Origin of the sequence: Flavobacterium sp., from assembly GCF_049240005.1 — a bacterium.
Classification (GTDB): Bacteria; Bacteroidota; Bacteroidia; order Flavobacteriales; family Flavobacteriaceae; genus Flavobacterium.
Genome location: NZ_JBMLTK010000118.1, coordinates 11865 through 60449, shown reverse-complemented (window position 1 = coordinate 60449; position 48585 = coordinate 11865). Strand labels below are relative to the sequence as shown.

The 48585-nt window shown below is 42.4% G+C and carries 46 protein-coding genes and 1 other RNA gene; 23 read left to right on the top strand and 24 right to left on the bottom strand.

Annotation, left to right across the window (positions count from 1 at the left end):
• From ACOVQQ_RS12155 to holA, 3 genes are all read right to left on the bottom strand, one after another.
• Positions 1–485, bottom strand: a 485-nt coding sequence (locus ACOVQQ_RS12155; RefSeq protein WP_421818435.1) for an ATP-binding cassette domain-containing protein, incomplete at its 3' end; no start/stop codon positions are given.
• 15 nt (positions 486–500) lie between these two features.
• Complete coding sequence (locus ACOVQQ_RS12150; protein WP_094486076.1) at positions 501–683, bottom strand: CAL67264 family membrane protein; 183 nt, start codon at positions 681–683, stop codon at positions 501–503.
• An 11-nt stretch (positions 684–694) separates the two neighbouring features.
• Entirely contained in the window at positions 695–1699 is a 1005-nt protein-coding gene (gene holA, locus ACOVQQ_RS12145; protein ID WP_421818434.1) for a DNA polymerase III subunit delta, read from the bottom strand.
• 141 nt (positions 1700–1840) lie between these two features.
• On the opposite strand from holA, the gene ACOVQQ_RS12140 reads away from it, so the two are divergent.
• The 5 genes from ACOVQQ_RS12140 (at position 1841) to ACOVQQ_RS12120 (ending at position 5732) form a co-directional block, all read left to right on the top strand.
• Positions 1841–2194, top strand: a complete 354-nt coding sequence (locus tag ACOVQQ_RS12140) for a type I restriction enzyme HsdR N-terminal domain-containing protein (RefSeq protein WP_421818433.1) — start codon at positions 1841–1843, stop codon at positions 2192–2194.
• Positions 2184–3197: a glycosyltransferase family 2 protein gene (locus ACOVQQ_RS12135; RefSeq protein ID WP_421818432.1), complete on the top strand. Its 1014-nt coding sequence runs from the start codon at positions 2184–2186 to the stop codon at positions 3195–3197. Before ACOVQQ_RS12140 ends, ACOVQQ_RS12135 begins: the two co-directional genes overlap by 11 nt.
• A gap of 70 nt (positions 3198–3267) precedes the next feature.
• Positions 3268–4104 (top strand): OmpA/MotB family protein, encoded by an 837-nt coding sequence (locus tag ACOVQQ_RS12130; protein WP_421818431.1) that lies wholly within the window; start codon positions 3268–3270, stop codon positions 4102–4104.
• A 152-nt stretch (positions 4105–4256) separates the two neighbouring features.
• Positions 4257–4835, top strand: coding sequence for a Crp/Fnr family transcriptional regulator (locus ACOVQQ_RS12125; RefSeq protein ID WP_421818430.1), 579 nt, complete (start codon positions 4257–4259; stop codon positions 4833–4835).
• 219 nt (positions 4836–5054) lie between these two features.
• A complete protein-coding gene (locus ACOVQQ_RS12120; protein ID WP_421818429.1) occupies positions 5055–5732 on the top strand; it encodes a type 1 glutamine amidotransferase domain-containing protein in 678 nt (225 codons plus the stop codon).
• 45 nt (positions 5733–5777) lie between these two features.
• Here the strand turns inward: ACOVQQ_RS12120 and ACOVQQ_RS12115 are convergent, their stop codons facing one another.
• Positions 5778–6221: an META domain-containing protein gene (locus ACOVQQ_RS12115; RefSeq protein ID WP_421818428.1), complete on the bottom strand. Its 444-nt coding sequence runs from the start codon at positions 6219–6221 to the stop codon at positions 5778–5780.
• A 131-nt stretch (positions 6222–6352) separates the two neighbouring features.
• Between ACOVQQ_RS12115 and ACOVQQ_RS12110 the strand changes: the two genes are divergently transcribed.
• Positions 6353–6877: a hypothetical protein gene (locus ACOVQQ_RS12110; RefSeq protein ID WP_421818427.1), complete on the top strand. Its 525-nt coding sequence runs from the start codon at positions 6353–6355 to the stop codon at positions 6875–6877.
• A 335-nt stretch (positions 6878–7212) separates the two neighbouring features.
• Here ACOVQQ_RS12110 and ACOVQQ_RS12105 read toward each other — a convergent pair whose 3' ends face one another.
• Together ACOVQQ_RS12105 and ACOVQQ_RS12100 are read right to left on the bottom strand one after the other, a co-directional pair.
• Complete coding sequence (locus ACOVQQ_RS12105) at positions 7213–7794, bottom strand: DUF4142 domain-containing protein (protein WP_421818426.1); 582 nt, start codon at positions 7792–7794, stop codon at positions 7213–7215.
• An 81-nt stretch (positions 7795–7875) separates the two neighbouring features.
• A complete protein-coding gene (locus ACOVQQ_RS12100) occupies positions 7876–9288 on the bottom strand; it encodes an ATP-dependent DNA helicase (RefSeq protein WP_421818425.1) in 1413 nt (470 codons plus the stop codon).
• 117 nt (positions 9289–9405) lie between these two features.
• Here ACOVQQ_RS12100 and ACOVQQ_RS12095 point away from each other — a divergent pair, with 117 nt between their 5' ends.
• Together ACOVQQ_RS12095 and ACOVQQ_RS12090 are read left to right on the top strand one after the other, a co-directional pair.
• Complete coding sequence (locus ACOVQQ_RS12095) at positions 9406–10194, top strand: DUF3822 family protein (RefSeq protein WP_421818424.1); 789 nt, start codon at positions 9406–9408, stop codon at positions 10192–10194.
• Complete coding sequence (locus ACOVQQ_RS12090; protein WP_421818423.1) at positions 10191–10739, top strand: RsmD family RNA methyltransferase; 549 nt, start codon at positions 10191–10193, stop codon at positions 10737–10739. The genes ACOVQQ_RS12095 and ACOVQQ_RS12090 overlap by 4 nt, the downstream gene beginning before the upstream one ends.
• Positions 10740–10752: 13 nt before the next feature.
• Here ACOVQQ_RS12090 and rnpB read toward each other — a convergent pair.
• Both rnpB and ACOVQQ_RS12080 read right to left on the bottom strand, forming a co-directional pair.
• Positions 10753–11079, bottom strand: an RNA gene (gene rnpB, locus ACOVQQ_RS12085) — RNase P RNA component class A.
• A gap of 105 nt (positions 11080–11184) precedes the next feature.
• Positions 11185–11319 (bottom strand): hypothetical protein, encoded by a 135-nt coding sequence (locus ACOVQQ_RS12080; protein WP_421818422.1) that lies wholly within the window; start codon positions 11317–11319, stop codon positions 11185–11187.
• A gap of 340 nt (positions 11320–11659) precedes the next feature.
• On the opposite strand from ACOVQQ_RS12080, the gene hisG reads away from it, so the two are divergent.
• Genes hisG through hisIE form a run of 8 tightly spaced genes read left to right on the top strand, consistent with a single transcriptional unit; the run spans position 11660 to position 18535 of the window.
• Positions 11660–12517, top strand: coding sequence for an ATP phosphoribosyltransferase (hisG, locus tag ACOVQQ_RS12075; RefSeq protein WP_421818421.1), 858 nt, complete (start codon positions 11660–11662; stop codon positions 12515–12517).
• Positions 12518–12526: 9 nt separating this feature from the next.
• On the top strand, positions 12527–13822 hold the full coding sequence (gene hisD / locus ACOVQQ_RS12070; protein ID WP_421818420.1) for a histidinol dehydrogenase: 1296 nt from the start codon (positions 12527–12529) through the stop codon (positions 13820–13822).
• Entirely contained in the window at positions 13819–14832 is a 1014-nt protein-coding gene (gene hisC, locus ACOVQQ_RS12065) for a histidinol-phosphate transaminase (protein ID WP_421818419.1), read from the top strand. The genes hisD and hisC overlap by 4 nt, the downstream gene beginning before the upstream one ends.
• On the top strand, positions 14829–15917 hold the full coding sequence (gene hisB / locus ACOVQQ_RS12060) for a bifunctional histidinol-phosphatase/imidazoleglycerol-phosphate dehydratase HisB (RefSeq protein ID WP_421818418.1): 1089 nt from the start codon (positions 14829–14831) through the stop codon (positions 15915–15917). Before hisC ends, hisB begins: the two co-directional genes overlap by 4 nt.
• Complete coding sequence (gene hisH, locus ACOVQQ_RS12055; protein WP_421818417.1) at positions 15914–16495, top strand: imidazole glycerol phosphate synthase subunit HisH; 582 nt, start codon at positions 15914–15916, stop codon at positions 16493–16495. The genes hisB and hisH overlap by 4 nt, the downstream gene beginning before the upstream one ends.
• On the top strand, positions 16492–17205 hold the full coding sequence (gene hisA / locus ACOVQQ_RS12050; protein ID WP_421818416.1) for a 1-(5-phosphoribosyl)-5-[(5-phosphoribosylamino)methylideneamino]imidazole-4-carboxamide isomerase: 714 nt from the start codon (positions 16492–16494) through the stop codon (positions 17203–17205). The genes hisH and hisA overlap by 4 nt, the downstream gene beginning before the upstream one ends.
• Positions 17199–17951, top strand: a complete 753-nt coding sequence (gene hisF, locus ACOVQQ_RS12045) for an imidazole glycerol phosphate synthase subunit HisF (protein WP_421818415.1) — start codon at positions 17199–17201, stop codon at positions 17949–17951. Before hisA ends, hisF begins: the two co-directional genes overlap by 7 nt.
• Positions 17948–18535, top strand: coding sequence for a bifunctional phosphoribosyl-AMP cyclohydrolase/phosphoribosyl-ATP diphosphatase HisIE (gene hisIE / locus ACOVQQ_RS12040; protein ID WP_421818414.1), 588 nt, complete (start codon positions 17948–17950; stop codon positions 18533–18535). Before hisF ends, hisIE begins: the two co-directional genes overlap by 4 nt.
• Positions 18536–18537: 2 nt before the next feature.
• Here the strand turns inward: hisIE and ACOVQQ_RS12035 are convergent, their stop codons facing one another.
• The 7 genes from ACOVQQ_RS12035 to ACOVQQ_RS12005 all read right to left on the bottom strand — a co-directional run bounded on the left by ACOVQQ_RS12035 (position 18538) and on the right by ACOVQQ_RS12005 (position 26959).
• On the bottom strand, positions 18538–21555 hold the full coding sequence (locus ACOVQQ_RS12035) for a glycoside hydrolase family 3 N-terminal domain-containing protein (RefSeq protein WP_421818413.1): 3018 nt from the start codon (positions 21553–21555) through the stop codon (positions 18538–18540).
• A 1-nt stretch (position 21556) separates the two neighbouring features.
• Positions 21557–22039: an ABC transporter ATPase gene (locus ACOVQQ_RS12030; RefSeq protein WP_421818412.1), complete on the bottom strand. Its 483-nt coding sequence runs from the start codon at positions 22037–22039 to the stop codon at positions 21557–21559.
• Between the two features lie 2 nt (positions 22040–22041).
• On the bottom strand, positions 22042–22833 hold the full coding sequence (locus ACOVQQ_RS12025; RefSeq protein WP_094486054.1) for a (Fe-S)-binding protein: 792 nt from the start codon (positions 22831–22833) through the stop codon (positions 22042–22044).
• Positions 22834–22845: 12 nt separating this feature from the next.
• Complete coding sequence (locus tag ACOVQQ_RS12020; RefSeq protein WP_094486053.1) at positions 22846–23292, bottom strand: LNS2 domain-containing protein; 447 nt, start codon at positions 23290–23292, stop codon at positions 22846–22848.
• 186 nt (positions 23293–23478) lie between these two features.
• The gene (locus ACOVQQ_RS12015) at positions 23479–24798 is read right to left on the bottom strand and encodes a 4Fe-4S dicluster domain-containing protein (RefSeq protein ID WP_421818411.1); all 1320 of its coding nucleotides are present in this window, start codon (positions 24796–24798) and stop codon (positions 23479–23481) included.
• 5 nt (positions 24799–24803) lie between these two features.
• The gene (locus ACOVQQ_RS12010; RefSeq protein ID WP_421818410.1) at positions 24804–25763 is read right to left on the bottom strand and encodes an MlaD family protein; all 960 of its coding nucleotides are present in this window, start codon (positions 25761–25763) and stop codon (positions 24804–24806) included.
• A gap of 41 nt (positions 25764–25804) precedes the next feature.
• Positions 25805–26959, bottom strand: coding sequence for an N-acetylmuramoyl-L-alanine amidase family protein (locus ACOVQQ_RS12005; RefSeq protein ID WP_421818409.1), 1155 nt, complete (start codon positions 26957–26959; stop codon positions 25805–25807).
• A gap of 131 nt (positions 26960–27090) precedes the next feature.
• Between ACOVQQ_RS12005 and ACOVQQ_RS12000 the strand changes: the two genes are divergently transcribed.
• Both ACOVQQ_RS12000 and ACOVQQ_RS11995 read left to right on the top strand, forming a co-directional pair.
• Positions 27091–29748 (top strand): putative LPS assembly protein LptD, encoded by a 2658-nt coding sequence (locus ACOVQQ_RS12000; protein ID WP_421818408.1) that lies wholly within the window; start codon positions 27091–27093, stop codon positions 29746–29748.
• Positions 29749–29976: 228 nt separating this feature from the next.
• Positions 29977–30360 (top strand): RidA family protein, encoded by a 384-nt coding sequence (locus ACOVQQ_RS11995; protein WP_421818407.1) that lies wholly within the window; start codon positions 29977–29979, stop codon positions 30358–30360.
• A 62-nt stretch (positions 30361–30422) separates the two neighbouring features.
• On the opposite strand, the gene ACOVQQ_RS11990 is transcribed toward ACOVQQ_RS11995, so the two are convergent.
• From ACOVQQ_RS11990 to ACOVQQ_RS11960, 7 genes are all read right to left on the bottom strand, one after another.
• Entirely contained in the window at positions 30423–30929 is a 507-nt protein-coding gene (locus tag ACOVQQ_RS11990; protein ID WP_421818406.1) for a hypothetical protein, read from the bottom strand.
• Positions 30930–30932: 3 nt separating this feature from the next.
• The gene (locus ACOVQQ_RS11985; protein ID WP_421818405.1) at positions 30933–31307 is read right to left on the bottom strand and encodes a DoxX family membrane protein; all 375 of its coding nucleotides are present in this window, start codon (positions 31305–31307) and stop codon (positions 30933–30935) included.
• A 407-nt stretch (positions 31308–31714) separates the two neighbouring features.
• Complete coding sequence (locus ACOVQQ_RS11980) at positions 31715–33628, bottom strand: beta-L-arabinofuranosidase domain-containing protein (protein WP_421818404.1); 1914 nt, start codon at positions 33626–33628, stop codon at positions 31715–31717.
• Positions 33625–35793 carry a GH92 family glycosyl hydrolase gene (locus tag ACOVQQ_RS11975; protein ID WP_421818403.1) on the bottom strand — a complete coding sequence of 723 codons (2169 nt, stop codon included), beginning with the start codon at positions 35791–35793 and terminating at the stop codon, positions 33625–33627. The genes ACOVQQ_RS11980 and ACOVQQ_RS11975 overlap by 4 nt, the downstream gene beginning before the upstream one ends.
• A complete protein-coding gene (locus ACOVQQ_RS11970) occupies positions 35784–37148 on the bottom strand; it encodes a sugar porter family MFS transporter (protein ID WP_421818402.1) in 1365 nt (454 codons plus the stop codon). Before ACOVQQ_RS11970 ends, ACOVQQ_RS11975 begins: the two co-directional genes overlap by 10 nt.
• Entirely contained in the window at positions 37141–37977 is an 837-nt protein-coding gene (locus ACOVQQ_RS11965; RefSeq protein ID WP_421818401.1) for a sugar phosphate isomerase/epimerase family protein, read from the bottom strand. The genes ACOVQQ_RS11970 and ACOVQQ_RS11965 overlap by 8 nt, the downstream gene beginning before the upstream one ends.
• A gap of 2 nt (positions 37978–37979) precedes the next feature.
• Positions 37980–38807, bottom strand: coding sequence for a phytanoyl-CoA dioxygenase family protein (locus ACOVQQ_RS11960; RefSeq protein ID WP_421818400.1), 828 nt, complete (start codon positions 38805–38807; stop codon positions 37980–37982).
• 160 nt (positions 38808–38967) lie between these two features.
• On the opposite strand from ACOVQQ_RS11960, the gene ACOVQQ_RS11955 reads away from it, so the two are divergent.
• Positions 38968–39804, top strand: a complete 837-nt coding sequence (locus tag ACOVQQ_RS11955) for an AraC family transcriptional regulator (protein WP_421818399.1) — start codon at positions 38968–38970, stop codon at positions 39802–39804.
• A gap of 4 nt (positions 39805–39808) precedes the next feature.
• On the opposite strand, the gene ACOVQQ_RS11950 is transcribed toward ACOVQQ_RS11955, so the two are convergent.
• A complete protein-coding gene (locus ACOVQQ_RS11950) occupies positions 39809–42220 on the bottom strand; it encodes a TonB-dependent receptor domain-containing protein (RefSeq protein WP_421818398.1) in 2412 nt (803 codons plus the stop codon).
• A gap of 635 nt (positions 42221–42855) precedes the next feature.
• Here ACOVQQ_RS11950 and ACOVQQ_RS11945 point away from each other — a divergent pair.
• Together ACOVQQ_RS11945 and ACOVQQ_RS11940 are read left to right on the top strand one after the other, a co-directional pair.
• Positions 42856–44379: a DNA recombination protein RmuC gene (locus tag ACOVQQ_RS11945; RefSeq protein WP_421818397.1), complete on the top strand. Its 1524-nt coding sequence runs from the start codon at positions 42856–42858 to the stop codon at positions 44377–44379.
• A gap of 83 nt (positions 44380–44462) precedes the next feature.
• Positions 44463–45470, top strand: a complete 1008-nt coding sequence (locus tag ACOVQQ_RS11940) for a superoxide dismutase (protein ID WP_421818396.1) — start codon at positions 44463–44465, stop codon at positions 45468–45470.
• Between the two features lie 82 nt (positions 45471–45552).
• Here ACOVQQ_RS11940 and sucC read toward each other — a convergent pair whose 3' ends face one another.
• The gene (gene sucC / locus ACOVQQ_RS11935) at positions 45553–46746 is read right to left on the bottom strand and encodes an ADP-forming succinate--CoA ligase subunit beta (RefSeq protein ID WP_094486911.1); all 1194 of its coding nucleotides are present in this window, start codon (positions 46744–46746) and stop codon (positions 45553–45555) included.
• Between the two features lie 531 nt (positions 46747–47277).
• Here sucC and cas1 point away from each other — a divergent pair.
• Both cas1 and cas2 read left to right on the top strand, forming a co-directional pair.
• Complete coding sequence (gene cas1, locus ACOVQQ_RS11930) at positions 47278–48159, top strand: type II CRISPR-associated endonuclease Cas1 (RefSeq protein WP_421818395.1); 882 nt, start codon at positions 47278–47280, stop codon at positions 48157–48159.
• Positions 48150–48479 (top strand): CRISPR-associated endonuclease Cas2, encoded by a 330-nt coding sequence (gene cas2, locus ACOVQQ_RS11925; RefSeq protein ID WP_298148799.1) that lies wholly within the window; start codon positions 48150–48152, stop codon positions 48477–48479. Before cas1 ends, cas2 begins: the two co-directional genes overlap by 10 nt.
• Positions 48480–48585: the final 106 nt, after the last annotated feature.

Below are 48585 nucleotides of genomic sequence, written 5' to 3'. Positions count from 1 at the left end.
GTGCGCAACGCATCCATGGCAATTTCTAGTTTGGTATCAATTTCCCAAGCGTTTAATGCATCAATTTTATCTTGTAATGCCGCTTGTCTGTCCATTAATTGCTGCATTTTGGTTTCATTTTCATAAACCTCAGGCAACATAAAACTGTCGTTAATTTCGTTGTATTCGGCAAGTACAGCCATGGTTTCGGCTACTCCTTCGCGAACAATGTCAATAACGGTTTTATCCTCATCAAGTTGCGGCTCTTGTTCTAAATACCCTACGGTATATCCGTGTGCAAAAACTACATCGCCCTGATAATTTTTATCTACTCCTGCGATGATACGCAGTAAAGACGATTTACCCGAACCGTTTAAACCGAGAATACCAATTTTAGCTCCGTAGAAAAAGCTGAGATAGATGTTTTTTAAAACTTGTTTGTCGCTGCTACTGTAGGTCTTAGAGACCTTTTGCATGGAAAAAATAACCTTCTTATCGTCTGACATGTATAGTGTAATTAATTAAACGCGTCCTTTTAAGGAACTAAAAACCCAAGCATTGGCCCAAAAACCAAGGCCAACGGCCGCAAAACCCCATCCGGCAACTTCGTCGTAACGAAAAGCTCCTAAACCAATAAGTAAAATTCCCATCAGAATCATAATAAAGGTAGCCCAACCCAAAACGGTGTTCTTATTCATTCCCATATTTTTAAATTTTAGGCAAATATCTTAATCAAAAGCAGTTTAAACAAATCGCTTTCTTTAGCATTGGCTGCACCCACGCCTTTGCTCTGTAAATCAATATCGCGTAAAGCGGCAATCATACTGCTCACTTTTTTCATCGGATATACGCGGATGCCGTCAAAAAACTCGTCGACAAAATACGGCGAAACACCTAAAGCTTGCGCTGCCGCCGGTTTGCTCTTGTCTTTTAATCCGTGTAAAATCAGTAGCTGACTAAAAAATCTGTGCAATTGCGCTACGATGACCACCAAAGGCATGTCGTTTTTACTTTTGGTAAAATAATCAACAATCTGAAAGGCTTTGGTTGTGTTTCTCTGTGCAATCGCTTTTCGCAATTCAAAAATATTGAAGTCTTTACTTATTCCAACGTACAATTCCACATCTGCAGCAGTAACGGTACTTCCACTCGGAATATTCACTACCAGTTTATCTATTTCGGTTGCAATACGCAACAAATTGTTCCCTAAATTGTCGTTAATCATCGCAACGGCTTTAGGTTCAATTTGCAATCCTTTCGACTTTAGCAATTTCGCAATCCAGCTTTGCACCTGCGCATCTTTGAGCTTCTTGCTTTCGAGCACCACGCCGTACTTCTGAAAATTCTTGTAGAGCGCTTTTCGTTTGTCGACATCTTTACCTTTATAACACAAAACCAGCACCGTTGTAGGCGTGCAATTGGCCACATACTCTTCCAATTTATCGAGTTTGCCAGTAATGGCTTGAGCTTCTTTTACGATAATTACTTGTCGTTCGGCCATCATCGGATAGCGTTTGGCAGCTCCAACTAAATCGGGAACACTTACATCACGGCCGTACAAAACAGTTTGATTAAATCCGCGTTCGTCTTCAGACAACACGTGCTCCACAATGTATTCGGACACCTTATCAACGTAATACGGTTCCTCACCCATGAGCAAATAAAGGGGCTTGATGTCGCCCGATTTGATCGCATCAACAATTTTTAGTGCTTCATCCATTAAAGTCGGAAATTGAATTCGGGCTAATCTTCTCTTTATATTTGCGCCATGCAGCGACTCAATTTTCCACCCGCTCAGTTCAGGTTCAAAAATAGCGAAAATAAGACGCTTATCTTCGACCCTATTCGCAAAAAATTTATCGTGTTAACGCCCGAAGAATGGGTCAGACAGCACGTAATTGCTTTGTTGCAAACGCATTATCAAATACCAACAACATTAATTAGCGTTGAACGCCAATTGAAAATCAATCAGTTAATAAAACGATTCGATTTAGTTGTCTTCAACAAAAACGGCAGTATTTTTTTGTTAGTGGAATGTAAAGCACCGGAAATATCTATAAAGCAAGATACGTTCGACCAAATTGCTCGCTACAATCTGCATGTGCAAGCGCAACATTTATTCGTGACAAATGGCTTGGAACACTATTTTTGCAAGCTCGATTACGAACGCGAACGTTTTGAATTAATTCCCGATTTACCTGCCTTTGGAAGCTAAAGAACTTTTATCGAAAACGGCCGTCGTTGTTTTGAATTACAACGGAGCGAATTTATTGCGCCAATTTCTGCCTACGCTAATTAGTTGCAGCGATTCGGCACGAATTTATGTGATCGATAATGCTTCCACCGACGACTCGGTATCGCTATTAGCGACAGAATTCCCTGCTGTAGTTTGTATCAGAAACGCCCAAAACCTAGGCTTTGCCGGTGGTTATAACGAAGGCTTACGCAGCATCGATGCCTCGCTCTTAGTTTTAATTAATTCTGATGTTGAAGTAACTCCAAATTGGTTGCAGCCGCTGGTTCGCGCTTTCGCGGAAGAAGAAAAATTGGCAATTGCGCAACCCAAAATTCGCGATTTCAAGAATAAAGCTGCATTTGAATATGCCGGAGCTGCAGGCGGATTTATCGACAAATTTGGATTTCCGTATTGCCGCGGCCGGTTGTTTGATACCGTGGAAATTGACGAAAACCAGTATTCCGACGGAACGCCGATTTTCTGGGCAACTGGAGCTTGTTTTGCGATTCGAAAGAAAGTATTCGACGAACTTGACGGTTTTGATGCCGACTTCTTTGCACATCAGGAAGAAATAGACCTGTGTTGGCGAGCATTTAATCGCGGATTTGAAGCCCGATACCTACCCGATTCGGTAGTTTTTCATGTTGGCGGTGCAACTTTAGCGAGCGGTTCGGCTCGAAAAGTGTTTTTAAATTTTAGAAATTCGCTGTTAATGCTGCTAAAAAACGTTCCGCAAGGCATGTTGTTCGAAGTGTTGTTCTTGCGTTTGGTTTTAGACGGAATTGCCGCAATTCGTTTCTTGACTTCCGGTGAATTTTCGAAGTTCCGCGCAGTAATTGCCGCACATTTTGCCTTCTACGCCAAGTGTAACCAAACATTTAAAAAGCGAGCCAAACACTTGCGTACGGACTACTTTTCTAAAAAATCGATTGCTTACGCATACTTCGTTCAAGGAAAACGCCGTTATAGCGATATATCTTAACAATAGTTTAGGTATCCTTTTCACGTTACTTTTTAACATTTGAGTATATCTTTGCCCAAAATCTAAATTGATGAAGAAGTATATTTTTGTTTTAGCATCGCTTGCCGTATTGAGCACATCATGCGGAACGAAAAAGAAAATCGCCGCGTTAGAAGCGAAAAATAAGGAAATTCAGGACCTTTTGAACTCGACTACCGTTAAATTAAACATGTGTATGTCTGAAAAAGATGCCTTGGCTACGCAAGTTGATTTCTTGAAAAAGAACAACTCTGAGTTAATCTCCAATATCGGAAACATGACTACGCTTACCGCGAAAGGTGCAGAAAATATCGAGAAAGCGTTGGAAACCATCAAAGAGAAAGATCTTAAGATTACCCGTATGCAAGACGCACTGACTAAAAAAGACAGTGTTACACTTGCCTTAGTTACGAGTTTGAAACGCGAGGTAGGCATTTCTGATCCAGACATCGAAGTGAATGTGGAGAAAGGCGTGGTTTTCATTTCAATTGCCGATAAGTTATTGTTTAAAAGCGGTAGTTACACCGTTACCGATCGCGCTAAAGAAGTACTCACTAAAGTGGCAAAAGTTATAAACAGCAAGCCGGATTTCGAATGTATGGTGGAAGGACATACCGACAGCGTACCTTTCATTGGTAACGGCGTTTTGCTCGACAACTGGGATTTGAGCGTAAAACGTTCTACATCGATTGTTCGTGTTTTAACTAAAGAATTGGGCGTAAAACCTTCGCAACTTATTGCGGCTGGTCGTGGCGAATATATACCGTTGGTTGACAACATCAATGCAGAAAACAGATCTAAGAACAGAAGAACTCGAGTGGTAATTCTTCCAAAAATCGATCAGTTTTACGACATGATTGAAAAGGAGATGAAGAATCCAAAAAATTAATAAGCAAGCTTAGAGCGTTTAAAAGCTGTCTGTTTAGGCAGCTTTTTTTATTCGGAACAGAATAAGATTCGTAAAATTGAAAATTGTGTACGTCGACGTAGCTAAAAGTCGTAACAATTAGCTTACAGATACTTACAAAAATCCAGAATAAAATGAGTTCCATTTTAAGAAAACACATCGAACGTATTACACCTTTAACGGATAGCGAATTCGACTACGTACTTTCGCATTTTTCGCCGAGATCGTTCAAAAAACAGCAGTATCTTATTCAAGAAGGCGAATTGGTGCAGAACGATTTTTTCGTACTAAGTGGATTAGTAAAATCGTATTACACCAATGCCGACGGCAAAGAACATTTAATGCAGTTCGGTATGGAAGATTGGTGGATTACCGATTACCAAGCGTATTTTAATCAGCAGCATGCGCAATTAAACATCGATTGCATTGAAAACACACAAGTTCTTTGTTTATCGCTGCACAATCGTGAGAAACTGTGCGCCGAGCTGCACAAAATGGAGCATTTTTTCAGAAAAAAGTCGAATGCAGGGTACGTAGCCTTGCAACGACGCATTTTATCGCTGCTTAACAACAACGCTCAAGAGCGCTACGAGTCGTTGCTAAAGTTGTATCCAGAGCTTTTCCAGCGTGTTCCGAAAACCTTAATCGCTTCGTATTTGGGTGTATCTCGCGAAACCTTAAGTCGTTTTTCCTCAAAAGCAGACTTAAAATAAACAGACGATAAGCTTACCTGTGATTTACATCACAAAAAAGTTGTGATGTAGGTCATTTCTAGCTTCTACGGATGTTCCGAAATTTGTCTTGTTGAATATTCAAACAAACATTAATTAATAACTACAATGAAACAGCGGAAATTTATTACGCAGGTTTTATGCTTGGTATTATTGGCGATGAGCGCCGCGGTACCGGCACAAAAATTAAAATCAAAGAAAATGAATAAGAAAATTTTATTTGTGGTAACTAGCCACGACAAATTAGGGGAAACAGGTGAATCAACCGGTTATTACCTTGGTGAAGTTTCGCATCCATGGGCAGTTTTAACAGCAGCGGGTTACGAAATTGATTTTGTGAGTCCGCTCGGTGGAAATCCGAAATATTATGGGAATAATCCGGAAGACGCAGTAAATCAGCAATTCTTGGCCGACGAAAAATATCAGAAAAAAATTCAAAACACCTTGACGCCTGAGCAGGTTCGAGCCGAAGATTATGCAGTGATTTTGTACGCCGGAGGTCATGGTACGATGTGGGATTTTCCCGACAACGCGGCTTTGGGAAAAATTGCACAAGAAATTTATGAAAACAACGGCATTGTTAGCGCGGTTTGCCACGGACCCGCAGGATTGGTAAACATAAAACTGAGCAACGGCAAGTATTTGGTTGACGGCAAGAAAATTAATGCTTTTACCAATGAAGAAGAGGCTGCTGTGAAGCTAGAAAACGTAGTTCCGTTTAGTTTGGAGACAAAATTAATTGAACGCGGGGCGAAATTTGAAAAGTCTGGACTTTGGCAAACGCATGTAGCTGTTGACGCACGTGTAGTTACAGGGCAAAATCCGCAATCGGCACATGCCGTAGGCGAGGCTGTTTTAACCGAGCTTAAAAAGCTGTAACGAACAAAAAGAGGTATAAAAAGGGCAGCTATTTGGCTGCCTTTTTTAATTAGATATACGTTTAAACGACATGATTCGCTGCGTTTTTATAAACAATTCGAGTTCGTTTTGCTCGTCGATGCGGTAGCTTGTAATTTGCCCCAAAAGTTGCATAAATACTTTTTCGCCATCGGAGCCACAGGCTATTTTGGTGCTTTTTACCTTTTTGATGAAAACCGTGAGCGAGAGTCGGTTTGAAAAAATGGGTCCGTTAAAGGTATTGCAACCGTTAAATCCACTAACTGTTTCGTTTTCAATATCAAAGCTTACTGTTGGTCGTTTTGAAGGAAACAGACCGTCGATCGTACTTTTTTCGTACACCAAACCAATAAGTTCCCAATTTCCGGCGAGCGATTGTTGCACTTTTTTCACTTGCTCTTGCGTTCCGTAGCAAGCAGAAAACAAAAACGAAATTGCGAGAATTAGGCTAAATCGATACAGGTATTTCATTTCTTTTTTTGCCAAAGATAAATCATAAAAAAAGCTGTCGCAGCTTACTTAAATTTTTAGCTAAAATACTACGACAGCCTCTTGTAAAATAACCAACGATGCGTGTATTTTCGCGAGGCAAAAAGAAAAACATGAAAATACTTGAAATAGGATCGCGCATTGAGCATCCGGAATACGGGAAAGGTGTAATTACCAATGTAAGCAGCACCGAATATTGGGTAACTTTTATTGAGAACGGTTTAGAAACCATCCCTTTAACCGACACCTTTACCGTAATTGAAGCGGTAGAAAACGAGGTAGATACGATTAGTTTTTACGAAGTAGAGCGCACGGTTCGCGAGATATTGCGCAAATGGGCCGACGTGGGCGAAGTAGTTGCCATTGGCGATAAGTGGAAAGGTGGCAAAATGATCATGCAACCCGGAACGGCTGGCTTGGCCTCTAAAGAAGTGCCTATTGATACGTTTTTCCATAAAATTGTGATGCTTCGCGACCGTTTACGCGTGATGGAGCAGAAAATAAACTCAAGCAATTTGGAAGAAATTGAAAAAATTGAATTGCAGCAGTACATCACCCGAATTTACGGAACGTTAACTACATTTAATGTACTGTTTAAATCGCCGAACCACAATTTTGTTGGCGAAAAAACGAAGTAGAAATATTTTTGGTAACGATTTTTGCGTTAGCAATTGCAGCGAAAACCCTTTGGTTGTAAAGCGGTTACAAAAGTAGTGCGGTGCGGGCGACCAACGGAAGCCGCCGCCGCACGTACTTTTGACCGTTTTACAAACAAAGGTTGTAGCGAAAAGTGCGACCGGCAATAGCTTGGGCTAGGCATGGTAATTGCCGGGAACGCCCCACCCCAAAATAAAAAAGACCGGACACAAAATGCCGGTCTTTCCCCCAAAAACAATTAAAACAAATTGATTAGCAACACTTTCCGAAGAAAGCTCCCCAGTTACTAATCGTTCGCCCTAACACAAAATTTATATCATCGTTGCGAAACTTCATTTTTTAACCTGATGTCCACCAAATGCGATTGCAGTTCTGGTAAAGCACGACCTGCTAATTTCTGTAAATCAGACTTCGACGTGCTTGCCGCAAGTTTCTCCGCAATCAAAACCGTTTGCGTGTGCGAATCGCGCAGCGTTTTAATAAACGTAGCTTCGAAACTCGACGCATTTACGCGGTACAACTTCTCGATTTGCGCTTTTCCATCGTCTGACAAAGCATTCGGAATCGTAATTCCCTCTGCGGTTGCAGCAGCGTGAATGTCGTCGTTAAGCTTTTGATGCGCTTTCAGCAACATATCCACTTTCTCACGTAATTCCGTTTTCGCTGAACGACGGTCGGCCAAACGCAGCATTTCAAGTTCGACCAAATTAATGGCAGCCCACTCGACTAACAAAGATGCATCGGCTGTGAGTTGTTCCGAATTTTGGAACTTCTCTGCGTTGATTTCCTTTGCCAATACTACCGGATCATCAGTTTTTTTGCAAGAACATAAGATCAAAGAAATACAAAGCCATGAACTCAACAGCACTTTTCTTGGTTGCACCAAAGATCGGCTCATGTTTTTTCTTTTAACAAAGATGTCTCTTCTATAGTTCATAAACTTTATAAAATTTCATTAGATTTTTACATGATTTCAAAGCTAAACGCTAAAATATTCGTCCGGAAAGTTTAGCAAATACAGCTTTTCTTTAGCTCGAGTAATGGCCGTATACAACCAGCGGTAATACGGAATCGACACGCCTTCAGGAAGATACGGCTGTTCTACAAAAACCCGACTCCATTGTCCGCCCTGTGCTTTGTGGCAAGTCATCGCATAACTGAACTTCACTTGCAAGGCGTTAAAATACGCATTCTCCTTCATCTTCTTGTAACGCGTGCTCGGACTGTATTCCAAATAATCTTCTTCAACTTGGGAAGCAAAATCGCGAAACTCGGCTTGCGTTAGTGCGGGAGACTCACTTTGCAACGTATCGAGCATCACCAAACATTCAAAGGTGTCGGATTGCTGGTAATCGAGAAACTTCACTTTTACTCTTGCAAATTTTTTGCCATAAAGTTCTTCTTCCTTAAAAATCTCAAGTACTTCAACAATATCACCGTTTGCAATGAAATCTTTACTGGCATCGTCGGCCAACCAATAATAATTGTTTTTAACAACCATGAGTAAATCGCCAGTAGCAATTTCGTGATCGCGCATCAAAATACGGTTCCGAATTTGGTTGTTGTAGGCATTGGCCCGTTTGTTGGAGCGAACAATAACAATCGATTCGTCGATTTCCCGCTCGTTAAATGCACTTTCAAAAGCGTCTTGTATGTCGTACGGATCTTGCAAACGCACAATATCCGGAAATCCGGAAATTTGGAACTGAAACGTACTGAGTTCTTCGCTCTTAATCAGATTCCGAATACCGGTTGCATTCATCAAAATACCCGAATCGGTTGCCTGTCGCATAACTTCGGTCAGCTCCGTAATTCCCACACCTGCAGCAAAATAAACGGCTAATTTTTCCGGATCTAAAGCCGGTGATAAATCGCTGTGTACGGGCGGTAACTGCGCGGTATCGCCAACAAAAAGTACCGCACAATGGTCGGCGCTGTACACAAACGTCAGCAAATCGTCGAGCAAACCGTTGCCAACAGCTTCCGAACCTGCGTCCGACAACATCGAAGCCTCATCAATGATAAACAACGCGTGCTGCCATTTGTTTTTCATCAGCGTAAACGCATACTGCCCGTCGGTTACATTCGGGTAGTAAATACTGCGATGAATGGTGGCGGCATCTTTTCCAGAATAGCCCGACATCACTTTTGCAGCACGTCCGGTTGGCGCCATAAGCACCACATCTTTATCGATCGACTCAAAAAACTGAACGATACTTGCAATCAATGTTGTTTTTCCCGTCCCTGCATAACCTTTAAGCACAAATGCCGATTGTTGCGATTCGCCACTCAAAAATTGAGCAAACGTCTCGAAGAACACCTGCTGCGAAGGCGTTGTTTCAAAAGGAAAAAAGGCTTTAAGCCGCTGCGCTAAAATAGAGCTGTTTTGCATGGGCGAAGGCAATTGAAAACAATTTGCAAAAGCGATGGTTGATTGCTGTCCAAAAATAGCGGAATATCTCGGGCTGCTGCACGAAAAATCGTAAGTTTGCGCAACTGCTTATTAACCATGACGCAAGGTAACCAACTGAATTTAATTGTAGGATTAAACGGATTTTCATTTTTAGTGGTAAATCCGGAAAATAAAGCGTTTCAGGCGCCAACACAGGTCGACTTTGCCGTAGCCGGCTACCGAAAAACCACCGAAGAACAGTATTGGGAAGCGTTCCTGAAATATCCGGAGTTAACGCGCAACTACGAGAAAGTGACCATCTTTCACAAAAACGCCTACGCCACTTTTGTCCCTAACGAACTCTACGACGAGGGTCAGCCCGAATTATACCTGCAATTTGCGACCAAACTTTTCGAAACCGACTCGTTCGACATCGACGAAATACCCGAGCTTGGCGTCAAAAACGTTTTTGTGCCTTACGTACACATCAACAATTTTCTGCTCGATCAATTCGACACCTTCGAATACCACCATTTCGAAACGGCTTTATGCAAGCAATTTCAGCAAATAGCCGCCCAACGAAGCGATAAGTTGGCTTTGGCATACGTGGATAAAAACCTGTTTTCGCTTTATGTGTTTCAAGGCAGTAACTTGCTGTTTAACAATACGTTTGAAATATTAAAACCAGCCGATTTCGTCTATTACTTGCTATTTACAGCCGAGCAATTAGAACTGGATCCCGAGCAATTTCCCCTGCAACTTTTTGGATCAATCTCCGAAGAATCGCCCTTCTACCAATTGGCCTACCAATACATTCGAAACATCGAAGTCGCAACTGTTGTAACCGCTTCGCAAAGCCTTTCACAACTCGAAGCACGTGCATTTTTCCCTATTTTAAACGTATGAGAATAGTTTCCGGAACTTTTAAAGGTCGGCGTATCCAAGCGCCAAAAAACTTACCGGTGCGCCCTACGACCGACATGAGTAAAGAAGCGCTTTTCAACGTTTTGAATAACCGCTATCACTTCAGCCAGTTGCGCGTACTCGACTTATTTTCGGGCACCGGCAATATTTCATACGAATTTGCTTCGCGCGGCAGCCAAGAAATCACGGCCGTTGATGCCGATTTCAATTGCGTAAAATTCATCAAAGCCACCAGCGCAGGATTTGAGATGGATTTAAGCGTAGTAAAATCCGATGTGTACAAATTTTTAGAAGCAAACAAAACGGTGTACGACTTAATTTTTGCCGATCCGCCGTACGATTTCTCCGAAAAACAATTTCTTACGATTGTCGATTTAGTTTTTGAAAAACAGTCGCTAGAATCAGAAGGTTGTTTAATTATCGAACACAGCAAACATACCAAGTTAGATGTGCATCCCAACTTCGTGGAAAAGCGTGCCTACGGAGGTTCTGTATTTAGTTTTTTCGAAAATCTCGAAGCCGAATAGTAGCGGAAAAATTAAAAAAAGCAGACCTATAAGCCGGATTCTGTCAACTTCCAAACGGAAGCAGCCTTATCATTTATCTGGATTGGCGGTTACCCGACAATTCTAGCTTTCTACCCTTCAGCCTCAGGCGAGAAACCTTTATCGCTTGCGCGAAAGCTGATATACTTGAAATTTCACCGCATAGAGTTTACCTGATTTCACTACAGCTTAACCTGTACATCCTTTCTGTTGCACTTGTCCTTCCCGATTGCTCGAGCGACGGGCGTTACCCGCTATGCTTCTCTGTGGTGTCCGGACTTTCCTCCCCTGCCTAAGCAAGAGCGATAAGGCGGTCTGCGGGCGCAAATATAGCGCTACTAACACATTTTCCATCCGATTTCCCTAAAGAAATAATGCTCCGTTCTTGTCTATTTCCATTTGGGCGTTCCCTGCCGTGCCAAACGGTTCAAACCGCATTAAACAATTTTTCGGCAACGGCAGGTCGCGTTTTTGCTGCAACTCCTCGCGTTAATGCCCACAAAAACAAGTCGGTAACCATCTTCCTTTGGTCGCCCGTTTCCTCCTGTTTTTGTTTGGGCATTCACGCTGCGGGGTTTCCGCGTCAACCGCTAACGCAGGCAATCGTTACCAAAAATCGTACTCGTAAAAAATTGTTTTTCAATACATTACAAACTAAAGGAAATGCTTTAACAACACATTAATTCAATTTTAACAATCATGCATCGAATAAAGCTTCTACATTTGTAGCAGAATTTTAATACACCGTGAAAAATGAATTTGTACATCTACATCATCTTACTGGCTTACAGGCGAGGTGATACTGATATGCAAATTTTAAACGAAATATCTTTCAAACCCGTCTGAGTATCCGACGGGTTTTTTGTTTTTCCGCACGTTTACTCAGACACATATTCTAAACCATGAGTAAACTAAAAATTGCGGTCCAAAAAAGCGGCCGTCTTACCGAAAAATCGCTAAATCTGCTCGAAGAATGCGGCATTAAAATCTCCAACGGCGCCCGCAAACTCAAAGCCGATGTCGCTAATTTTCCCATCGAAATACTGTTTCTACGCGACGACGACATTCCGCAATACGTCGAACAAGGCGTTGCCGATATCGGAATTCTCGGTCAAAATGAAGTCAGCGAACGCGGCAAAGACGTACAAGTAATCGAGAATTTGGGCTTTGCCGCCTGCCGCATGTCGCTCGCCATTCCAAAAGACGAATCTTACAACGGCATTTCGTACTTCGAAGGCAAGCGCATCGCTACAAGTTATCCCAAAATCTTAACCGAATTTTTCCGTGAAAACGGCATTACAGCAACCATCGAAGAAATTAGCGGCAGCGTAGAAATTGCTCCAGGAATCGGACTCGCCGAAGCCATATTCGATATCGTGAGCACCGGCAGCACCTTGCTAATGAACGGTTTAAAAGAAGTAGAAGTTGTTGCTAAAAGTCAGGCTGTAATGATTGCCAACAAAACACTTTCCGAGGAAAAGCAACAGATTTTAGATCAGCTGTTGTTTCGCATTCGTGCCGTTCGCAGTGCTAAAGAAAACAAATACATCCTACTTAACGCACCAAACGAAGCTTTAGATGCCATTTGCAAAATCCTGCCCGGCATGAAATCGCCAACAATATTGCCCTTAGCCGAACGTGGCTGGAGCAGTTTACACGCGGTAGTTCGCGAATCCGAGTTTTGGGAAATCATCGATCAACTCAAAAATCTCGGTGCACAAGGCATTTTGGTAATTCCAATCGAAAAAATGGTTCTTTAAAAATCTGCTATGATACAATTTGTAAATCCTTCAAAAAATACGTGGGCCGAACTCAGCAAACGCCCTACCCTGCCCACAGAAAATCTCGATGCCAATGTACGGGCCATTTTTACCGACGTGCAAAACCGCGGCGATGCAGCCGTGCTCGAATACACGGAAAAGTTCGACCAAGCGAAACTTACGACATTAGCCGTTTCCCAAGCAGAAATCGATGCTTCGGAGTTTGAAATCGACACTGAACTGCGCACGGCTATTGAAGTTGCGAAAAATGCCATTTACAAATTTCACGAATCGCAACGCGAAGTTCCCGAAATGGTCGAAACAACTCCGGGCGTGCGTTGCTGGCGGGAAAGCCGACCCATACAGCGTGTAGGTATTTACATTCCCGGCGGAACGGCTCCGTTGTTTTCAACGGTTTTAATGTTGGGAATTCCCGCGCAATTGGCAGGCTGTTCCGAGATAGTTTTGTGTTCGCCGCCAAACGCCGAAGGTAAAATTCATCCCGCAATACGGTATGCAGCAAAACGTATTGGTATCAAGCAAATCTTTGCCGTGGGCGGTGTTCAAGCCATTGCCGCTCTTACGTTTGGTACAGAAAGTATACCCGCAGTCTTGAAAATTTTCGGACCCGGAAACCAGTACGTTACGGCAGCCAAACAACTGGCATTGCAGTACGGTGTTGCTATCGATATGCCAGCCGGACCCAGCGAAGTTTTGGTCATAGCCGACAAACACGCCAATCCGGAATTTATTGCCGCCGATTTACTGTCGCAAGCCGAACACGGTGCCGACAGTCAAGTGGTGTTACTCTCCGACAGTGCCGAAATCATTCAACAAGCCATGAATCAAGTTAAGAAACAGCTCGAATTAACACCACGAGCATCGATAGCTGCTGCTGCATTGGCAAATAGTAAGGCAATCCGATTTGAAAATTTAGTTGACTGCTTTGCCTTTAGCAACGCGTTTGCACCCGAACATTTAATTCTTGCTTTAGAAAATGCCGCCGAATACCGCAGTTTAGTTCAGAACGCCGGTTCCGTTTTCTTAGGAAGATACAGTTGCGAAAGCGCCGGAGATTACGCCAGCGGAACCAATCACACCTTACCAACTAACGGCTACGCACGTCAGTACAGCGGCGTCTCGCTAGACAGCTTTATCAAGAAAATTACCTTTCAGGAAATCGATGCGCAAGGAATCAAAAATCTGGGACCAACCATCGAAATCTTGGCCACCGCCGAAGGCTTGCAAGCACACAAAAATGCCGTAACGCTCCGCCTTCAACAAATAAAAAAATCAAATTCATGAAAAGCATTCAACAATTAGCAAACCCGCACTTGCTTAATTTACAACCATACAGCAGCGCACGTTCTGAATACTCAGGCACAGCGAAAGTGTTTTTAGATGCAAACGAGAATCCGTTTGGTGCTTTAAATCGCTATCCAGATCCCTTGCAAACAGCACTAAAATCAAAACTTTCTGAACTTAAAAAAACTGCTCCAGAGCAAATTTTCATCGGAAACGGCAGCGACGAAATCATTGATTTAACGATCCGGCTGTTTTGCGAAGTGGGAGCCGATACCATTGCGATTTGTCCGCCCACCTACGGCATGTACGAGGTTTCGGCTGCCATCAATAACATCCGAGTAAATCGAATTCCGTTAACCGCTGATTTTGAATTAGATGTATCGAAAATTCTCGCACAACCATCCAAAATTTTATTCTTGTGTTCGCCAAACAACCCGACGGGAAATACACTGAAAAATATCGAAGAAGTCGTTCGCTTATATCCAGGAATTGTATTCATCGACGAAGCATATATCGAATTTAGCACCAACGAATCGTGGATTTCAAAACTAAATCAGTTTCCTAATGTAATTGTTTCGCAAACCTTCAGTAAAGCCTACGGACTTGCAGCAGCACGTATCGGAGTGGCGTATACTTCAAAGGAGATAATCGATTTACTCAATAACATAAAACCGCCATACAACTGCAGCTCGCTAAATGTTGCGGCTGCCCTTGAAGCACTTTCCGACAACGAAAAAGTACTGGCGCAAATCGCAGAAATCGTATCCGAACGCAAACGTCTGGAAAACGAACTTGCAGCGGTGTCCGTAATTGAGCAAGTTTTTGCTTCCGACGCCAACTTCCTCTTCCTAAAAACAACCGATGCAACGGCTATTTACAATCAACTGATTAGCCGCGGAATCGTAGTTCGTAACCGACATGGCGTGGTAGAAAATTGCTTGCGAATTACCGTAGGCACAAAACAGGAAAACGATTTGTTAATCAACATCTTAAAAGAAATCCAACTATGAAAAAAGTACTCTTTATCGACCGCGACGGCACGTTAATCCTGGAGCCAAAAACCAATTTTCAGGTGGACAGTTTGGAAAAACTCGAATTCTATCCGTTTGTGTTTCAATACTTGGGAAAAATCGCTAAAGAACTGGATTACGACTTGGTAATGGTTACCAATCAAGACGGTTTAGGTACGGCTTCGTTTCCTGAGTCTACCTTCTGGCCAGCACAAAACAAAATGCTCCAAGCGTTTGAAAATGAAGGCATTGTTTTTAAAGAAGTTTTGATTGATACGTCGTTTGAAAACGAAAATCTACCGACTCGAAAACCGGGAACTGCATTGTTAACACATTATATAAAAGGCAATTACGACTTAGCGAATTCGTTCGTTATTGGCGATCGAGAAAGCGACGTGCAGTTGGCAAAAAATCTGGGTTGCAAGTCGGTTTTCCTTGGCGAAACGTCAACAAACGCCGAGCTCGTCACAACTTCATGGGCAACGATCTATCAGTACTTAAAATCGCAACCACGAACGGCAATGGTAACTCGAAAAACCAAAGAAACAGACATTTCCATTGCATTAAACTTAGACGGCACGGGAAAAGCGGACATCAATACTGGTCTCGGTTTTTTTGATCACTTGTTGGAGCAAATCGCTAAACACGGAAGTTTCGACTTAGCTATTTCCGTACGCGGTGATTTGCATATCGACGAACACCACACAATTGAAGACGTGGCCTTGACATTAGGACAAGCTTTTTTCGAAGCGCTAGGCAGTAAAATCGGCATCGAGCGTTACGGATTTGTCTTACCTATGGACGATTGCTTAGCGCAGCTAGCCCTTGATTTCGGCGGACGTCCGTGGTTGGTTTGGAAGGCTAAATTCAAAAGAGAGAAAGTGGGCGATATGCCAACAGAAATGTTTGAACACTTTTTTAAATCATTTTCCGACCAGGCGAAATGCAACATCAACATCAAAGCCAAAGGGAAAAACGAGCACCACAAAATCGAATCGCTCTTCAAAGCTTTTGGAAAATGCCTCAAAATGGCAGCAACAAAAAACAATCAATTTTCAATTCCAAGTACAAAAGGTACCTTATGATCGCAATAATTCAATACAACGCTGGCAACGCTACTTCGGTGAAAAACGCCGTGGAAAGCTTGGGATTTGATTGTGAAATCACGTCAGATCAACAAAAAATCCGAGCCGCCGAAAAAGTCATTTTTCCCGGTGTAGGTGCCGCACAATCGGCCATGCTGTATCTAAAAACATACGGATTAGATAACTGCATTCAAAAACTTCAACAACCGGTTTTAGGAATTTGCCTTGGGCAGCAACTGCTGTGTGCGCATTCTGAGGAAGGAAACACGACGGGACTAGGAATTTTCAATGCAAAAGTAAAGCGCTTCCCGGCAAACGGTACCGTTCCACACATGGGCTGGAATACGATTACTCCTGTAAAAGAAACCGCTCTTTTAGAAGGAATTACTGCCTACGACGACGTTTACTTCGTGCATTCTTACTATTGCGAACCCACTTCAGAAACTGTTGCTACCTGCGATTACATCTTGCCGTTCAGCGCGGTTATGCAAAAAGATAACTTCTATGCCACACAATTTCATCCAGAAAAATCGGCAGGAATCGGACTCCAAATATTAAATAACTTCTTGAAATTATGAGAATTATACCTGCCATAGATATCATCGAAGGAAAATGCGTTCGTTTAACAAAAGGCGATTATTCCACACAAAAAATATATCGAGAAAACCCTTTAGAAGTAGCCAAAGAATTTGAAGCCAACGGTATTGAATACTTGCATTTAGTGGATTTAGACGGTGCAAAATCAAACGGAATTGTCAACTATAAAACCTTAGAATTACTGGCTACGAAAACGCAACTAAAAATAGATTTTGGCGGCGGCATTAAATCGACAACCGATGTAGACATAGCATTTTCGAGCGGCGCGGCACAAATTACAGCAGGAAGCATTGCCGTTAAAAAGCCGGAACTATTTGCCTCGTGGTTGGATAGATACGGTAGTTCAAAAATCATTCTTGGCGCCGATGCCCAAAATCGAAAAATTGCAGTTCAAGGATGGCAAGAAAAATCGGATGAAGATGTTGTGGCATTCATCAAAACCCATTTCGAAAAAGGAATTCAATATGTGGTTTGTACCGATATCGAAAAAGACGGCATGTTAGCAGGACCGTCGTTCGATTTATATGAAGAAATACTGAAATCCGTTCCTGTAAAACTCGTGGCAAGTGGAGGTGTAAGCTCGCTAAATGATTTGCAACAACTCAAAATTTTGGGTTGCGACGCGGCAATTATCGGTAAAGCCTTGTATGAGAATAAAATAACCTTAACTGAACTGGCTGCCTTATGTTAAAAAAACGAATCATTCCGTGTTTAGACATAAAAGACGGTCGAACTGTAAAAGGCGTACAATTTCAGAACATCAAAGACGCCGGCGATCCGCTAGAATTGGCCAAGCGGTACTCCGATGAAGGCGCCGACGAACTCGTATTTCTCGACATTACCGCAACATTGGAAAAGCGGCAAACCCTGGTAAAACTCGTTGAGCAAATGGCATCGAAAATTCGTATTCCCTTTACTGTAGGCGGTGGAATCAATTCTCTAGCCGATGCCGAAGCGGTTATTCGTGCGGGCGCTGATAAAATAAGTTTGAACTCTGCAGCGGTAAAACGACCTGAGTTAATCACTGAAATCGCAGAAGCTTTTGGGAGTCAATGCGTTGTTGTTGCTATCGACACCAAACTCGTACAAGACCAATGGAAAGTCTTTGTAAACGCAGGCAAAACCGAAATGCCACTCAACACGGTCGATTGGGCGAAACGAGCATTTAATCTAGGTGCGGGCGAGCTTTTACTCACATCTATGAATCACGACGGCTCGCGAAACGGCTTTGCACTTCCCATTTTGCGCGAGGTTTCGGCTGCTGTGAACATTCCCGTTATCGCTTCGGGAGGTGCGGGAACGCCTGAGCACTTCGCCGAGGTTTTCCAACAAACGTCGGTTTCGGCGGCTTTAGCAGCGGGTATCTTCCACGAAAGTGTAGTTAGCATTTCTGAAGTAAAATCGTATTTAAAAACACTAAACATACCTATTCGATGAAAACAGATTTCGATAAAGAAAACGGACTCGTTCCAGCTATCATCCAAAATTACCAAAATGGCAGCGTTTTGATGCTTGGTTATATGAATCGTGAAGCCTACGAAAAAACCTGCGAAACAAAGAAAGTGACGTTTTTCAGCCGATCAAAACAGAGGTTGTGGACCAAAGGTGAGACATCCGGAAACTACCTAAATATGGTGTCGATTTCTGAAGATTGCGACAACGATGCACTATTGATACTCGCGAATCCGGAAGGGCCAACTTGCCACACGGGAACGGAATCGTGTTTCAAAAACAATTTCCAAAAATCGTTTTTATACGACTTAGAAGCCATAATTTCCGATCGAATTACGGGTAGCGATTCGAATTCTTACACTAAAAAATTAGTGGAAAAAGGCATCAATAAAGTAGCGCAAAAAGTAGGCGAAGAAGCTGTGGAATTGGTTATTGAAGCCAAAGACACTAATACCGAATTGTTTTTAAACGAAGCAGCCGATTTGTTGTATCACGTTCTGATTTTGCTTCGCGCGAAAGGAACATCGTTAGCAGCTGTGGAAGAAGTATTGCGGAGTCGATCGCGTTAATCCTATTCTAGGATGGCGTCTTGAATCGCTTTTTGTATTTGTTCGCGAACGTTTTGTTGCGATAAGGCGTTAGGTGCGTTGCTATCGGGAAACGTTCGGTTGGATAAAAACACATAAACGAGTTGTGTTTTCGGATCGGCCCACGCAATAGTGCCCGTAAAACCGGTGTGACCGAAGCTCTCTGCCGAAACGCAACCGCAGGTCGGACCCGCATTTCCGGGTAATTGTGGTTTGTCGAATCCCAAGCCACGTCGGCTTCCCAAAGTTTCGAAATAACGTGTATTGAAGGTATCGAAAGTAGCAGAACTAAAATACTGTTCGCCCGCATAATTTCCTTTTTGCAAGAAAAGCTGCATCATTTTGGCAACATCCAGTGAAGTACCAAAAAGTCCGGCGTGCCCTCCTACTCCACCTTGCATCGCTGCCGCCATATCGTGTACAAATCCTTGAATGGTGTCTCTTCGGAAATAGGTATCAATTTCGGTAGGAACAACAAGCTGCTTTTCAAATCGTTGCAACGGATTATAGGTAAGCGTTCTCGCGCCTATTTTCTTGTAAAAATGCGTATATGCGCTGATGTCTAAACTTGAATGCAATTGATCTTCCAAATACTTATGCGCCAAGATAAAGGTGTAATCGCTGTACTTATAACCTTGATTTGGAACGAGTTTCGAATTTTTAATTTTCTGAAGAATCGAATCGCGGTATGTACCAATGATGTACAAACTGTCGCTCACACGCGTATTGAATGTTTGATTGGCTATTTTTGAGTAATAAGTCGGATTCACCGTTCCGTTCGCCAAGAGCGTTTGTTTGTAAAACGGTGTCCACGCTTCGAAACCGGCTTGATGCGAAAGCCATTGCTTTACGGTAATATCTTTTTTATCAGATGTTTGCAAATACGGCAAAAGTGTTCCCAGATTGGTATCTAAGGTAAACTTGTGCTGCTCGTAGTTTTGCATCAATAACGGCAAAGGTGCTAAGATTTTGGTAAGCGAAGCCAAATCGTAAACGGCAGCGTTGGTTACCTTTGGTGCCGTAGCGTCGTAGGTAAATTTTCCGAAGGATTTTTGATAAACAACTTTACCGTTTCGGGCAACAAGAATTTGTGCTCCTGGTGTAGTTTTCTTTGCAATAGCCGTTTCAATAATGTTATCAACGAGTTTCAGTTTATCAGAACTCATTTTTTGCAGCTCTGGAAGCGAAAATCCAAGACGATTACTAGTTTTCGTGTCGATACCCATGCCCGCCTGAAATTTGGCGTTGATGCTTACCGGCAAGCGACCAGCAGCGGCAGTGGTTCCAAAAATGATATCTGCACTAACGCGTTGCGCTACATCGGCATTTTGATAGGAAACTACAATTGCCGAAAATCGATCCAAAAATGAAATAGGCATTAACGAATACGGACGAACGAAAACGTCGAGAATTACCGATTTTTTCTGCGTTAAGCGATCGAGAATTTGAATTTCAGTATCGGTAAACGATTGCGATTTCCACGCGCGATCCGATTTGTGAAAACCGACAATTACTTTTGAGAATTCGGCAAACTGACTTTCGATAGAATCGAGTGATGCGACAGCAACTTCGGTAATATCTGCGTAATTTTTAAGTGACTCCAAAAATGCTGTATTCTGGTCGTCGCCGAGTTTTACGTATGCAATACGCTCGTTTTCCAATTTTTGAATTGGCAGAATGTTGTTCTGATTTTGAACGAGGGTAACCGCATTTTCGAACAATTGCTGTTGCAGAATTTTATTTTGCGGCGGATTGATATCTGCAATTAGGTTTTGCTCGGCAATGGGTTGGTATTTGTTTAAACCAATTCTGTATTTGTGTTGCAGAATTTTCTTCACAGATTTACTCAGTCGTTCTTCGGTTAAAACACCATCTTGATACGCCATGCAAATGAGTTCAATACCTAGCGGAATATTTTCGGGAAACAGTAAAACATCGTTTCCTGCTAACAGCGCTTCCAGATTAATTTTACCTGGCGGACGTGTGCCCGAAGCGGCTTTCATGTTTAACGCATCGGTAAATATGAGTCCGTCGAATTTCATTTCATCAATCAATAAATCGGAAATGATATTTTTAGAAACGGAAGACGGAATATCTGCTTGCGGTTCAATAGCGGGAACGTTTAAATGCGCCACCATTACCGAAGAAAGTCCGTTTTTAAATAACTTTTTGTACGGATAGAGTTCCAAACTATCGATTCGTTCTTTTGTAAAAGGAATTACTGGAAGTGCATAATGCGAATCGGTGCCAGTATCGCCGTGGCCGGGAAAATGTTTTCCGGTGGCGTAAATGCCGCTTTCTTGAATTCCGGTCATCAACGCTAAAGCCGATTGGGTCACGTTTTCTTTGCTTTCGCCGAAAGAACGGAAACCAATTATCGGATTTTTGGGATTGGTATTCACATCAAGAACGGGAGCAAAATTGAAATGCACGCCTAAACGTTTGCTTTCTTTTGCCATCTGAATACCCATACTTTCCAATAACTTCTTGTTGCGAACGGCGCCCAAAGTCATGTTAAACGGAAATTTGAACGTAGAATCGAGACGCATGTTTAGTCCCCACTCGGCATCGATACCAATAAATAATGGAAGTTTCGAAATTGCTTGATATTGGTTGGTCAGTTTTGCTTGACGCATCGGACCGCCTTGAAAGAAAATCAGGCCACCAATTTTATAATCGCGAATGAGTTTCTTAACCGAATTTACGTGCACGCTGTCTTTGTTGGAATAGGCCGCCACCATGAATAGTTGCCCGATTCGTTCGGTCAGGTTCATGTTGTTGTACACGCTGTCGACCCAACGTTTTTCCGCATTAGATTCCTTCATCCAAGCGAATGAAACCGGCGGCAGTGAGTCGATGGGTTCGTGGTTACTTTTTGCGTGGGAAAGTTCCTCGGCACGTTGTTGTTCGGCTTTTTTAGTTTCCGCAGATTTACAAGCAGCGATTACTAAAACGATTGATGCCAAGACGACACCGAGTTGAATACGAGCGGATATCTTCATCTTAAAAAAACCTGCTGTGCCAACTTTGCGAGGCTTCAACTTCCCAGTCGTTTTGATATTCCTCGATAGTGTTTACCAAATTATTAAAAACGATCGTATGAGGCGACACGGCGCGATCTTTGACCATTTTCTTAAAATCGATCAATGATTTATGTGCGATATGGTCACCCAAACGATACGTTACATTCATTTTATCGAGCAAAACGATATCGAATTGTTTTTCCAACTCTTGTATGAAATGTACGGATGCATCAATGGAACAACCCGTAGCAGCATTAAACTCTTGATCAACAGCTAGAACGATAAACCGGTCGTAGCGAATTTCAAAAGAAGCTTGCAGCGGTTTTCCGTGTGCCGCCCAATTTTCAACAAATTGTTTTAGTGCGGTTTCAATTTGGGTTAGTTCTTCAGGTTGAAGGCGTCGGTTGCTTTGGTAAATCCAAACGCGCGACTCTTCGGGTAATTCTTCAAAAGGTACGTACATTTTTATAAGTCTTCTGCATTAGCAATCAATTCGGCAATGTCCATCACTTTTACGCTGCCTTCTTTTTCTTTGTTTTTCACACCGTCGGTCATCATGGTGTTACAAAACGGACAAGCAGCGGCTATGATATCGGGTTGCGTTTCGAGCGCGTCTTCGGTTCTGAGGATGTTTACTTCTTTATTTCCAGGCTCTGCGTCTTTAAACATTTGTGCACCACCAGCGCCACAACAGAGCCCGTTTGCTTTTGAGCGTTTCATTTCAACAAGCGCCACATCAAGTTTTTCCATTAACTCGCGCGGAGCTTCATAGATGTTGTTGGCACGACCTAGATAACACGGATCGTGGAAGGTGATTCGTTTTCCTTTAAACTGCCCGCCTTGAATGGTGAGTCGGCCGGAATCGAGCAACGATTTTAAGAATTCGGTATGGTGAATGACTTCGTAGTTTCCGCCGAGTTCTGGATATTCGTTTTTGAGTGTATTGAAGCAGTGCGGGCAAGCCGTAACGATTTTTTTCGCTTCGTATGCGTTTAGCACTTCGATATTCATCATGGCTTGCATTTGGAATACGAATTCGTTTCCGGCACGTTTTGCGGGATCGCCGGTGCAACTTTCTTCGGTTCCGAGCACGGCAAATTTTACTTGTGCTTTATTGAGAATTTTCACGAAAGCTTTCGTGATTTTTTTGGCTCTATCGTCGAAACTACCTGCGCAGCCAACCCAAAATAAAACTTCGGGTTGTTCGCCATTTGCCAGCATTTCTGCCATTGTTGGAACTGAAAGTTGCTCTGCCATAGTTATAAGTTTTTATTCGTGTTTGCCATCGTCGAAAACTTGGATGGTGACTTCTTTTTCAATTAAATCGGTGAATTTGCCTCGATAACGAGTTGCTTTCACCAGGTGATTATCGATCCAGTGGTAATTTCCGCCCCGTGGTTTACCCATAACCATACCGTGGTATTTGAAACCGTGCTTTTTGAGCCAAATCTCGGTGTACTCGCGGTGGGCTTCGGTGCGTGAGGTGAAGAAGAAAATGATGTGTCCTTCGTCGTACCACTTATTTAATGTTGCTAATGCATCAGGATAAACCGCAGCAGTGAGCATGCGTTCGGGCTCTTCGTTTGGAATATCGTCGCAAATGGTTCCGTCGATATCAATCAAGTAATTCTTGATGCCTTCCGGAAGGATTGGGCTAATGGTTTTACCGTTTTCCGTTGCGCCGATAAGTTGTTTTTCTACATCTTCAAGTTTCATTTTCGTTTTGTTTTTAATTTGTTGTTAATCAGATTAAAAACAGCCTTACGCTCACATATAAGATCCGTTTTTTGGTATTGGTGCCCGCATTAGGGATTGCAGTGGAAATCCTGCCTTTGATAAAAGGCAGATTGGAACGGAAAGCCCGACCGCCCGGAGGTACGGAGGGTGGGAATGCCCAAATCCTTATTCATTTTTCCAATTCAATCGATCTTGCTGGCTGTATTGCCATGGTGCTCCGTTATTTTCGATGTTGCTCATCATTGCGTTGAGCGACATAGGTGCGGCGCTTTGTTCCATTACGAGGAAGCGGCGCAAATCGAGAATAATTGACAGCGGATTTATATTTACTGGACATTCTTCGACACAGGCGTTACACGACGTACATGCCCATAACTCTTCTGGCGTTATGTAGTCGTTTAGCAAGGTTTTGGTGCTTTGCGGCATTTGTCCGTTGTTCTTATCTATTTCATCACCCAACTCCACCATTCGATCGCGCGTGGCCATCATGATTCGTCTTGGAGATAATTTTTTACCCGTTTGATTTGCGGGACAAGCCGAAGTACAGCGGCCACATTCGGTACAAGTGTACGCATTAAGCAATTGTACGCGGTTGAGATCGGTTACGTCGGCGGCGCCAAATTTCGTTGCTGGAGCGTCGGCTGGAGCTGCGGCATAAGGATCGGCGTTTGGATCGAGCATCAATTTCACTTCACGTGTAACCGATTCCAGATTAGTAAATTTCCCTTTCGCGTCTAAGTCAGCAAAATATGTATTTGGAAATGCGAGTAAAATATGCAAATGTTTGCTGAAATACAGATAGTTAAGGAAAATCAAGATTCCGATGATGTGTAACCACCAAGCCGAACGCTCCAAAAGAGCCACAACGCCTGGACTCATGCCTTCGAAAATGGGCAACAGGAACGACGAAACGGGAAAAGCGCCTGCTTCGGGATAATGCGTATAGCCAATAAGTTGCAGATGACGATCGGCTGCATTCATTATTAAAAAGAGCGACATCAGCACAACTTCGAAGTACAAAATATAATTCGCGTCTGATTTAGGCCAGCCGGTCAAGTCGTTGTGGATGAAGCGTTTTAGTTTAATAATGTTTCGTCTGGCGAAAAAGGCAAATACAGCTACGAGAACGAGCAAGGCCAGAATTTCGAATGAGGCGATTAGCACGTTGTACGTTGTTCCTAAGAAACTGAAAATGCGGTGTGTCCCGAAAAGGCCGTCGATTATAATTTCGAGAACTTCGATATTGATGATTACAAAACCAACGTACACGATGATGTGTAGCAATCCGCTGATTGGTCTGGTGATCATTTTCTTTTGACCGAGTGCGATGAGCACCATATTTTTCCAACGTTCAGAACTGCGGTCGCTGCGATCAACTTCTTGACCGAGTTTGATATTGCGAATGATTTTCTTGGCACTTTTTGCAAAGAAGGCAATTCCAAGAGCTAGGACAATAAGAAACAGTATGTTATCAATGTATTGCATCTGCTTTAAGGTTTTGGTTCGGCGTTAGTTTCGGGCGCTTTGTATGGTTTATTCTTTTTTCCAAACAGCGAAACGTTGATGTATCGCGTTGGATTTAGGCGTAAATCTTGCAAAAGTAACTCCAATTCTTTTGCTGTTTTATTGAAGTTGCTATACATGGCTTCATCTTTGAGGATTTTTCCGGCGGTACCTTTTCCGCTTTGAAGATCGGCGATGATTTTATCCATATTTGCCAGCGTAGATTCTAGCTTTTTGACCGTTTGTCCAATATTTACTTTGGCTAACGAATCGGATATTTTAGCGAAGTTTCCAGAAGTTTTGTCAAAATTAGCGATGGTGCTGTTAAGTTTTCCTTTGTTGTCGGCGATTAAGTCGTTTGCATTTGTAGCGAGCGACTTGAATTCGGTCATTGTTTTCTCAAGTTCAGCAATTGAATTTTTGAGATGATTTTGTGTTTTGGTATCGAGCGTATTGTTGATTCCGTTGAGTAATACGTTAACCGACGAAAGTATCGTTGAAATTTTTTCTTGCAGCGGTTTTAAGGTTTCGGTTACTTGTGCTGTAATTCCCGAGATTACTTCACCTTGCAAATAGGTTCCGTTTTCGATCATGTTCGTGTCTTGCAGGTTTGGAATGATTTGTACTTGTTTGCCACCGATTAATCCGGGCTCGTACAGATTTGCTTTTGAGGACTTGGAGATAGGGAAATCGCCTGTGATTTTTAACTCAACAAGTAATGACGCGTCTTTCGGATCGAGAGTAATGGATTGTACCTTTCCTACTGCGAGTCCGTTAATGGTTACTGCTGCCGACGGCAAAAGACCTTCGACGTTTTTATATTTAACGTAAACGGTTTTAGATGAATCAAATAAGTCGCTCCCTTTGAGGAAATTATATCCCCAAATGAATAAGAGTATGGATGAAACGACGAGTATGGCGGTTTTGAGCTCTCTGCTTAGTTTCAAGGTGCAAGTTTTTGCGCAAATTTAAACTAAATTATAGAAGCTTATTGCTTAATCGCTTCTTGTACACTGATTTTTTTTCCGTCTTTGAAAGCAATGATGTACGCTGAATCGTAGCCTTTTGATTTTGCTGTTGCGAGCAGTTCTTTTGCTTTGGCGTAATCGGAGGTATTTCCATACATGTATTTGTAGAGGGTTCCGTTATCGGTGGCTACACTGATGTCGGTTAATCCTTTAAAATTTGCTGGTGTTGGGTCGAGTTTTTTGCCGCTGGCACTGATTTGTACTTTGAAGACAATGCCCGACTCTACGGCACTGGTTTGCTGTTGTGGTTCTTGATTTCGAGGAGTTTCTGTTACGGGTTTTGCGGGTGCTACGCGATCTTCAGGAGCTAATTTTTCCGACGGCTTTTCGGAAATTTGCCCTTCCCCACCAAAATATTCCTTTTTGTAACTAATAATGGCTTTTGCGATTGCCTCAGCTAATTTATCTTGCCCTTCATCTGAATTTAGGTATGCGCCTTCTTTTGCATTAGAAATAAAACCCATCTCGATAAGTACGCGAGGCATATAGGCTTTATGTAATACCATATACGGTGCTTGCTTTACACCGCGACTTTTCCGGCCAAGCATATCTGTAAAGTTATTTTGGATTTTACTGGCTAGAGCGATACTGTTGTCCATGTACTCTTCTTGGAGCATGGTCATCCCGATCATTTTTTCTGGAGAATTCGGATCAAATCCCTCGTATTTAATTTTATAATCTTTCTCCATAGTAATTACGGCGTTTTCGCGTTTCGCTGCTTCCAGGTTACTTGCGTTTTTGGCCATACCCATTACGTAGGTTTCGGTTCCATCGGCAGAGAGGTTTGCGTTTGCGTTGCAGTGTATTGAGACGAAGATGTTGGCGTCGGCGCGATTGGCGATGTTTGCACGTTCGATAAGTTCGATAAAAACGTCGGTTTTACGAGTATAAACCACGTCGATATCGGGCTGTCTTTCTAAAATTTTCCCAACGCGAAGCACTACTTCTAGGGCGATTCGTTTCTCTAAGTATCCGTGATACGAGGCGCCAAAGTCTTTACCACCGTGACCTGCATCGAGAGCTACTTTAAATGTATTTGACTGAGCTGAAACAACTTGCGTAAAAAAAAGTATGCTTAATGAAATGAATTGTAAAGATTTGCGTTTGAAGTTCATCTTTCAGGCTTGTTTTTTGTGGATTTAAATGCTTCGTTAAAATTACTTCCGGCTTATATAGCTGAAAAATTATATGTAAGTTTGACCCACCAAAAAGTGCGCCACTTTTCACAAAAGTAGTATTAATACATTTGCGTTCAAACTTACTTCATATCGTTTTTTTAGCAACGTTTTTAACAATCTGTTGCGGAAAAGTTCAGGCGCAGGAATTGCCTGCAAAATCACTTAACGTTTCACGTACCCAAAAAGATACTCTGACCGTATCACTACCCACCACAACCGTCGATACATCAAAGAAAGGTAGTGTTGAACCCAAGAAATCCGTCTTAGAAGACATCGTTCGCCGCAAGGCAAAAGGTTACGAGCGAATGAATCAGAAAACAAAGCAGTTAACGCTGTATGACGAAGCTGAATTGTACTATCAAGACGTAGAACTTACCGCTGGAATAATTGTAATGAATTACGAAACCAATGAAGTTTCGGCTGGAAGAATTAAAGATTCTACAGGTACATTAACGCAGCGGCCTGTCTTCAAACAAGGTACAAACGTGGTTGAACCCGATTCGATCCGTTTCAATACGAAAACTAAAAAAGTAATTATTTACAATTCGCGCTCGCAACAGGGAGAACTTAATTTTATTTCTGAAATAGCTAAACGCGAAAACGACTCGGTATACTTTTTATCTAGAACGAAGTTTACCACCTCGGAAGATATCGACAATCCGGAATATTACTTTTTGGCACAAAAGGCAAAGTTTGTTCCTAAAAAGAAAGTAGTCGTAGGGTTTACGAATATGTACATTGCCGACGTTCCGACGCCTATTGCCGTGCCCTTTGCTTTTTTTCCAATGACGACTAAAAGTCAGTCGGGTGTATTAATTCCAACTTTTAACGATACGAACAATCGCGGATATTCTCTTCAAAACGGTGGTTACTATTTTGCTATCAGCGATTATCTGGATTTGAAGTTAACCGGCGATTATTTCACAAACGGTAGTTACGGAATTCGAGCCGAAACGAACTACGCTTTGCGATACAAGTTTCGTGGAAACGTGAATTTTAGGTATGAAAACCAAGTTTTTAGCGAACGTGGTTTCCCAGATTACAGCAGAACTACTCTTTACAACATACAATGGAGTCATGCGCAAGACGGAAAATCGAATCCGAATTCGCGATTTTCAGCTTCGGTGAATTTGGGAAGCTCGCAGTTTTTTCAAAGTTCATTTAATCAATTGGCTGCTGCATCTCGATTAAATAATACGTTAGCGTCGTCGGTATCGTACTCAAAAACGTTTAATTGGGAACCGCAGGTAAACATCACTTTATCGGCAACGCATTCGCAGAATACGCAGTCGCAAGCTATAAATATGACGTTACCTACTTTCAATGCCAGTATGGACCGCGTGTTTCCGTTTGCTCCGAAAGAAGGAATTAAAAAAGGATTCTTCCAAAACATCAATTTCCAATACAACGTTCTTGGTGAAAACCGCATAAACACCACCGATTCATTATTTTTCAAGCCGGAAATGTTTCGCGATGCCCAAGCTGGAATGCGCCACAGTATTCCGATTAACACGAATATAAAGTTATTCAAGTATTTCAGTGTTCCGTTTAATGTGAACTACAATGAGGTTTGGTACATCAAGACGATAAACCGACGATTTGATCAAGATTTGAATCAAGTAGTTGAACGCGAGGTAGGCGGATTTGATTCGTTTAGAACCTATAACTTCAGTACCGGTCTTGGTACAACGATTTATGGAACCTATGATTTTGGAGATAAGGGTAAGCTAAAAGCGATTCGCCACGTGATGCGTCCGACGGTTTCGTACAACTATACGCCAAGTTTTGATCGGTATTACGATACTTACGCGACCGATGCCAGCGGAAATATGCAAAAGGAATACACCCGTTTTGAAAACGGTATTTATGGTGCACCTCAAAGAAATTACAGTAATGTGCTTGGTTTTCAGTTATCAAACACTTTTGAAGCAAAAGTAACCGACAAAGATTCGACCAAGACAGAGTATAAGAAAATCATGTTGCTTAACAACTTGAATTTCCAAACGGGTTACGACATTAGTGCCGATTCGCTGCGCTGGTCGCCGGTACGCGTTAGTGGAAGCACATTGTTGTTCAAAGAGAAAATGAATGTGAACCTTGCTGCTACGCTCGATCCGTATTCGATAAATGCGGCAGGACGACGTATCAATACGTTCAATATCGACAACGGTGGGTCGTTGTTCCGACTTACTAGTGCTAACGTAACCATGAACTACTCGTTTGACAGTAATTTCGGGAATAAGAAAAACAATGCTGCGGGCGAAGAAAACCAGCGAAACGGCGGTCGAGAAGACGATTTATTTGGAACTGCGACGGATTTTGGGGATCGACGGAAATCGCAGTTTGATGAAGATGATGAAGATACCAAACCATTGGAATTATACGCCGCCGACATACCGTGGGATCTAACTTTGGCCTATTCGCTTACGTATTCTAACGATAGAAGGCAAAGCGAAATCACGGGCAATAGTATTATGGCTTCGGGAAATTTAACGCTTACGCCGAAGTGGAAAATTGGTGCGTCAACAGGTTACGACTTTGTTCAAAAAGGTATCACGTATACCCAACTTCGATTTGAACGCGACTTGTTGAGTTGGCGTATGGATTTTACGTGGGTTCCGATTGATATTTACAAATCGTGGGGATTCTTTATTGGAATCAAGAGCGGTATGTTGAGTGATATTAAGTGGGAACGTCAGAGTTTACCCGACGGCGGACGACGTTAATTTATTAACCTGAGTTCGATTTAATGATGGCGGTCAAAAAACAGATAAACGGTTGATCATCACACTGATTTTTATTAAGACACTACGGTATCGCAAAAAAATCTAACGAAGTAGGCAGCCAGTCATCTGTTTAGTTGGAAAGTTGTTCACTTTAAGCGTTCTGACAATGATTTTTAGTCGAACGCTGCTTGTTAGTTCTTACTGCAAAAAATTCGTACTTTTAGAATTATGAAAAAAATCATTTACACAGCTAATGCACCTGCACCAATTGGTCCGTACAACCAAGCCGTACAATTTGGAAATCAATTATATACGAGTGGGCAGATTGCTATCGATCCAACTACGGGACATTTGAAATTAAAGAATGTGGCCGAGCAAACAGAGCAGGTCATGGAGAACTTACGCACGGTATTAGAAGCGGCTGGTTTTCAATTTTCGGATGTAGTAAAAACGAGTATTTTTCTTACGGACATGAACGATTTTGCCACGGTGAATTCGGTTTACGAAAAGTACTTCGACGAATCGGTAGCGCCTGCTCGGGAAACTGTAGCTGTGCAAGGATTACCTAAGGGCGTGGATGTCGAAATATCGATGATTGCGTTTAAAGAGTAATTACTTTTTTAAACACGCTCAAAGTATTCGACATCACTTAGCGCATTTTTAAAGAGAAAAAACTAATCTAAATGTTCGACTACTTCGATATTATTGCCTTCGATAACGCGACTCAAATCGCCTTGAATGGTGCTAGAAATACCTGAATATAACTTTACTTGCTTGGTTTCGCTGTTGGTGATTCTCAGACCAGCGGTAGTCGAACCCGATCCGCGATCGTGTTGTTCGTAAATGACGTACTGGTCGTCGCCGATTTTAAATCGAACCAACTCAACATCAACTTGTTTTCCGTTACTTAAAAAAGCTACCCGGTGGGAATACTTAAACTGTTTCCAACTATTTGGTTTTGGTTTTGGATATTCGTTCTTATCACCTTGCGGATTCACTAAACGGAATTGCAAATAGTAATCGGTTTTATCTTTAAGCAGTGCAATTTCTTCGCCAGTTTTAGCTTTGAAACGCAAAATGGCTTCTTCGTTTTCAGCTAATATAAGTTGCGCGTTACTGAATTGGGTCAGGAAAAGAAAACCGACTGCAAAAAGTGTTTTAAAAGAAAAAAGGTGTCTCATAGTTTAAAAAAGTGGTTTGATTTTCTCGCGGTCGGTGATTAAAATATAAATGTCCATAAGTAAAAGCGGTATCGCGAGTGCTAATCCGCTTGGTTCAACGCTTGCGCAGAAGGCATTGATTCCGATTAAGATTGGAAATGATACAATTGCACCTAAGGCCCGAAAACGAGGAAAAAGAAGTAAAATACCGCCGAGAATTTCGCCGATACCGACTAAGGGCATCAACCAAGAAATTTCGACAAATGCGGCAAAATCTTTTTGCATTTCAGGATTCATTTGTTCGGGCATGGGCATGTATTCTAAGAATTTGTTTAAGCCGCCATTCAAGAACATGAGACCTAAAATCCAAGCTGCAGCAAGTGTTGTGATTTTTTTCATGGTTTTTATTTTCTGAATGCTAACGTAGTAAAAATTTATTAAGAGTGTGTTTTATTACTGTAAAAAAAGCAATGAACAGCAAAAGTTCATCGATATAAGACTTACGTTTTAAAGATAACACGGGGTTTTGGACCGCTGTAACCGTTTTGTTTTCGACGTTTTTTAAATTACGGAACTTGCTTTTTTGGGAACGTCCGCTGGTAACGATTTCCCACGAGCGATTGCAGTGGATAGCTTGCCGCAGAAAAAGTTACTTTTTGCGGAAGTTTAACGGCGACAGCGAAAGCCGGAAAAACGACCTAGCAAAAAGTGCTTTTTATGTGGCAACTAGAAACGAAAAGCGCGGCCTGCCCGACCCGATTCACTTTAAAACGGGCAGGCGTGGCATGAATAACATTTATATTATTTTAGTTTTGAATCGTAAACCCGACCTGTCGTAAAATTGTTTTTCCGAAAGGAACTAGAGCAATCTTCTCGATGCGCTTTGACTTGGAATTGAACAAACGAACCACAATTTCATTTTTCTTGAACTTTGCCTGATGCTTATCGATGAAATGGTACTGAATTGTTTCGGTTGGCTGATACGTTAAATCTGTAAACTTAGACGCGTAGGTACGACCTACAATTTCTTGGCCATCAATAGATTTCGCATACAATAAAGCTCCATAAGCAAAATAGTGTTCATTCTTTGCGCTCTTTTTAATTTGAACTTCCGTTTTGAATTCGAGTTCAATTAGGTCGTCTTCTTTAAAAGTGCGTTCAATCTTTATGTAGTTGTCGTCGTACACAAAACGCTCGTTTGTAAGCACTTGCGTTGCCCATTCTGGCTTACGAATTTTGATTACCAGACTGGTTGGCGCACTCAAACGTATACGAAACGTCATTTTATTTTCATACGGATAATTGGTTTCATTGATAATTTTGACAGAACTTCCGTTTACCTTGGTTTCTAAAACGTTAGGCATCAATAGCGTAGCCACGAGTGTCGACTCGTTTTCACGCATCCACGAGTTTTGAACGAAGTAAGGCGAAATTCTTCCGGCATTCGGATTGCAACAAACAGCAACATCTTGATGTGCAGCCGAATACTTGTAGCGCGTTTGTTTGCGATCGGGTTCTACCTCACCGTTTTTCGTGCCCAGCATTTCAAACGAATTATCGGTTTTCAAATAAGCAATGCACGATTTCTCTAGATGTCGCGACCCTTGAGCCGCATTGTAAAAGATGTTTTCAACCTCATCGGCCACGAGAGCCGAGCCTGTTTTTTGCAGGAGCAAACAATAACTGTCAAGCAATTCTTGAAGCGAACAATATTCGTAACCGGTATGCGACGCGTCGGCCGTGCGTTGGGCAATCCATTCATCGCCGATAGCACCACCTGAAACCGTAACAACCGACTTAATTTTTTCCAAATACCGACTTAAAGCAGCATCTAACGCACCATCTTTTGCCGCATATTTTGCAATAATTAGCGTTCGAATATGTTCAAAAGTGTGTACGCCGTGCGATTGCAACAGATATTTGTCGTTTAGAACATTTTTGAGTTGCGCATCGGCTTCGGTTTGGAAAGTATTGGAAAAATCGCGGTATAAAAACAAAGCGTACTCGCGGTATTTTTCGTTTTGTGTGTGAAAAAAAAGGCGTTCGAGCACATCGGTAAAAGTGAGTCCGTGCGATACGCCGCCGTTAAAACCGGTTCCCGACGAAAACGGACTCGAATTATGTATCGGATACGCTTGCATAACATTGTCGACAGCACGTTCAACAGCTTCAAAAACTGTTTTATCGTTTGCGTATTCATAATACGCTAATAAACCGCGATACAGTGTTGCTTTTGCCCACAATTCGCCGTTTTCCGATTGAAATTGGTAGCGTAAATCTTTGTCGTAAATTCCGAGATACCCGTCGGCATCTTGCGTTTCTATTATGCGTTTTACGTACGCCTGAACTTTTGCAGTGCCATCTACGTCGCCTAACAGCAAGACATTTCGCAAATAACCGTCCCACCAATTCGATTGGGTTTCGCTGTTCCACCATTTGTACTGATCGTCGCCCGCTGCATCGCCCTCTTTCATATTGCCTAAATCTTTGGCTTTGGAGTGTTTGCCCAAACGTTCGCTGCCGTAAATCGGATCGTTAATGAGTTCTGGAACAATTTTATCGAGATTTCCTACAAAACCCTCAATATCCGCCTGCATTTGCGTGCGCAACCAACCTTGTGGCTTCACACTTCCAAAAGGCAAGCTTTGAAATTTCTCCGATTGTTGCGCTTTCGCGGAAAGAAACTGAACTAAAAAAATGATGATTACTATTTTTTTCATTGTTTTTGCATTTCAAATTCGAGTGTGCCGCCTTGTTGAATTTGTTGGTGAGAAATCTGATTATCCGTACGTTTTGTACCGTTTAGATAACAATCGTTTCGGTAAATCGTATTTTTGGTATAGCCTTTTGCTTTTATGAGAAATTCGGTTCCGGAATTCAGCAACAGTTTAGCTTCTTTTAATTGTGGAACGCCCAAAACAAAAGTTCCGCTGGCTGGATTAACCGGATAAAAACCCAAAGTTGATAAAATGTACCAAGCGCTCATTTGCCCGCAATCGTCGTTGCCTATCATGCCATCGGGCGTGTTGTTGTGAAAGTCGTTGATTACTTTGTGAATATACTTTTGTCCGACTTTTGGAGTATCGGTAAAAGCGTAGAGATAAATAATGTGGTGACTGGGTTCGTTGCCGTGTGCATATTGCCCGATCATGGCTTCCTGACCGAGAAATTTGTTCGGATTTAAAGCTTCTGTGGTGAAGAATTCGTCGAGTTTCTTTCGGAATGCGGTTTCGCCACCAAGCAAAGTTCGCACGCCCGGAATATCGTATTGCGTTGGCGTCCAGAAGTATTGCCAAGCGTTGGCTTCGGTGTAATCGCCTGGATTGTTTAGTGGCGAGGTAGCAGTTAACGCATCGAAAGGCGTGCGCCAATTTCCGTTTGTATCCTTTCCTCGAAAAAAGCCCGTTTGTACATCAAACAGATTTTTATAATAATTACTTCTTTTTTCGAACTCTTTTTGTTCGGAGTGCTTTCCTAATTTGCGTGCCATTTCTGCTACACACCAATCGTCGTAACCGCTTTCTAAAGTTCGAGAAACCGCTTCATTATCGAGCTTATCGAACGGATAATACCCGTAAGCATTGTACAATTCCCAATCGGAATTTATGTGCGATTTCGTGGCTGTTTCGTACATAGCTCTAAAAGCTTCTTCTTTGTCAAAACCGGAAAATCCATTGTCTACGGCATTCAAAATCATCGGAATGGCGTGATTTCCGATCATGCAGTAATTGTCTTGTCCCCAGGCCGTCCAAATCGGTAAAAAACCTTTGGCTTTGTGATGAAGTAACATGCTGTTAACGATGCCGTTAATTCGTTCTGGAACCACCAGTTGCAGCAATGGAAAAGCGCCTCGATAAATATCCCAAATAGAAAGTGTGCTGTAATATTCGTTGTTGGGAGCGGTTGCCATTTTGTCGTCTGCTCCGCGATATTGTCCGTTCACGTCGGCGATGTTCGATGGTTGCAGTAAAACGTGATACAAAGCCGTGTAAAACAACTCCTTTTGCTTTTGACTGCCTGAAATTTCAATCCGATTCAAATACCGATTCCAAGCGGCTTCATTGGCTTGCCGAACTTCTTTAAAATTCCAATGCGGCAACTCGGCTTGCATATTTTCTTTTGCATTAGAAACAGAAACCGATGAAAGTGCAATTTTTACCAACAATTCGCGCTTGTTTTCTAGAATGAAATCGAGCAAAAATTTCGGTGCTTTATTGTTGGGTTTTCCAGTCACTTTCGTAGAAGACTTGAAAGCTTGTGAGAATGTGAGTGTGAAGAAATACGATCGATTCACCCAATTTTGTGTGGAACAATAGCCGGAAATGGTTGAATCGTTTTCAATGCGAACATCGCTCTCCACGACTAAACCTTTCGGATTATTTTCGTCGAAAACAAATCGAAGTCCGTGTTGGGTATCAACAAGCACTTGGGCTTCTTTTTCTGGAAATCGATATTTGTGTAAGGCTACGCGATCGGTACAGGTAAGTTCAACAAAAACCTCGTCTTTTTTGCGAAGCGCGTAGTAACCAACGGCTGCTTTCTCGGTCTTTTTGAAATAGGCGTTTTTCAATTTTTTCTTTTTCGGATTTATGGGTAACAGCAGAACATCGCCCATTTCGTTGATTCCCGTTCCACTAAAACGCGTCTGTGAAAATCCGAGTAATAAAGTGTCTTTGTACTGATATCCGCTGGTATGATTCCAGCCGTAATCTTTGTTATCTGGGCCAGGTTGCACCATTCCAAAAGGCATCGACGGACCAGGAAATGTATGTCCCGTGCCGTCGGTTCCGATAAACGGATTTACGTGTTTGCTGTTTTTCTGCGAAAGCGAAAGCTGTGTTACAAGCAAACACAGCAGCGGTAAAAAGCACTTTTTTAGTTCCATAACGACTCCATTTGTTCTAAGGTTTTGTTTTTGGTTTCAGGAATACGCTTCCACACAAAAAACACTGAAAATAAGCAAATTATCGCGAATAAATAAAACGGAAAAGCTCCGTTAAAGTAGGAATCTAACGATTCGTTGGCAACCAAAACGGGGAAGAACTGCGTGACTAAAAAATTAGCAATCCACTGAATAAAAACGCTGATTGCCAAAGCCAAACTTCGAATTTTTGAAGGAAAGATTTCCGACAACAACACCCAAACTACTGGCCCCCATGAAACGCTAAATGAGGCCATAAACAGCAGTAAAAACGGCAGAATCAAGTACGATACTACGGTGTAAAAGACACAAATTCCGACGCCGAGTAACCCCACAGTCATGCCCACAGAACCTATAAGTAACAGTGGTTTCCTTCCCATTTTATCCACCCATTTAATAGCTAATAAGGTAAAAATGAGATTCACAACGCCTAAAACACTGGTTTCTAATAAGGACGCGTTGGCCGAACTACCTAAATTCTTGAAAATTTCCGGCGCGTAGTACAATATGGCGTTTATACCGCAGAATTGCTGTAAAACCGACAAAACAACTCCGACAAAGAGCGCTTTTCGAAATGTGGGTTGACAGAGCGACTTCCACTGATTATTCGAAGTTGTTCCTGCATGTTCATCGATTTCACGACGAGCCGCCTCCGCCTCTTCCCTACTGTTAATCCGATCTAAAACCGCCTGCATTTGCTGGTATTTTCCTTGCGTTGCTAACCAGCGTGGACTCTCAGGAATCAAAAACAAACAAACTAAAAACAAGATCGATGGCAAGAGTTCCGAACCGAACATCCAGCGCCAACCGGTGGTCAAATTCCACTGTGTATCGCCTTGTAATGCAATAAAATAGTTCACGAAATACACTAGTACAATGCCAAGCACTATGGCCAATTGATAGTTTGCCACAAGCGCTCCACGTTTTTTAGCTGGCGCAATTTCGGCCAGATACATCGGTACAACCATTGATGCTAAGCCAACTCCCACGCCACCAACGATTCTGAAGAAAACAAAAACGCTAAAACTCTCTGGAATGGCAGTTCCGACGGAATTTACCGTAAAAAGCACTGCCGAAATGAGCATGGTTGGTTTGCGTCCGTAGCGACTGCTCAACGAATCGGAGAAAAAGGCACCGATTAAACAACCCACCAGCGCACTCGATATTGCCCAACCTGTTTCGACGGCCGTTAGATCAAAATAGTTGGTTAAACTTCCGATAGCGCCCGAAATCACTGCCGTGTCGTAACCAAAGAGCAAACCGCCTAATGCCGCACTGAATGTGATGTAACGCAAATATTTTTGATTGGAACTAGGCATAACTCGAAAGATTTTGTTTCAAAAATTGCTTGAATTCATTATTGATATCCCATTGATTGACAAAGGGTTTTTGCGAAAACGGCTCTTGCGGTAGATATGGAAACGGACCAAATTCGGGCGTTATGGAAAACACGGCTTTGGAACGATGTAGCTGTACGATTTCCTTCCACCACGCCAAAAATTGTTGCACGTGTGAATCCCATTCTGGTGCAAACGGATGGTTTACTTGAGGCGCTTGCTGCCAACCTACTCGCGCATGCAAATGTCTGATTCTCGGAAATATTTGTTTCAAAAAATGCGCTTGTCCTTCGAGCATGCTTTCTGAAACAACGCAGAAGTGAGATAAATCGCCTACCAATTCCAAATTGGGAAAAATATCCAAGTACGGAATTAAGGATTTGGCATGAAATGAAAATCGGCCGCGGTGAATTTCGTGGTAAATCGGAATTTGATACTGCTTTGCGAGCTGAGTAGTTGCTTCAATACAATCGCAGTTTTCATAGAAATCGAAATAATCGCGACCCGTATGTGAATTCACGAAAGTAGGTTGTAGTTCCAGCAAATACATTAACCGATCGCTCATACGTTGTTTGTAGGAGTCGACTGGTTCGTCTCGAAAACCCAAGACTTGCTGGGCAATGAACATGAATTCGGGATTTACGCTTTCGCGGATGTTTTGCAGTGCATGTTTAAACTCGCGAACAAACGAATCGCTGTTTGGAAAATTGATTTCCACGCCGTCGTAGCCATTTTCCACAACTTTCGAAAGAAAAGCCTCTGCTGAAAGCTGTTCTTGGCCCCAGAACGGAGCGATGTATTTTAGTTTCATGGCTATTTCGAGGAGTATAAAATCGGGTTTAAAGGCGTATCAATTTCGCGAGCTACCTCAGCTCCCGGACACCATTTATGCCAATCGGTTTCCTGATTCTTATTTTCCGGCTGCTTCAAAATCATGTTTTCGTCCATGTAAAGCACCGTCATTACTTTTCGCATTTCGTTGGTCGTATTGGCTCCCGCACGGTGAAAAACCCAACCCGAATGAAAACTGATTTCGCCCGCATCGAAGGCTTCGATAACGTGCTCAAAATCGGTTACACGTAGTTTCTTTTGGATGATTGCTTCGCTTTCGTCGCCAATAGCTAACTCCCGACCTTCAACCAAACGATGACTGCCCGCGCTGAATTCCAACGGACCCATTTCGAGTGGCGTTGCCTGAAGCGGAATCCATGCTGTAATGGTTTTATCACTCGACAACGGCCAGTAGTATTGATCGGCGTGCCAAGGCGTTATTCCTCCCCCCGCTTCTTTAAACAAGGCCTGATCGTGGTACAAACGCGCTCCTGAAGTTTGCATTAAATCGGCGGCAATTTTCGCAATTCGTTTACTGAAAACCAATTCTTTAACTACGTCGTTCTCAAGCCATAGATTAAATAACTGTAAGAAAGCTTTACCGTAAGTAGTTCGATCTTCTAAAGCGGTATGTTCAGTGTTCATTTTTGCTACCTGCTCCGAAATTTGCTCGTTAAAAAACTGCAAGGTTTCAGAACTCAACACCTGCTTGACTTTGATGTAACGATTCGTGTCGTAAAAAGCTATTTGCTCTGGAGTTAATTCCACGAAAGTGTTTAACTCTTGTTTGATGTGTGCCGGAACTAGCATTTGCGTATTTTTTGTGTTTGTAATCAGTTTTAGAAATGAAAGTTGTTCTACAATTCAAAACTAGAGTAAGCCCATACGATCAAATACCTTAAAATTGACAAAATCTAACACTATATTGAATTTTTAACTAGCTTTATCTCTCTAAAAATTCATAATAAAGTTGAGGGCGTATTTAGAAGACATTCCATTAGAGAAAGGCCGCCAAAGCTTGTACGCCTACCGATTTGAACTGCCTTTTTTTGAATTCAAATGGCATTATCATCCGGAGTATGAATTGACGTATATAGTTCGCGGATCCGGATTTCGATTGGTTGGCAACAAGTACGAAACCTTCGAAGCCGGCGATTTGGTGCTCTTGGGAAGTCATGTACCACACACCTGGTCGAGTAAGGAAATTGCGGGCGAAACTGTTGAAGCCATCGTTGTACAGTTCACGCCTGCCCTATTTGAATCGCTCGGAAATTTACGCGAATGTGCCCGAGTGAAGTTGGTATTAGAAAACGCATCTAGCGGCTTAGCTTTTCAAGCTTCCGCGGAATGCATCAACGATTTGGAAGAAGTGATACAGCGAAAAGACTTCGGGAAAATTGTTCAATTGCTGCTAGTTCTAGACCGATTAACGCAATTATCTTCTCGAAGAATCGCTCCCAATGCGGCGCACGTAACAGTAAGCAAACAGCACGAAATGCGAATTAACAAAGTGTGCTTGTACATTCAAAATCGGTTTGCTGAGCCCATAACTTTGAAGGAAGTGGCCGAACTAATTTTTCTGACGGAAAGCAACTTCTGTAAGTTCTTCAAAAAAGCAGTAGGGAAAACGTTTTCCGATTACCTGAACGAAATTCGGATTAACGAAGCAGCACGACTGCTGTTGCAAACTGATCAATCTGTAGCGCAAATAGCCAACGACTGTGGGTTCGAAACGCTAAGCTATTTCAATCGGGTTTTCTTACGGAAAAAAGGAAGCGCTCCTACAGCGTACCGTAAATTACATTAGTGTTTTACGACCCTAAGCGATTTTGCTCGTCTTCTAAGCCGGTTGATCGTTCACGCATTTTCTTTACCGAATCGCTACCAAATTTGTAACTCACGTTTAAACGTACCTGCCGACTGTCGTAACCACCGTCGCCACGAATCGCTAAACCACCAAATTCGGTATTTCCGTGCCAAGGCGAGGTAAATAGAATATCTGAAAATGCGAGTCGGATATTGAGTTTTTTCTGAAGTAACAGTTTCTGAAACGCCACATCTAACGAACCAATTGACGCGGTGCGATACGTTCCGCCCCAAACGGCAGGCGACGAATACCAACCCGAAACTTCAATGGTGTAATCTTTAGGTAACGAAAAGGTGTTTTGTCCGTAAAAGCTCAAGGTTTCTTGTGTTAACGGAACAAACTCTGGACTGTTGGCTGTGTATTTACTCTGAAATGCGTTCACACTCGCATACACATTCCACCAATCTTTAACATTAAACGGATACGAAATACCCAAGTTAATAACTTCTTGATTGGCAACGTTTTTAGTAGTTAACGAACCTTTCGTTTCATCCACAATTTCGGTTACTTGAGCGAAGAAATCGGTTACATAAGTGTACGTTAAACTGGTGTTTAGCGTGTATTTGTACGTGTGGCTAAACTTGAGATTGTGTGTGTATTGCGGACGCAAAAACGGATTTCCTTGTTGGAAATTTAGTTCATCAAGTTGAAACTGAAACGGATTTAAAGTTTGGTAATTCGGACGTTCGATACGACGCGAGTAAATCAGTGCCCAAGAGTGATTTTGATTGGCCGCATACGTTAAACCTCCGCTCGGAAATAAGTCGGTATAGCTGCGTTTCACCACTTGGTTTTCCGAAACCTGATTGGCAGTAAGCTCGCCTTTCGATTGCGTATTCTCGGCGCGCAATCCCATTTGAAAGTTAAATTTTCCAATGTCGCGACTAAAATTCACGTAAAGTGCATTCACATTCTCGGTATAGTCGAACGCATTACTTCGATTCGCATCAAAAACCGGTATGCCGTCTTCAAAATCGAACAAATCGAAAACATTCGTTGTTTTTACCAACGAGAACTTACCTCCAGCGCTGAACTTTCCTTTCAAAAGCGGTTGCTCATAATCGATTTTAGACGTGTAAATATCGATGTCGGTTGGCGTTATCTGTCGCGTAATCTGACTGCTCAGCATTTCGGTTTCCGTCGGGTTGTAATAAATATTTGGCTGATACGAATCGCGATCGCTGCTGTATAAACCGTAATCCACGTCGATATTTAATTGATGACCAAGCGAATCTTGATATTTGTAGTTTACGTTGGCATATAAATTCTTGTTAGTTGCCTTTGCAATGTTGTTGGCGCGCAATATACTGTCGGTACGCATTGGGTTTAGCAAACCAATGGGCGTTCGTGTATTTCCGTAGTTGTAATTGTTGTTGAAATTCCCCGACACTATCGCTCCGAAAGTATGCTTACTGTTTGCGGAATAATCGTAACCCATTCGGAAATTGTTAGCGTTAACACCTGATTCGGTTGTTCCGCGCGAGTTCAAAAACAATCCGTTTTGGGTTCGGTACAAGTTTATGAAACTATAATTACGCCCGAATCGATTGCTGTAATTGGCATAAAAGTTACCGTATTTACTGCGGTTGTTGATTGTAACCGCATTAACCGTTGTGGCAAACTCGCCAATATTTAAGCCCGTAGATGCACTACCGTTGGTACCGTACAACTTGCTTTTCTTGAGTTTGATGTTGATGATACCTGCCGTTCCCGCGGCATCGTATTTTGACGACGGTTGTGTGATCAGTTCTATGGCCGAAATATCGGTTGCTTGAATGGTTTTCAGGAAATCGGTTAAATCCGAACCACTTAAAAAGGATTGCTTTCCGTCGATGTAAATCAATACGCCCGATTTTCCTTCGACAATTAAATTATCGTTATTGTCGATAACCACGCCCGGAGTTTTTCGAAGCAATTCAAAGCCTGATGTTCCGGTAGCGTTAATTGTATTCTCAACTTGAAAAACGGTTTTATCGGCCTGAACTTTAACGATTGGCTTTTTTTGGCTGATTACGACTTCGGTAAGTTGCGTCGATTTCGGTTTGAGTTCAAGCGCTCCTAAATCGGTATCGGCGGTAAGCGCAATGCTTTTCCGGATTAGTGTTTCGGCGGCTGTCGCTTCGATTCGCAGATTGTATGTGCCGGCAGCCACATTGGTAAACACAAATTGAAATTGTTCGTTAACCGAAGTTGTAGCCACTACTTTGTTTGCAGCGGTGCTTAAAGTTATAGTTATGGGCAGGTTTGCTTCGGCGGCCGAATCTATTTTCCCCGAAAGAGTAAAACCAGAATTTTGTCCGTGAACAAGCGAAGTTAGTAGAAGGAAAAAGACAAGTGTGCAGCGAAATACCGACATAAGAAGAGAAATTTTAAAGCGCTGCAAAGAACGTACTTTTCCGTGGGTAAAAATCTAAAAAGCACTAAAAAGAAGTTATCGTTTTTCGTAGATTCTGGACAGTAGCCCTTACGAGGTACTATTTCCAAATCGCACCGTTTAAAGATACTTTTCAAAGTTACTATAGAGGATATTTCAATGAAGTTCGGGAATACTTTTCGGTTTGACGTTTGATTAATGGAGAATTTGGCAAAAGGGGATTATGAGATAAAAATGATACTCACCTGAAAATATGCGGTTTTTCCGTAATGCTATGTCGATTTTTTTCGGGAAATTCGCCCGAAACGGGAAGGGGAAAACGGGTTAATCCCAACGAAAAAAAAACGAAACACGGTTACGGAAAAACCGCATATTTTTAAAAAAATTTCGCTGTAATTTAGCAGCTTCTTGCGTCGAGCACTATGTTCCCTTAGCGATTGGACGAAAACCCTTGTTGCTGAAAGCCGCTGCAAAAGCCAAGTGATTACGGCGACCTCAGAAGCCGAAAGAACTTGAGCTTTTGCCGGATTTTGGCGACAAGGTTGTAGGGAAAGCGCGACGGCGTCGGAGGCACGACCCGCCGGAAGGGCAAAAAAAACAAAAGACATCTACACTTTATGACGATACTTACTTTACTGGGCGTACTTGCCGTTTTACTGTTACTGGTTTTGCTGTATTTGCAACTCCGACCGAAAAGCGAAACGAAAATCGACGAGCGTTTTCAACAGTTTGAACAAAAATTAAATCAGACGGAACAGGTTATTCGTGAGGAATTTCGAGCAAACCGCCAAGAAGCTGCGCAAGTTGCCGCCACTACACGTACCGAAACGAACGAACGCTTGGATAAATTTTCGCTGCGCATAGACGAGAACAATACCGCAAACCGCGAGGCACAACAACGCGCACTACAGCAATTTGCTGACAGCCAAAAACTTAAATTCGATGAATTACTGCTCGTGCAAGAAAAACTGGTGAAAGATACGGTGGCACAACTTGAGAAAGTGCGATACAGTTTGGAAGAAAAACTAACCGAGATTACACGACACAACTTGGCCGATCAGGAGAAGATGCGCGAATCTATTGGTTTGGTTTTCAAAGAGTTTAGAGAAAGTTTTGATAAAAACGTAGCCTCGTTTAACGAACTGCAACGCGAGAAATTCGGTCAGCTTGAACAAAAGCAAACGGAACTGATCGTGGGTACCGAAAAGAAGCTGGAAGAAATGCGTTTGACGGTCGACGAAAAGCTTACCAAAACCTTAAGCGATCGTTTAGGAGAGAGTTTTGAAACGGTTGGAAAACAATTAATTGAAGTTCAGAAAGGATTGGGTGAAATGCAAACCATCGCCACCGATGTTGGCGGTCTGAAAAAGGTTTTGAGCAACGTAAAATTGCGCGGTGGCGTTGGCGAAGTGCAGTTAGCGATGATCCTGGAACAAATATTAGCACCATCGCAATACGACTCGAACGTGAGAACAAAATCGGGCAGCAACGAACCGGTGGAGTTTGCCATAAAATTGCCCGGAAGAACCGAAGACGAAAACGGATTTGTGTACCTGCCAATCGATGCAAAATTTCCGAAAGATGCCTACGAACACCTACTTGCCGCCTACGAAAACGGCAATATAGAGGAAGTTGAAGTGGCGACAAAAAATTTAGAAACCACCATTAAAAAAATGGCAAAAGATATACGCGACAAGTATCTCGATCCGCCGAAAACAACCGATTTTGCGATTATGTTTTTACCGTTTGAGAGCATTTATGCCGAGGTAATTCGTAGAAGTGGCTTGGTGGATCAGCTGCGTGACGAATTTAAAGTAACCGTTGCCGGACCCACCACTTTAGTAGCCTTGCTCAACAGTTTGCAAATGGGCTTCCGTACGCTTGCTATCCAAAAACGAAGCAGCGAAGTTTGGAAGGTATTGAGCGAAGTAAAACGCGAGTTTACCACTTTTGGCGACTTACTCAACAAAGCAAAAAATAACATTACCACGGGATTAGGTCAATTAGATACCGTTTTAACGACCCGTAGCAACCAGATTGAACGCAAGTTGCGCAATGTGGAGAGTTTGCCATTGGGTTCGGAACAATTGCCATTAAAAGCATTGGATTTAGACGCAGACGACACGTCGAAAACCGAGTAACCAAAGTACGAACACAACGTTAATTTGTATCCATAACTTTAATTTTAGCGATACCTTCGCATAGATTACAAACCACTATTGAGATGAAAAAACAACTTTTGAGCGGGATTTTAACCGTTTTCGCAGTGGGCATAAGTGCGGCACAAACGCCCTTTAGCCTACCTCCACTACCCTACGACGTTGCGGCTTTGGAACCTTATATTGATTCGCAAACCATGACAATTCACCACGATAAACACCACCAAGCCTACGTCACGAATCTCAACAAAGCGGTGGCAGCCGAAAATTTAGGAGCACTGAAGTTGGAAGACTTATTGAAATCGGTTTCTAAATATTCGGATGCGGTGCGAAACAATGCCGGCGGACATTACAACCACAGTTTGTTTTGGACGATTTTAACCCCTAATAAAGGCACACAACCGTCGGCTCGTTTACTTACTGCCATTAACGAACAACTCGGTGGATTAGACAGTTTGAAAATTAAGATGGAAGCCGCTGCAACCAAACGTTTTGGCTCAGGTTGGGCCTGGTTGAGTGTAGACAGCAAGAAAAAGCTCTTTATTAGTTCGACTCCTAATCAGGATAATCCGTTGATGGATGTAGTCGACCAAAAAGGAACGCCCATTTTAGGGATAGACGTTTGGGAGCACGCATATTATTTGAAATATCAAAACAAGCGTCCGGATTACTTGAAAGCCATTTGGAACGTCATTAACTGGGATGAAGTGAGTAAACTATACGATGTGGCAGCACCTAAAGGAAAGTTCGACGATTGGCCGCAGATTAAAGATTTCCACAAAACGATGAGCCAAACGTTTCATCCGAGCGAGGAAGGAAACTTAGAACCGTTGAAAACCCGCAGCGGCGAACTGGTTTTAAAAGCTGAAGCGCTGGCTAAAAATCCGATTCCGGCACCATACGCTAAAAAAGAAGTGAAAAAAGCAGTAGCCGATTTGGTAAAAGGAAGTAAGAAACTCGATAAATTGGTGAAATCGAAAGCTGCTGATGCTACCTTAACGAAAGAAATTACGGCATTACACGACGTTTTCCATACCATCGTTGGATTGTGCAGTTCGGAAGATGCACATTAAAAGCAAGTTCGAAGTTCAGTAAAACAAAAAATCCCGATGCCAAAAACATCGGGATTTATTATTTATGACTTTACGTTAAGGATTAACTCAACGCCTTTTGTACCTGATCAGCAGCTTCTTGGAATTGTACTGCAGAAAGGATTGGCATTCCAGAGTTATCAATCATTTCTTTCGCTAATTCGGCATTGGTACCTTGTAAACGAACGATGATTGGCACTTTAATACTGTCGCCCATATTTTTATAGGCATCGATAACTCCTTGTGCTACACGGTCGCAACGAACAATTCCGCCAAAGATATTGATCAAAATTGCTTTTACGTTCGGATCGCGAAGGATGATACGAAATGCTAGCTCAACGCGTTTTGCATCGGCTGTTCCACCTACGTCAAGGAAGTTTGCAGGTTCAAAACCGGCGTACTTAATTAAATCCATGGTGGCCATAGCTAAACCAGCGCCGTTCACCATACATCCTACGGTTCCGTCGAGGTCAACGTAATTCAAACCTGCAGCTTTCGCTTCTACTTCGATCGGATTTTCCTCGCGAACGTCGCGTAATTCAGCCAAGTTCGGATGACGATACAAGGCGTTGTCGTCGAGATTTACTTTAGCATCTACAGCGATAATTTTATTGTCGGATGTTTTCAAAACAGGGTTGATTTCAAACATCGATGCGTCAGAGCCAATATAGGCATTGTACAAAGCTTGTACGAAGTTTACCATTTCTTTGAAAGCAGTTCCAGACAAGCCTAGGTTAAAGGCAATCTGACGCGCTTGAAACGCTTGTAAACCGTATGCTGGGTCGATTTCTTCGGTAAAGATTAAATGTGGAGTGTGTTCAGCAACTTCTTCGATATCCATACCGCCTTCGGTAGAGTACATAATCATGTTGCGACCTTTGCTGCGGTTAAGCAAAACCGACATATAGAATTCTTTAGTTTCGCTTTCGCCTGGGTAGTACACGTCTTCTGCGATAAGCACTTTGTGTACGCGCTTTCCTTCAGGTGGTGTTTGTGGCGTGATGAGGCTCATTCCGATGATTTGTTCGGCGAGCTCTTCTACTTGTTGCAGGTTTTTGGCTAATTTAACGCCACCGCCTTTTCCGCGGCCTCCGGCATGAATTTGCGCTTTAATAACGTGCCATCCGGTACCTGTTTCAGCAGTTAATTGTTTCGCAACTGCCACAGCCTCAACCGGATTGTTTGCTACGTAACCGCGTTGTACTTTAACTCCGTACGATGCGAGAATTTCTTTCCCTTGGTATTCGTGAATGTCCATATATTGCTTTTAATGGGTATGAAGTGTCGCAAAAGTAAGGATTAAGTTTTTAAAGTTAGAATAGTTTTAAAAGTTTTAAAACTCGGATCGTTGGAAACTTGATTTGTAACCCGATTGGCTGCCCGTATCGCGATAAATTGCTGGAACTTCATCCCCAAAACAAGGTGTTCATTGCGTTCTGGATGATCGTTTTTTATTTGGGGGTGCCGGCGGTGCAATCGTAGCGCTTCGCAAACGTTTCGCTGAACCGCCGTCGCGCCATTCGCTGTATCTTTTTTGCTTTAGCAGTAGTGGAAACTCCGTAGCGCAAAAAAGTATGCCGCTGCTGTCGCTCACCCGGGGGGACGTAGTTGAGAAGATTGGTTTTAAAAACAACAACAATTAGTGTAACGGATTAAAGAACTTACTTTAGGCGATAATCCATTGATATCTGCACCACAAATGATTTTTACAAAAACACATTTTTAAAAAAAGGCATAAGTTTTGTTGATTGAGTTATAAATAACCTATTAACAACCAATTTTTTAACTTATGATTAAGCGAAGTGTAATTATTGAAAGTAAAAGTTCATTAACGGTTTCGAATAACCAATTGAACATCGTTTCAGAAATGCGAAGTGGCAGCGTACCTATTGAGGATTTAGGGTATTTGGTACTCGATCATCATGAGATCTATATAAGTATGCCTGCGCTTGTGGCATTGAGCGACAACAATGTGGCGACCATTATCTGTAATAAAAATCATTTACCTCAGGGAATGTTTCTAAGTTTAAACGCCCATCATATCCAACAAGAGATATTTTCTAGTCAGATACAAGCATCTGCCGCTTTAAAAAAGAATTTGTGGCGACAAACCATCGTAGAAAAGATTACAAATCAAGGCTTACTTCTTAAGCAAGTCAGAAATGAAGAAAATCATTTTCCTTTTTTAGCCAATAAAGTTCTCAGTGGAGATAGTAGCAATATGGAAGCTGTTGCTGCAAGTTTTTATTGGAAACACCTCTGGGAAGCCGATTTTAAGCGCGAGCGGCACGGCGACTTCCCCAATTCATTCTTAAACTATGGTTATGCGATTTTGCGAGCCGCGGTAGCACGATCATTAGCTGCCGCAGGACTATTGAATACTTTGGGTATTCATCATAAGAGTAAGTATAATGCTTTTGCTTTGGCAGACGACATTATGGAACCCTTCCGCCCAATTGTCGATGAAATTGTAGTTAATCTTGTAAGTGAAGGCATAACAGAACTTACACGCGAAGTAAAGGTAAAGTTTCTTGATATGTTAACCCGAACTGTCTACTGGAAAGACGAAGTTTCTCCGCTAATGGTAGCTATTCAGAAAACATGTCAGAGTTTACGTCAGTGCTATGACGGTGATCGAAAAAAGATAAAATATCCGCAGTTATGGAATTAAACGCCTACAGAATTATGTGGCTATTTGTTTTTTTTGATTTACCGACCGAGACTAAAAAGAATCGGCGGGATGCCTCGATATTTAGAAACGCTTTATTAAAAGACGGATTTAGCATGATGCAATTTAGTGTATACATAAGGCATTGTGCCAGTGGCGAAAGTGCCGATGTGCATGAAGCACGTGTTCGGCGCTTGTTGCCCGAATACGGCAAGGTTAGCGTACTAAGAATAACGGATAAGCAATTTGGCAACATCATGAACTTTTGGGGTCGTGCACCTGTCCCAAAAGAACCGCCACCGATGCAATTGGAATTGTTTTAATTAAAAAAACGCGTCAATTTCGGGTTATCAAGCCGCAAAAGATGCGTTTTTATCACGATAATTTAACTTTAAAATCAACGATATCAAAGGCTTACAGCCGCGCTAA

Excerpts from the sequence above, each read along its gene's own strand:
- ACOVQQ_RS12150 (WP_094486076.1), bottom strand. The coding sequence starts at position 683 with ATGGGAATGAATAAGAACACCGTTTTGGGTTGGGCTACCTTTATTATG.
- holA (WP_421818434.1), bottom strand. The coding sequence starts at position 1,699 with ATGGATGAAGCACTAAAAATTGTTGATGCGATCAAATCGGGCGACATC.
- ACOVQQ_RS12130 (WP_421818431.1), top strand. The coding sequence starts at position 3,268 with ATGAAGAAGTATATTTTTGTTTTAGCATCGCTTGCCGTATTGAGCACA.
- ACOVQQ_RS12125 (WP_421818430.1), top strand. The coding sequence starts at position 4,257 with ATGAGTTCCATTTTAAGAAAACACATCGAACGTATTACACCTTTAACG.
- ACOVQQ_RS12120 (WP_421818429.1), top strand. The coding sequence starts at position 5,055 with ATGAATAAGAAAATTTTATTTGTGGTAACTAGCCACGACAAATTAGGG.
- ACOVQQ_RS12115 (WP_421818428.1), bottom strand. The coding sequence starts at position 6,221 with ATGAAATACCTGTATCGATTTAGCCTAATTCTCGCAATTTCGTTTTTG.
- ACOVQQ_RS12110 (WP_421818427.1), top strand. The coding sequence starts at position 6,353 with ATGAAAATACTTGAAATAGGATCGCGCATTGAGCATCCGGAATACGGG.
- ACOVQQ_RS12105 (WP_421818426.1), bottom strand. The coding sequence starts at position 7,794 with ATGAGCCGATCTTTGGTGCAACCAAGAAAAGTGCTGTTGAGTTCATGG.
- ACOVQQ_RS12100 (WP_421818425.1), bottom strand. The coding sequence starts at position 9,288 with ATGCAAAACAGCTCTATTTTAGCGCAGCGGCTTAAAGCCTTTTTTCCT.
- ACOVQQ_RS12095 (WP_421818424.1), top strand. The coding sequence starts at position 9,406 with ATGACGCAAGGTAACCAACTGAATTTAATTGTAGGATTAAACGGATTT.
- ACOVQQ_RS12090 (WP_421818423.1), top strand. The coding sequence starts at position 10,191 with ATGAGAATAGTTTCCGGAACTTTTAAAGGTCGGCGTATCCAAGCGCCA.
- ACOVQQ_RS12080 (WP_421818422.1), bottom strand. The coding sequence starts at position 11,319 with ATGCCCAAACAAAAACAGGAGGAAACGGGCGACCAAAGGAAGATGGTT.
- hisG (WP_421818421.1), top strand. The coding sequence starts at position 11,660 with ATGAGTAAACTAAAAATTGCGGTCCAAAAAAGCGGCCGTCTTACCGAA.
- hisD (WP_421818420.1), top strand. The coding sequence starts at position 12,527 with ATGATACAATTTGTAAATCCTTCAAAAAATACGTGGGCCGAACTCAGC.
- hisC (WP_421818419.1), top strand. The coding sequence starts at position 13,819 with ATGAAAAGCATTCAACAATTAGCAAACCCGCACTTGCTTAATTTACAA.
- hisB (WP_421818418.1), top strand. The coding sequence starts at position 14,829 with ATGAAAAAAGTACTCTTTATCGACCGCGACGGCACGTTAATCCTGGAG.
- hisH (WP_421818417.1), top strand. The coding sequence starts at position 15,914 with ATGATCGCAATAATTCAATACAACGCTGGCAACGCTACTTCGGTGAAA.
- hisA (WP_421818416.1), top strand. The coding sequence starts at position 16,492 with ATGAGAATTATACCTGCCATAGATATCATCGAAGGAAAATGCGTTCGT.
- hisF (WP_421818415.1), top strand. The coding sequence starts at position 17,199 with ATGTTAAAAAAACGAATCATTCCGTGTTTAGACATAAAAGACGGTCGA.
- hisIE (WP_421818414.1), top strand. The coding sequence starts at position 17,948 with ATGAAAACAGATTTCGATAAAGAAAACGGACTCGTTCCAGCTATCATC.
- ACOVQQ_RS12035 (WP_421818413.1), bottom strand. The coding sequence starts at position 21,555 with ATGAAGATATCCGCTCGTATTCAACTCGGTGTCGTCTTGGCATCAATC.
- ACOVQQ_RS12030 (WP_421818412.1), bottom strand. The coding sequence starts at position 22,039 with ATGTACGTACCTTTTGAAGAATTACCCGAAGAGTCGCGCGTTTGGATT.
- ACOVQQ_RS12025 (WP_094486054.1), bottom strand. The coding sequence starts at position 22,833 with ATGGCAGAGCAACTTTCAGTTCCAACAATGGCAGAAATGCTGGCAAAT.
- ACOVQQ_RS12020 (WP_094486053.1), bottom strand. The coding sequence starts at position 23,292 with ATGAAACTTGAAGATGTAGAAAAACAACTTATCGGCGCAACGGAAAAC.
- ACOVQQ_RS12015 (WP_421818411.1), bottom strand. The coding sequence starts at position 24,798 with ATGCAATACATTGATAACATACTGTTTCTTATTGTCCTAGCTCTTGGA.
- ACOVQQ_RS12005 (WP_421818409.1), bottom strand. The coding sequence starts at position 26,959 with ATGAACTTCAAACGCAAATCTTTACAATTCATTTCATTAAGCATACTT.
- ACOVQQ_RS11995 (WP_421818407.1), top strand. The coding sequence starts at position 29,977 with ATGAAAAAAATCATTTACACAGCTAATGCACCTGCACCAATTGGTCCG.
- ACOVQQ_RS11990 (WP_421818406.1), bottom strand. The coding sequence starts at position 30,929 with ATGAGACACCTTTTTTCTTTTAAAACACTTTTTGCAGTCGGTTTTCTT.
- ACOVQQ_RS11985 (WP_421818405.1), bottom strand. The coding sequence starts at position 31,307 with ATGAAAAAAATCACAACACTTGCTGCAGCTTGGATTTTAGGTCTCATG.
- ACOVQQ_RS11980 (WP_421818404.1), bottom strand. The coding sequence starts at position 33,628 with ATGAAAAAAATAGTAATCATCATTTTTTTAGTTCAGTTTCTTTCCGCG.
- ACOVQQ_RS11975 (WP_421818403.1), bottom strand. The coding sequence starts at position 35,793 with ATGGAACTAAAAAAGTGCTTTTTACCGCTGCTGTGTTTGCTTGTAACA.
- ACOVQQ_RS11970 (WP_421818402.1), bottom strand. The coding sequence starts at position 37,148 with ATGCCTAGTTCCAATCAAAAATATTTGCGTTACATCACATTCAGTGCG.
- ACOVQQ_RS11965 (WP_421818401.1), bottom strand. The coding sequence starts at position 37,977 with ATGAAACTAAAATACATCGCTCCGTTCTGGGGCCAAGAACAGCTTTCA.
- ACOVQQ_RS11960 (WP_421818400.1), bottom strand. The coding sequence starts at position 38,807 with ATGCTAGTTCCGGCACACATCAAACAAGAGTTAAACACTTTCGTGGAA.
- ACOVQQ_RS11950 (WP_421818398.1), bottom strand. The coding sequence starts at position 42,220 with ATGTCGGTATTTCGCTGCACACTTGTCTTTTTCCTTCTACTAACTTCG.
- ACOVQQ_RS11945 (WP_421818397.1), top strand. The coding sequence starts at position 42,856 with ATGACGATACTTACTTTACTGGGCGTACTTGCCGTTTTACTGTTACTG.
- ACOVQQ_RS11940 (WP_421818396.1), top strand. The coding sequence starts at position 44,463 with ATGAAAAAACAACTTTTGAGCGGGATTTTAACCGTTTTCGCAGTGGGC.
- sucC (WP_094486911.1), bottom strand. The coding sequence starts at position 46,746 with ATGGACATTCACGAATACCAAGGGAAAGAAATTCTCGCATCGTACGGA.
- cas1 (WP_421818395.1), top strand. The coding sequence starts at position 47,278 with ATGATTAAGCGAAGTGTAATTATTGAAAGTAAAAGTTCATTAACGGTT.
- cas2 (WP_298148799.1), top strand. The coding sequence starts at position 48,150 with ATGGAATTAAACGCCTACAGAATTATGTGGCTATTTGTTTTTTTTGAT.